The sequence below is a fragment of the uncultured Methylibium sp. genome (assembly GCF_902826655.1).
In the GTDB taxonomy this organism is placed as follows: domain Bacteria; phylum Pseudomonadota; class Gammaproteobacteria; order Burkholderiales; family Burkholderiaceae_C; genus Methylibium.
Window position 1 is genome coordinate 1 of record NZ_CADEFR010000018.1, and the last position, 55,440, is coordinate 55,440.

Consider the following 55,440-nt stretch of genomic DNA (forward strand, 5'->3'; position numbering starts at 1 on the left):
GCTTGTGGCCGACGAAGCGCGGCATGAAGCGCTTGTTGGCCCAGCGGCCGTTGCCATCCATCACGATCGCGACGTGGCGCGGGATCGGGGACGGGACCGGCTTCACGGCGGGCGGCCTGCGCATCGGCTCAGACCGCGAGGATCTCGGCTTCCTTGGCCTGCACCAGCCGGTCGATCTCGGCGATCGAGCGGTCGGTGAGCTTCTGCACGTCTTCCTGGGCGCGCTTCTCGTCGTCCTCTCCGATCTGCTTGTCCTTGAACAGGCGCTTGATCTGCTCGTTGGCGTCGCGCCGCAGGTTGCGCACGGCGACCTTGCAATCCTCGCCCTCGCCGCGCACGACCTTGGTCAGGTCCTTGCGGCGCTCCTCGGTCAGCGCCGGCATCGGCACGCGCAGCAGGTCGCCCTGGGCGGCCGGGTTGAGGCCGAGGTCCGACTCGCGGATCGCCTTCTCGATCTTGGCGCCCATGCCCTTCTCCCAGGGCTGCACGCTGATGGTCCGCGCGTCGAGCAAGGTCACATTGGCCACCTGGCTGATCGGCACCATCGAACCGTAGTAGTCGACGTGCACCTGATCCAGCAGGCCCGGGTGGGCGCGGCCGGTGCGCACCTTCTGCAGCTCGCCCTTGAAGGACTCGATGGACTTGGCGGTCTTCTGTTCCAGCGTCTTCTTGATGTCGGCAATGCTCATGATCGATTCCCGCAACGGCAGGGGTCACACATGCACCAGGGTGCCCTCGTCCTCGCCCAGCACCACGCGTCGCAGGGCGCCGGGCTTGAAGATCGAGAACACCTTGATCGGCAGCTTCTGGTCGCGGCACAGCGCAAAGGCCGTGGCGTCCAGCACCTGCAGGTTCCTGCTGATCGCCTCGTCGAAGCTGATCTTGCTGTAGCGCGTGGCGCCGGGGTCCTTCTTGGGGTCGGCGGTGTAGACGCCGTCGACCTTGGTGGCCTTCAGCACGATCTGCGCGCCGATCTCGGCGCCGCGCAGCGCGGCCGCCGTGTCGGTGGTGAAGAAGGGGTTGCCGGTGCCGGCGGCGAAGATGACGACCTTGCCCTCTTCGAGGTACTGCAGCGCCTTGGGCCGCACGTAGGGTTCGACGACCTGCTCGATGCCGATGGCCGACATCACGCGCGCGGTCATGCCCTCCTGGCGCATCGTGTCGGCCAGCGCCAGCGCGTTCATCACCGTGGCCAGCATGCCCATGTAGTCGGCGGTCGCGCGATCCATGCCGACCGACCCGCCGGCCACGCCGCGGAAGATGTTGCCGCCGCCGATGACGACAGCCACCTCGCAGCCCATCTCGGTGATCTCGCGCACCTCCTGCACCATGCGCACGATGGTGGCGCGGTTGATGCCGTAGGCATCGTCGCCCATCAAGGCCTCGCCGGACAGCTTGAGCAGGATGCGCTTGTACGCCGGCATGCGGTGATCTCCTGGAGCGGGGGCCGGTGAGGCCATCGGACTGCGGGGAGTTTAGGGGACCCCCGGCAGGCCTTGTGGGCCGCCCGGGGGTAACAGGCCGTTCACTGGCCCTTGGCTGCGGCCACCTGAGCCGCCACTTCGGCCGCGAAGTCGTCGACCTTCTTCTCGATGCCCTCGCCGACCACGTACAGCGTGAAGCCCTTCACCTGCGTGCCGGCGCCCTTGAGCATCTGCTCGACGGTCTGCTTGCCGTCGGCGGCCTTCACGAAGACCTGGTTGAGGAGACTGACCTCCTTCAGGAACTTCTGCACCGAGCCTTCGACCATCTTGGCCACGATGTCGGCCGGCTTGCCGCTCTCGGCCGCTTTCTCGGTGGCGATCTTGCGCTCCTTGTCGACCAGGTCGCTGGGCACGTCGGCCTGCGACAGCGCCGCCGGCTTCATCGCCGCCACGTGCATGGCCACGTCCTTGGCCGCCACACCGTCGCCGGCGTACTCGACCATCACGCCGATGCGCGTGCCGTGCAGGTAGTGCGCGAGGCTGCCGCCGCCCGCGTAGCGCTTGAAGCGGCGGATCGACATGTTCTCGCCGATCTTGCCGATCAGGCCCTTGCGCACGTCCTCCAGCGTCGGGCCGAAGCCGTCCTGCTCGTAGGGCAGCGCCGACAGGGCTACGACGTCGGCCGGATTGCTCCTGGCCACCAGATCGGCGGCGGCCTTCACGAAGGCCAGGAAGGACTCGTTCTTCGAGACGAAGTCGGTTTCGCAGTTGACCTCGACCAGTGCGCCGGTGCTCCCGTCGACGCTCGCGGCCACCACACCCTCGGCGGTGACGCGCGCGGCGGCCTTGCCGGCCTTGTTGCCGAGCTTGACGCGCAGGATCTCCTCGGCGCGGTCGGCGTCGCCGTCGGCCTCGGTGAGGGCCTTCTTGCACTCCATCATCGGCGCATCGGTCTTGGCGCGCAGTGCGGCGACCATGCTGGCGGTGATTGCGGGCATCGTGTTCTCCGTTCGGTGAGCCGGTCGCGGGCGGGGCCGCGGCGGCCGGCTCGATGGACTTGGAAAAAAGGGGCTGAACCAGCCCCTTCGAAGAGTGCGCGGGGCGGTCGGGCCGTCAGGCGGCGTCGCTGACTTCCACGAACTCGTCGGTGCTCTGGGCCGCCGTCACGATGTCGTTGACCGCGTTGACCTTGCCTTCGAGCACCGCATCGGCGACGGCACGCGCGTACAGCGCCACGGCCTTGGCCGAGTCGTCGTTGCCCGGAATCACGTAGTCGATGCCTTCCGGCGAGTGGTTCGAGTCGACCACGCCGATCACCGGGATGCCGAGCTTCTGCGCTTCGGCGATGGCGATCTTGTGGTAACCGACGTCGATCACGAACATCGCATCGGGCAGCGCGCTCATGTCCTGGATGCCGCCGATGTCCTTCTCGAGCTTCGCCAGCTCGCGCTCGAACAGCAGGCCTTCCTTCTTGCTCATCGCCTCGAGACCGGCCTCCTTCTGGGCCTGCATCTCCTTGAGCTTCTTCAGCGAACCCTTGACCGTCTTGAAGTTGGTCAGCATGCCGCCGAGCCAGCGCTGGTCGACGTAGGGCATGCCGGCGCGCTTGGCTTCCTGGGCCACGACCTCGCGCGCCTGGCGCTTGGTGCCGACCATCAGGATGGTGCCGCGCTTGGCGGCCAGCGAGCGGGTGAACTTCATCGCCTCGTTGAAGAGCGGCAGCGTCTTCTCGAGATTGATGATGTGGATCTTGTTGCGATGGCCGAAGATGAACGGGGCCATCTTCGGGTTCCAGAAGCGGGTCTGGTGTCCGAAATGGACGCCCGCTTCCAGCATTTCACGCATGGTGAAGGACATGGGAGCTCCAAAGGTTGAGTCTTAAAACCGGCCAGAATCACCCGGAATCAGCGCCGCGGTCGAGCCGCGCCGCGAGGTTCCTGGGCGACACCTTCTGGTGGCCGGGTTTGCGGATTGCCTTCCGATCCGTCCTGCCTGTCGCTGCAGACAGCGCGAGCAGGGATCACTTCGAAAAGCGCAAGGAGTTTAGCACGCCGATGAGCCTCGACCTGACCCGCCACCGCGCCCGGATCGTCGCCGGCGAGACCTCGGCCGCGCGCGAGATCGACCGGTCGCTGGCGGCCATCGCGGCGGTGCCGGCGGCCTTCCTGCACGTCGATGAAGCCGCCGCACGCGCCGCCGCGGTCGCCGTCGACGCGGCACGGGCTGCCGGAGGCCCGCTTCCCCCTCTGGCCGGCGCCGCCATCAGCGTCAAGGACCTGTTCGATGTGGCGGGCCAGGTCACCGCCGCGGGCTCGCGGATCCTGGCCGGCGCGCCCCCGGCCAGCCGCGACGCGCCGGCCGTGGCCCGGCTCCGGGGCGCCGGGGCCGCACTGATCGGCCGCACCCACATGACCGAGTTCGCGTTCTCCGGCGTCGGCCTCAATCCGCATCATCCGACGCTGGCCAATGTGCCCTGGGCGCGCCTGGACCCCGGCACGCCGCGCATCCCTGGCGGGTCCAGCTCCGGAGCCGCCGCCTCGGTGGCGGGCGGCGCGGCGTGGGCCGGGCTCGGGTCGGACACCGGCGGCTCGATCCGCATTCCCGCCGCGCTGCAGGGTCTGGTCGGCTTCAAGGGCACGGCGCAGAGCGTGCCGACCTCGGGCGCGCTTCCGCTGTCGACCACGCTCGACACGGTCTGCGCCATCACGCGCTCGGTACGCGACGCCATCCTGCTGCACGAAGTGCTGGCGGCGCGCCCGGTCGTCCGACGTCGGCGGCCGCTGGGCGCGACGCGCTTCGCGGTCGCCACGACCAGCCTGCTCGACGGGCTCGAGCCGGTCGTTGCGGCCGCCTTCGAGGACACGCTCTCCCGCTTGTCCCGCGCCGGTGCTGCGATCGAGGAGCTGCCGGTCCCGGCACTCGCCGAGCTGGGCCCGTTGCAGGTCCACGGCGGCTTCTCGGCGGCGGAGAGCTGGGCCTGGCACCGCCAGCATCTGGCCTCGGACGGCGCGCGCTACGACCCGCGCGTCGCGCTGCGCATGCGGCGCGGCGCCGCGATGACCGCCGCCGACTACCTGGATCTGCACCGCGCGCGGCGCGACTGGATCCTGCGCATGCAGGCCGCGATGCGCGGCTTCGATGCGGTACTCTCGCCCACCGTGCCGATCACCGCCCCGCCCATTGCACCGCTCGAGGCGAGCGAGGACGAGTTCTTCCGCGTCAACGGGCTGCTGCTGCGCAATCCCTCGGTGGTGAACCTGCTCGACGGCTGCGCGATCAGCCTGCCCTGCCAGGCCCCGGACACCGCACCGGTCGGCTTGATGCTGTGGGCCGATCGACTTGCCGACGACGCGCTGCTCGACACTGCGCTCGCCGTCGAGGCCTGCCTGGCCGACCGCTCATGAGGATCGCGGTGATCGGCGCCGGCATCGTCGGTGTCAGCAGCGCCTACGAGCTGGCCGAGGATGGCCACGAGGTCACGGTGTTCGAGCGCCACAGCAGCGTCGCCGGCGAGGCGAGCTTCGCGAACGGCGGTGTCATCGCACCGGGGCATGTTGCGCCCTGGGCGGCGCCGGGCATGCCCTCTCGGCTGCTGCGCGACTGCTTCGGCAAGGATCCGCTGATGCGCGTGCGCCCGACGCTGGACGTCGCGCGCTGGCGCTGGCTGTGGCGGTGGTGGCGGGCCAGCCGTGCCGCCGCCTACCAGCAGCATCGCGGTGAACTGCTGCGACTGACGCAGTACAGCCGCGACCGGCTGCGCGACCTGAGCACGCGGCTCAAGTTCGAGTTCGAGCGCACGCAGGGGCTGCTGGTGCTGCTGCGCACCGATCAGGACGTCGCGGCCGCGCAATCGGCGCTCGCCTTGCTGCGCGAACTCGGCACGCCGTTCCGCGAAGTCGACCGGGCTGCCTGCCACGCGCTCGAACCCGGCATGAACCGCGACCAGGCGCTGGCCGGCGGCATCCACTTCGCGCAGGCCGAAGCCGGCAACTGCCGGCAGTTCGCGCACCTGCTGCGCGAGGCAGCCGAGCGACTCAACGTCGAGTTCCACTTCGGCACGGTCGTCAAGGCGATCAGCCCCGGCGAAGGCGGGCAAGGGCCGCGCGTGCAGGTCGAGCAGATGGCCCTGACCACCGGCTTCGTCAGCAGCCGCGCCGGCCCGAACAATGCGCCCGCCACCCAGACCACGGCGCACCGCGCGCGCGCCGCGGCCCGCTACCTCGACCCGGTATCGCAGGAGCACTTCGATGCCGTCGTCATCGCCGCCGGGGCCGACGCCGGCGACCTGCTCGCGCCGCTCGGTCTGCGGCTGCCGATTCAGCCGCTGTACGGCTACTCGTTGACCGCGCCGCTGCGCTCGCCGGAGCGGGGTCCGAAGGCCGCACTGATCGACGAACGCCATCAGGTCACCTTCAGCCGGCTCGGTCAGCGCGTCCGCGTGGCGGGCGGCGCCGAGCTCGGCGGCTCGCTGGAACGACACCGCCGCGGCGGCGTCGAGGCGCTCTACCGTCGCCTCGACGACTGGTTCCCGGGCGCGGCCCACATCGCCAAGCCGCAGGTCTGGAAAGGTGCGCGGCCGATGCTGCCGGATGGCCCGCCCCTGGTCGGCCCGGCTCCGCAGGCGGGCGTGTGGCTCAACCTGGGTCACGGCCATGCCGGATGGGCCCTGGCGTGCGGCAGCGCGCGCCTGCTGGCCGACCTGATCGGCGGCCGCAAGCCGGCCTTCGACCCGGCGGCGCTCGACGTCGGGCGCTACCGGGCGGCTTCTCGCGGCTGAGGGAGCGGCCCATGCCAGCGCCGCAGCGCATCGTCGACCGGGCGGGCCCGAGAGCGGCCAGCGCGCTCTGGCCGCTGCACGACGCGGCTGCGAGCCGCCGCTGCGAGGCGCAGACAGCGCAGGACCTGCCACCGCACACGCTGATGCAGCGCGCCGGCATCGCCGTCGCCCGGCTGGCGCTGGCGCTCGCACCCCATGCGGAGCGCATCTGGATCCTGGCGGGCCCGGGCAACAACGGTGGCGACGGCCTCGAGGCCGCGGCGCTGCTGTGCCGGGCCGGCAAGCGCGTCGCGGTCAGTCTGCTGGCTTCCGCATCGATGCCGGCCGATGCGGCGGCGGCACTGGCGCGCGCGCGCGACGCCGGAGTGAAGATCGAAACCTCGCTCGCTCCGCCTGAACCGCTGCGCGGCGGCGACCTGGCCGTCGATGCGCTGTTCGGCCTGGGCCTGGGGCGCGCACCGGCAGGAGCCGCGGCGCTCGGCATCGCGAGCCTGAACGCCGGCGCGGCCCCCGTCCTGGCCGTCGACCTGCCGTCGGGCCTGGACGCCGATCACGGCCGCGCGTTCGAGCCTTGCGCCATCGCGCGCTGGACCCTCGCGCTGCTGACGCTCAAGCCCGGCCTGTTCACGGCCGCCGGGCGCGACCACGCCGGCGACATCTGGTTCGACGACCTCGGTGTTTGCGCCGACCCCCAAGCCGCGGTGGCCACGCTGGTCGCCGCGCAACCGGTCGACTGGCCGGCACGGCCGCATGCGAGCCACAAGGGCACGCACGGCGATGCCTGGATCGTCGGCGGCGCGCCGGGCATGGCCGGGGCGGCGGCGCTGGCGGCGCGGGCCGCATCGGCGGCGGGCGCCGGCCGGGTGCTGCGGGTGTCTCTCGACCCTGCTGTCCCGCACCTCGACCTTCTGCAACCCGAACTCATGCACCGGCCTGCCAGCGCGCTGCCCGACCGGGACATCCCCCTGGAGACGTCGACCGTCGTCGTCGGCTGTGGTGGCGGCACGGCCGTGCGCGAGTTGCTGCCCGTGCTGATCTCGCGCTCGGGGCGACTGCTGCTGGACGCCGATGCCCTGAACGCCCTGGCCGCCGACCCGTCGCTGGCCCGGGCGGTGACGGCCCGCGCGGGCCGAGATCGCGCCACCGTGCTGACACCGCACCCGCTCGAGGCGGCCCGCCTGCTCGGCATCGACAAGACGGCGGTCCAGGCTGACCGGCGGGCGGCCGCTCAGCGCCTGGCCGACCGCCTGGCGGCCACGGTGGTCCTGAAGGGCTCCGGCAGCATCGTCGCCTCGGCCGGCCAGCATCCCCGGATCAACGCCAGCGGCAATGCCGCCCTCGCCACCGCAGGCACCGGCGACGTGCTGGCCGGGTGGATCGCCGGCCTGTGGACGCAAGGCCTCCCGGCGGCAGATGCCGCCGCGCTGGGGGTCTACACGCACGGGCTCGCCGCCGAGACCGGACGCGCGGACGACCGGATCTCCGGCCCGCTGGAAGCCAGCCGGCTGATCGACCGACTGCGCGCGCTGCGCGCCTAGCGGCGCGTGCGCCGCGTCTTGCGAGCCGCTTCGGCGACCGGCGTCTTGCGGGCGCGCCCACCAGCGACCTTGCCGGCCACTTTCTTGGTTGCCCGCTTGTGCCCGCGATCGGCGTCCTTCGCCGCCTTCAGCTCTTCGACGGCCGTCGCGGCCTTGTCGCGCGCGCCGCGCAGCGTCGGGCCGGTGTCGTGCACCAGGCGGAAGTCGATCTTGCGACCGTCGAGGTCGACGCGACTGACCTGCACACGCACACGGGTACCGATCGCATAGCGCACGCCGCTGCGTTCGCCGCGCAGTTCCTGGCGGACCTCGTCGAAGCGGAAGTACTCCCCGCCCAGCTCGGTGATGTGAACCAGGCCTTCGACGTAGAGGTCGTCGAGCGTCACGAACAGGCCGAAGCTGGTCGCCGCACTGACGGTCCCTGCGTACTCTTCGCCGAGGTGCTCGCGCATGAACTTGCACTTGAGCCAGGCCTCGACGTCGCGCGATGCCTCGTCGGCACGCCGCTCGTTGGCGCTGCAGTGTGCGCCGGCCGCCTCCCAGGCCTGGGCTTCCGCCGTCATCTTGACCTGCGACTTGGCCTGCGCCATCGACGCCGCCGTGGGTCGCAGCTTGCGCGTGTGCACGGCCGACGTCGCCAGCTCGGTGACTTGCAGGTGGTACTTGCGCCCCGCCAGCACGGCCTTGATCACGCGGTGCACCAGCAGATCGGGGTAGCGACGGATCGGGCTGGTGAAGTGCGTGTAGGCGGGATAGGCGAGGCCGAAATGGCCGCTGTTGATCGGTGTGTAGATCGCCTGCTGCATCGAACGCAGCAGCATCGAGTGGATCTGCTGTGCATCGGGGCGGTCCTTCGTGGCCTGCGCCACCGCCTGGAACTCGGCCGGCTGCGGATCGTCGCCAACCGACAGCCCGAGGCCGAGCCCCCGCAGGTAGGCCTGCAGGATCGCCCGCTTCTCCGGCGTCGGCCCTTCGTGCACACGGTACAGCGCGGCATGCTTGTGCGTCGCGATGAACTCCGCCGAGCAGACGTTGGCCGCCAGCATCGCCTCCTCGATGAGCCGGTGCGCATCGTTGCGCGTGCGCGGCACGATCTTCTCGATGCGCCCGTTCTCGTCGCAGACGATCTGCGTCTCGGTGGTCTCGAAGTCGACGGCGCCGCGCGCCGCGCGCGCCTTGAGCAAGGCGCGGTAGACCTCGTGCAGGTGCAGCAGGTGCGGCACGAGCGCCTTGCGCTTGTGCGCCTCCGGGCCGCGCGTGTTGCCGAGGATCGCGGCGACCTCGTTGTAGGTCAGCCGGGCCTGCGAGTTGATGACCGCCGGGAAGAACTGATAGGCGTGGATCTCGCCGTGCGCGTCGACCAGCATGTCGCAGGCCATCGCCATGCGATCCTCGTTCGGATTCAGCGAACACAGGCCGTTGCTGAGCTTCTCGGGCAGCATCGGAATGACGCGCCGCGGGAAGTAGACGCTGGTCGCCCGCTCGTAGGCATCGTCGTCGAGCGACTCGCCGGGCTTCACGTAGTGACTCACGTCGGCAATCGCGACCACCAGCCGCCAGCCGTTCGGCTGCTTTGCGCGACCGATCGTGGCCGGCTCGCAGTAGACGGCATCGTCGAAGTCCCGGGCGTCCTCGCCATCGATCGTCACGAGCGCCACGTCGGTGAGGTCGATGCGATGCTTGCGGTCTGCAGGACGCAGCTTCTCGGGCAGCTTGGCGGTCTGCGCCATCGTTTCGGCGGAGAAACGGTGCGGCACCTCGTACTTGCGCACCGCGATCTCGATCTCCATGCCGGGGTCGTCGATCTCACCCAGCACCTCGGTCACGCGGCCGAGCGGCTGCGAGTGCATCGAAGGCGGCTCGGTCAGCTCGACCGCCACCACCTGGCCGGCGCTCGCACCGGCGATGCCGTTCTTCGGGATGATGATGTCCTGACCGTAGCGCTTGTCTTCGGGCGCGATCAGCCAGATGCCGCCTTCGTGCAGCAGGCGACCGATGATCGGTGCCTTCTTGCGTTCGAGGATCTCGAGCACGCGCCCTTCCGGTCGACCCTTGCGGTCGTAGCGGATCACCCGGACCTTCACGCGGTCGCGATGCAGGACCGCATGCATCTCCTGCGGCGACAGGTAGATGTCGGACTCGCCGTCGTCGCGTTGCAGGAAACCGTGGCCGTCGCGATGCCCCTGGATCGTGCCGTCGACCTCGCTCATCAGAGCGGCGCCGAGGGTCGCGTGGCTTGTCTTGTCTTCGTTCTTGATGCTAAACTCTCCGACTTTCGTACCTAGCCCAGGTGGCGGAATTGGTAGACGCACTAGTTTCAGGTACTAGCGGGTAACTCCGTGGAGGTTCGAGTCCTCTCCTGGGCACCAAGGCATAAGAAGATGATAAGAGGCCAGCACGCAGGTGCTGGCCTTTTTGCTGGGCGATCGTCGCCGCTTTCGCCTTGTTCAGAGTGCGAGTCGCCGCGACAGCGCATCGGGCCGCAGATCATCGTAGGCCTCGAAAGGCTGATGGATCCACGGGCTCGTCGGCAGGACATCGACGTAGTAGTCGGGCGTGTAGCTCGACACGCCCTTCACCCAGATCACCGACGAGCGCAGTTCCGCGATCGACGGCAGCGCCCGCAGACGGTCGACGACGGCCTTGAGCGTCACGCCCGTGTCGGCCAAGTCGTCGACCAGCAGTACGCGACCGGCCAGCTCGCCGCGCGGCAGCGTGACGTACTGCGCCATGTCCAGCCGACCCTGGATCGTCCCCGTTTCGGCCCGGTACGAACTCGTCGACATGATGGCCAGCGGCTTGTCGAACAGCCGCGACAGCACGTCGCCCGGCCGCATGCCGCCCCGCGCCAGGCACAGGATCTGATCGAACTCCCAGCCCGACTCGTGCACCTTGAGCGCCAGCCGCTCGATCAGGAGGTGGTAGTCGTCCCAGGAGACGTACAGGTGCTTGCCGTCATCGGTCAGCATGGGTCTCAAGCCTTGTACGGATGCCGCAGCAGGATCGTGTGCTCGCGATCGGGACCGGTCGAGACCATGTCGATCGGTGCGCCGATCACGGCCTGCACCCGCTCCAGGTAACGCCGGGCATTGAGCGGCAGGTCGTCCCAGCGCGTGCAACCGACCGTGCTTTCCTTCCAGCCGGGAAAGGATTCGTAGACCGGCCGGCAAGCCGCGATCTCATCGGCGTCGAGCGGCAGGATGTCGACATGGCGCCCGTCGAGTTCGTAGCCGATGCCCATCTTGATCTCCGGCAGGCCATCGAGCACGTCGAGCTTCGTGATGCACAGGCCGGACAGCCCGTTGATCAGGATCGAGCGCTTCATCGCCGCGGCGTCGAGCCAGCCACAGCGCCGCGGCCGCCCGGTGACCGTGCCACGTTCCTGCCCGATCGTCGACAGGTGATGCCCGACGCTGCCGGGCTCGTCCATCGGCAACTCGGTCGGAAACGGGCCCGAGCCGACGCGCGTCGTGTAGGCCTTCGTGATGCCCAGGATGTAGTGCAGCTTGTCCGGTCCGACGCCCGAACCCGCGGCCGCATTGCCGGCCACGCAGTTGCTGGACGTGACGTAGGGATAGGTGCCGTGGTCGATGTCGAGCAGCGTGCCCTGCGCCCCCTCGAACAGGACATTGCCGCCGGCGACGTTGGTGCCGTGGATGCGCACGCCGACATCGGCCAGCATCGGCCGGAGCTGCTCGGCCACCTTCATCGCATGGTCGAAGATGGGCTGGAACTCCAGCGCATCGGCATGCAGGAAGCCCTGCAGCACGAAGTTGTGCAGTTCGAGCAGGTCGCGCAGCTTCGCCGCGAAACGATCCGGGTGCTTCAGATCCTGCACGCGCAGCGCGCGTCGCGCGACCTTGTCCTCGTAGGCCGGGCCGATGCCCTTGCCGGTGGTGCCGATCTTGCCGGCGCCCGACCTCTCGCGCAGCGCTTCGCGCGCCTTGTCGACCTCGACGTGGAACGGCAGGATCAAGGGGCAGGATTCGCTGAGGAAAAGGCGCGAGCGCACCTCGACACCGGCCGCCTCGAGCCGTTCGATCTCGCCCAGCAGGTGGGTCGGGTCGACGACGACACCGTTGCCGATGTAGCAGGCCACGCCGTCGCGCATCACGCCCGAGGGGATCAGTTGCAGGGCCGTCTTCTTGCCCTTGATCACCAGCGTATGGCCGGCGTTGTGCCCGCCCTGGAAGCGCACGACGGCCGCCGCGTGGTCGGTCAGCCAGTCCACCACCTTGCCCTTGCCTTCGTCGCCCCACTGGGTGCCGACCACGACCACGTTGCGGCCGGGGCCTGTCTTGCTCACTGCTTGCATTGTCCTGTCCTGCTACGCCTTGCCTGCGCCGCGCCTCACAGCGCGCGCACGATCCATCTGCCACCGACGTCGACGACCTCGCGATCGCAGTCGAACTCCTGCGCCTCATGCTCGTGCCCGGGCAGCACGCACAGCACCGTCTCGCCGCCGGCGCGCAGCGCGCGGATGGCGGCCCGCAGCGAAGCGTCCTCGCCCCAGGGCGCGCGCACGGCCGCGTGGCGTCCGTCGACACGTGCATGCGCGACCAGTTCCTTCAGGTCGGTGCTGAAGCCGACCGCCGGGCGGTTGCGACCGAACACGGCGCCGACCTCGTCGTAGCGGCCGCCACGCAGCAGCGAATCACTCGAACCGCCGCCGTAGACGGCGAAGCGCGCTCCGCTGTAGTAGGCGTAGCCGCTGAGATCGGCGAGATCGAAGCCCACCTTCACCTCGGGATGCGCGATCGCGGCATGCGCCGCCAGGCTCCGCAGATCGGCCAGCGCGGCAGCCACGAGGGACCGCTGCGGCAGGCGCGCCTGCGCCACCGTCAGCACTTCGGCGTCACCGTACAGTGAGGCGAGCGTCAGCAGACCCTGACGCACGTCGGCCGGAAAGCCGTCGGCCACGCGACCGAGCGCCGCCGTATCCTTGGCCGCCAGCGCGGTGTAGACCTCGGTCAGCCGTGCCGCCTCGCAAGCCACGCCGGCCAGCAACCCGCGCACGATGCGCGTGTCGGCCAGATCCAGCACCAGTCCGTCGACGCCAGCTGCACGAAGGCAGTCGAGCGCCAGATCCTGGATCTCGAGATCGGCTTCCAGCCCTGCGTGTCCGTAGAGCTCGGCACCGAACTGCAGTGGTTCGCGACTGCCTTGCAAGCCGGCCGGCCGCGTGTGCGCGACAGGCCCGCAGTAGCACAGGCGCGTCACGCCGGTCCGGTTGAGCAGGTGCGCATCGATGCGTGCCACCTGCGGCGTCGTGTCGGCACGCAGGCCGAGCGTGCGGCCACTGAGTTGATCGACCAGCTTGAAGGTCCGCAGATCGAGTTCGTGCCCGGTGCCGGACAACAGGGACTCGAGATGCTCCAGCAGCGGGGGCATCACCAGTTCGCAGCCGTATCCGCGGGCCGTGTCGAGGACGGTGCGCCGCAGCTCCTCGATACGCCGCGCCTCCGAGGGCAGCACGTCGGCGATGTGCTCGGGCAGCAGCCAAGCAGACGTCATGAAAACGACCTGGGGTTAAAACCGCATTGTACGGGCGGGTCCTGGCGGCGCCGATCGGCCGCACGCCTTCAGAGCGCGATCACCAGCAACAGCACGAGCCCGCCGAGCATGCTGCTCAAGCCGAGAAAACGCAGCTGCCCGTCGCTCAGTTGCGTGGCCTGCTCGAACAGCCTGCGCCAGCGTGGGGGGCTCAGGAAGGGCAGCAGGCCCTCGAACACCAGCATCAGCGCCAGTGCGCTGAACAGCGTGTCCCACATCAGGCGACCCCGGCCGAGCGTCGGGCCGTCCGGTTCACTTGCCGCGAGGCGGCACGCCGCCGCGCATCGCGCGGAAGAACTCGCTCTCCGGCTCGACCACCATGATGTCGGTCTTGTTCCGGAAGCTCGCCCGATAGGCCTCGAGGCTGCGATAGAACTGGGCGAACGAGGGGTCGCGGCCGAAGGCCTCGGCATAGAGCGCCGAAGCCTTGCCATCGCCTTCGCCCTTGACCTTCTGCGCGTCGCGGTAGGCCTCGGCGATGATGACCTCGCGCTGCTTGTCGGCGTCGGCACGGATCGTTTCACCCTCGGCCTGACCGGTCGACCGCGTCTCGTTGGCGACGCGCTTGCGCTCGGACTCCATGCGCCGGTACACCGCCTCGGTGATGTTGGCCACGAAGTCGACCCGCTTGATGCGCACGTCGACGATCTCGATGCCGAAGCTCGTTGCATCGTCGCGCAGGCGCGCAATCACGCCCTGCATGACCTTCTCGCGCTCCGTCGACAGCACCTGCCGCACGCTGACCTTGGTCACTTCCTCGTTCAACGCCGCCTGCACGATGGGCGCCAGCCGCGCTTCGGCGTTGCGCACATCGGCGCCGTTGTTGCGGATGAACTGGCGCGGGTCCTTGATGCGCCACTTCACCAGCCAGTCGATGACGAGGCTCGTCTTTTCGGCGGTGAAGACCGGGCGCGTCTCGGGGCTGTCGAGGCTCTGCACCCGGCGGTCCAGGAACACGACGTTCTGGAACGGCGGCGGCAGCTTGAACTTCAGGCCGGGCTGGGAGATGACTTCCTTGATCTCGCCGAGCGCGTACAGCGCCGCGAACTGCCGCTGGTCGACGACGAACAACGTGCTGGATGCGAGCATCAGGGCGATCAGGGCGCCCGCAATCATCAGGCCGATGCGATTCATGTTCTTGTTCTCCTCGCTCAGCGGTTCTCGCGATCACGCGTGCGCTGGTTGTCGCGGGTTCGTGCATCGCCGGACGGGACCGCCGGCACCTCGCTGCCGGACACCGCCGGGACCGCAGCGGGGCCGCCGGCTGGCGCCGCACCGGCCGATTGCATCAGCTTGTCCAGCGGCAGGTACAGCAGGTTGGAGCCGCTGCGGGACTCCACGAGCACCTTGCTCACGTTCGAGTAGACCTCGCGCATGGTGTCGACGTAGAGCCGGTCGCGAGTCACCGCAGGCGCCTTCTCGTACTCGGTCAGCACCTGGCGGAAGCGCGATGCATCGCCTTCCGCCTGGGCGATCACGCGCGCCTTGTAGCCTTCGGCTTCCTGGCGAAGGCGCGCGGACGTGCCCTGGGCCTTCGGGATCACATCGTTGGCATACGCCTGGCCCTCGTTCTTGAAGCGCGTGCGGTCGGCACTGGCGCGCACCGCGTCGTCGAAGGCCGCCTGCACCTGCTCGGGCGGCGCGACGCTCTGCACGTTGACGTTGGAGATCAGGATGCCCGCCTGGAGCCGGTCGAGCTGGATCTGGATGGACTTGACGAGGTCCGTGGCGATCGCGTCGCGCTGCTCGTACAGCACCGAGTCCATGTTGCTGCGCCCGACGATCTCGCGCACCGCCGACTCGGCGGCCAGCACCACGGCCTCGTCGGCGTTGCGATTCTCGAACAGGTAGTCCTTCGCGTCCTTCAGCCGGTACTGCACGGTGAAGCGGATGTCGACGATGTTCTCGTCCTGGGTGAGCATCGACGAGTCGCGCAGGCCGGTGGCCTGGACGACCGAGTTGCGGCCCACTTCGACCGAGCGCAACTGCGTCACGTTGACGGTCTCGTTCGACTGGAACGGATAGGGCAGGCGCCACTGGAACCCCGCCTCCACCGTCTTGCTGTAGCTGCCGAAGGACAGGATCACGCCCTGCTGCCCTTCCTGCACGATGAAGAAGCCGCTGGCCATCCAGATCAGCGCGGCCACGCCGGCGATCAGACCGGCACCGATGCCGGCGCTGCGCATGTCCGGCGGCTGGCCGCCGCCACCGCCACCGCTGCTCTCGGGTCGCTGGCCGCCGCCGCGCCCGCCGAACAGGCCGCTGAGACGGCGGTTGAAGTCGCGCCACAGCTCGTCGAGGTCGGGCGGTCCGTCGTTGCGGCCTCCGCTGGCGAGCAACACGCCGGGCCGCAACCGCCAGGCGGCACGGCGTGCCAGCCCGGACAGCAGTTCGACGCCGGCGGAGGCGAGCTGTCGCAGAGTCACCGGACTCGCCGGCGCTGCGGCGTCTTGATAGGTATTCATGCTTGTCGTTGTAACCACGCTGATTCGGTGTCTGGGGCGGTGGCCGCCGATGGCTCGGCGCCGACCGGGCCCACGGCATGCGCCAGCTTGCCGTCGGCCAGCACGGCGGTGGCCAGCAAGCCCCGCAACTCGGCGAGCCCCTGGCCGCGCAAGGCGCTGACGAAGACGCGCGGCACCCGCCGGCCCCCGTCGAATTCCATCACATCGGCCGTCACCCGCGGACGACGCGTGTCGTCGAGCTGGTCGAGCTTGTTGAAGACCAGGATCTGCGGGATCCCCGCCGCATCGATCTCGGCGAGCACGCGCTCGACCTCGGCCATCTGCTCGTCCAGCACCGGGCTCGCGGCGTCGACCACGTGCAGCAGCAGATCGGCCTCGGCCGCCTCCTGCAGCGTCGCGGCAAAGGCCTTGACCAGCGTGTGCGGCAGATCGCGGATGAAGCCGACGGTGTCCGACAGGCTGACCGAACGTTGCGCGTCCTCGAGGTAGAGCTGCCGCGTGGTGGTGTCCAGGGTCGCGAACAGCTGGTCGGCCGCGTAGCTGCGTGCCTTGACCAGCGCATTGAACAAGGTCGACTTGCCGGCGTTGGTGTAGCCGATCAGCGAGATCTTGAAAGTGCCGGCCCGCTCGCGCGAGCGTCGCTGCGTGCCGCGCTGGCGCTTGACCTTGTCGAGCCGGGACTTCAAGGCCTTGATGCGCTCGCCGATCATGCGGCGGTCGAGCTCGATCTGCCGCTCGCCCGGACCGCCGCGATGGCCGACGCCGCCGCGCTGGCGCTCCAGGTGGGTCCAGCGCCGCACGAGACGGTTGCTCAGGTATTGCAGCTGGGCCAGTTCGACCTGCAGCTTGCCTTCGTGGCTCTGTGCCCTTGCCGCGAAGATCTCGAGGATGAGCCCGGTGCGGTCGAGCACCTCGACGCCCAGATGGCGCTCGAGGTTGCGCTGCTGGGTCGGCGACAGCGCCTGGTCGAAGATCACGCAGTGGCCGCCGCTTTGCTCGACCAGCGCCTTCAGCTCGTCGGCCTTGCCGCTGCCGACGAACAGCGCCGCATCGGGCGCCTTGCGACGCGCGATCAGGCGCGCCACCGGCGTGTCGCCCGCGGACTCGGCCAGCAGGGCGAGTTCATCCAGCGTCGGATCGAACGCCGAACCGGCGCCGAGGTCGACGCCGACGAGTACGGCCCGCGCCTCGTTACCGCTTGCCGGCGCGTTCAGGCCGTTCAGCTCGAAGACTCCGGATGGTCGTTGGCCTGGAAGTTCACCGCACGGCCCGGCACAACCGTCGAGATCGCGTGCTTGTAGACCATCTGGGTCACGGTGTTGCGAAGCAGGACCACGTACTGGTCGAAGGACTCGATGTGGCCCTGCAGCTTGATGCCGTTGACGAGATAGATCGAGACCGGCACGTGTTCCTTGCGCAGCAGGTTCAGGAACGGGTCTTGTAGGAGTTGCCCTTTGTTGCTCACGATATGGTCCGTGTTCTGTAGCTGTTGGAGAGTGGAAGGTATCACAGGCCCCGGCCAGGGGCCGACCCGCCGAGCTACGACTCCCTGGCCGAGAAGGGGTTCCGCGAAGACTTCATCTCGATGCGCAACGGCGTGCCGGTGAGCTGGAAGTGACTGCGGAACCGCCCCTCGAGGAAGCGCTTGTAGCTGTCGGTCACGTGATCGAGCGAATTCCCGTGGATGACGATCACCGGCGGGTTTTGCCCGCCCTGGTGGGCATAGCGCAGCTTCGGCCGGAACGCGCCGGCTCGCTTGGGCTGCTGGAACTGCACCGCCTCCAGCAGCACCCGCGTCAGTTGCGGGGTCGGCAGCTTCTTCGTCGCCGAGGCCCAGGCCTCGCCGATCGCCTTCCAGACCGGACCGAGCCCCTGGCGCTTGATGGCAGAGATGTGGAGCACCGGCGCGAATTTCAAGAACGCCAGCCGCTGCTCGATCGAGCGCTGCAGCATCTCGCGCTGGTAGCTGTCCACCGCGTCCCATTTGTTGACGGCCAGGACCACGGCGCGGCCGGCATCCAGGATGTAGCCGGCGATGTGCGCATCCTGGTCGGTCACGCCCTGGGTCGCGTCGAGCAGCAGCAGCACCACGTTGGCGTCGGCGATGGCCTGCAGCGTCTTGACGACCGAGAACTTCTCGATCGCCTCGAAGACCTTGCCCTTGCGACGCAGGCCGGCGGTGTCGATCAGCTCGAACTTCTGACCGCCGCGCTCGAAGGGCACGCTGATGGCGTCGCGCGTGGTCCCCGGCAGATCGAAGGCGACCAGGCGCTCCTCGCCCAGCCAGGTGTTGATCAGCGTCGACTTGCCGACGTTGGGCCGGCCGGCGACCGCCAGGCGGATCGGGCGGTCGGGGTCGTCCAGCGCCGCCTCGTCCGGTGCGTCGAAGACGAAGTCCTCGAGCGCCTTCTCGAGCAGGCTGCGCACGCCCTGGCCATGGGCCGACGAGACTGCGTGCGGTTCGCCGATGCCGAGTTCGTGGAACTCGGCCAGCTGGATGCCCTCGACCATGCCCTCGGCCTTGTTGGCCGCCAGCACCAGCTTCTTGCCGGCCGTGCGCAGGTAGCGCGCGATGTCGTGGTCCTGGGCCGACAGCCCGGCGCGCACGTCGACGACGAAGATCACCGCATCCGCCTCGGCCACCGCCTGGCGCGTCTGCTTGGCCATCTCCTTGTAGATGCCGCTCTCCGCGGTCGGCTCGAAGCCGCCGGTGTCGATGACGATGAACTCACGCTCGCCGAGACGGCCATCGCCGTAATGGCGATCGCGCGTCAGGCCGGCGAAGTCGGCCACGATCGCATCGCGGCTCTTGGTCAGGCGATTGAAGAGCGTCGACTTGCCGACGTTGGGGCGCCCGACGAGCGCCAGAACGGGTTTCATGACAGGCTCGGCGAACGCCCGGTCACTCGGGGCGGAAAGCGTGCACGCTGCCGCGCTGCGTCACCGTGACGATGGTGTTGCCGACCCGCACCGGCGCCCCGACGATCGGCCGCCCGTCGGTCGGCAGGCGCAGCAGGAACTGGCCGTTCTCGCGGTCGATGAAGTGCAGCTGGCCTTCGAAGTCGCCGAACACCAGCGTGCGCCCGACGATCAGCGGCGAGCTCAGGCCGCGGTACTGCAGGCGATCGGAGGTCCAGGCGACGTCGCCGCCTTCGCGCTTCCAGGCCGTGATGCGGTCGCTGGCATCGGCGGCAAAGACGAACTGCTCGTCGGCGGTGACGCCGTTGGTGCCACCGACGTTCCGGGCCCAGCTCAGGCTGCCGCGCTCGGCGTTCACGCAGCCCACGGCCGCCTGGAAGCCTCGCGCGCAGATGGCGTCGCCGACGCGCGCTGCCGGGCCGACCAGATCCGCCAGGCGCTCGACCTCGTTGGTGCCACGCGGCGACGCCACGGTGGTTTCCCAGCGCACCGTGCCGCGCAGCGGGTCGAAGCCAGCCAGGCGGGCGCCCTGCCCGGCCACCAACGTATCCTTCCACGCCATCAGCACGCCGGGTTGCAGCAGGGTCAGCGGGTCGCCCGGACGCTGCTGGACCCAGAGCTTGCGCCCGTCGAGCACGTCGTAGGCCTGAACGCTGCGGTCCACCCCGAGCACGAAGACGCGCTCGCCAGCCACCAGCGGGGGCGTCACCACGCGGGTCCCGAGCCGGGTGCGCCAGAGCGGCTTGCCGCCGTCCAGGACGACCAGCTCGTTGCCGGTCGTCACGACGCTCGCATAGCGGCCGTCGCTGCCCACGCCGGCGCTCAGCTTGCCGTCGGCATCGCCGCGCCACAGCTCGCGACCCGTGTCGGCGGCCAGTGCGACGATGCTGCCGTCGCTGCTGGGGACCACGACGGCCGTCGCGGTCGACGCGATCCGCAAGCTCGTGCCGATGTTGCCCAGGCTGTGCGACCACACCTGCCGACCGGCGATCTGCGGCGTGACGGTCTCCAGCGCGGCCGGCTTCGGCTTGTCGGGCGTGGAGCAGGCCGCGGCGAGCACGACCAGGCCGACCAGAGCGCCGCGGCGAAGGCCCCGGCGGCTCACTTCGACGCCCCCGACGCGGCAGGCGCAGCGGCCGCCGGCGCAGCATCGGGCGCAGCGCCCAGCGCGGTCAGCTTGGCGTCGACGAGGCGCCGGTAGTCCAGCGTCGCGTCCATCGCGTCGTAGGCGGTCCGGTAGGCGATGCGGGCGTCGTCCGGCTTGCCCTGGGCGAGCAGGATGTCGCCGCGACGATCCGCCACCAGGGCGACGAACGACTTGGGCGGATCCGACGGCAGCGCCTTGAGGGCCTCGTCGTGCTTCTTCTCGTCCAGCAGCACGGCCGCCAGCCGCAGCTGGGCGACCACGCGGTACTCCTTCTCGCCAGCGTTGGCCGCGACCCATTCCAGGTTGGCGCGGGCCGCATCGACGCGGCCCTTCTCGAACTGCAGCTTGGCCGCCAGCAGCCCCGCCTGGTCGGCGAAGGTGGTCGAGCCGTAGCGTTCCTTCATGTCGGCCAGCACCTGCGTGGCCTTGTCGGCGTCACCGCCGCGCACGGCCTTCTCGAGCTCGTCGTACAGCGCCCCGGCCTTGGCACCACGGTCGCGCTGGTAGGTCTGCCAGCCCGTGAACGCCGCGAAGCCGCCCAGCGCCAGGATCAGCACCCAGGTGATCAGGTTGCCGTACTGCTTCCAGAAGTGCTTGAGCGAGTCGAGCTGTTCTTGTTCTTCGAGGTCGAGATGGGTGGCCATGCGAGTGCGGATTGAAGCGCGGCCGCCCGGTGGCGACCAGCGCGGATTATGGACGGAGCAGTTCGGCCGCCCAGGTCGATGCCTGGGCCAGCGGCTTGACGATCTGCTGCCCCGGTTGACCGTCAGTGCGCAACAGCTTGACGCCCACCCCACCCTGGGACATCTCGTCGGCCCCGAACACCAGCGCCCAGCGCGCCCCGCTGGCGTCGGCCTTCTTGAACTGCGACTTCATGCTGCCCTGCCCTTCCTTGCCGGCGGCATGCATCAGCACGGCAACGCCGGCCGCTCTCAGCGCCTCGAGCACCGGCATCACCTGGGGCAGCGCCGCGGCATCCGGCACGATGGCATAGGCGTCGGGCGCGCAGGCGGGCACGGCGGCGCCGACGGCCTCGAGCAGCAGCATCAGGCGCTCGATGCCGAGGCCGAAACCGACACCCGGTGCGGGCTTGCCGCCGAGTTGTTCGATCAACTGGTCGTAGCGCCCGCCGCCGCAGACCGTGGCCTGCGAGCCGAGGTGCGGCGTGACCCACTCGAACACGGTCAGGTTGTAGTAGTCCATGCCGCGCACCAGCCGCGGGTTGATGCGACAGGCCAGACCGGCGGCGTCGAGCACGGCGCGGACGGCATCGAAGTGCTTCAGCGACGCCTCGCCGAGGAAGTCCATCAGCTTCGGCGCCGCCTCGACCACCGGCTGCAGCGCCGGGTTCTTGGTGTCGAGGATGCGCAGCGGGTTGCTGTGCAGGCGGCGCCTCGCGTCGTCGTCCAGCAGCCCCGAATGCGCCTCCAGGTGCGCGATGAGCGCGGCGCGGTGCGCACGCCGCTCCTCCGGCTGCCCCAGGCTGTTGATCTCCAGCGTCAGGTCCCGGCCTTCGACCAGCCCCAGCTCTCGCCACAGCGCGCGCAGCATGAGGATCAGCTCGGCGTCGACATCCGGCCCGGCGTGACCCAGCGCCTCGACATCGAGCTGATGGAACTGCCGGTAGCGGCCCTTCTGCGGCCGCTCGTGGCGGAACATCGGCCCCATCGTCCAGACGCGCAGCGGGCCGTTGTAGAGCGCGTTGTGCTCGACGATCGCGCGCACGATCCCGGCGGTGGCCTCGGGGCGCAGCGTGAGCTTGTCGCCGTTCATCGAGTCCTCGAAGGAGTACATCTCCTTCTCGACGATGTCGGTCACCTCGCCCAGTCCGCGCACGAACAGCGCGGTCGGCTCGACGATCGGCGTGCGCAGGTTGCGGTAGCCGTAGCGGGCCAGCAGACGGCGCACGATGTCCTCGAACCACTCCCACCGCGCCGACTCGGGCGGCAGCAGGTCGTTCATGCCTTTGACGGCTTGCAGCGGTTCAGCCATGGAATACCGTGGAGGGGATCAGGAGACCGTCCGCGGACGGACGGGGCGCGGCACGACGGCGCGCGTCAATGCGAAGCGGTCGCGCTGCCGTAGCGGCGCTCGATGTAGTTCTCGACGATGGTCTGGAACTCCCGGGCGATGCCCTCGCCGCGCAGCGTCATCGCCTTCTCGCCGTCGATGAACACCGGCGCGGCTGGCGCCTCGCCGGTGCCCGGGAGGCTGATGCCGATGTCGGCATGCTTGCTCTCGCCGGGGCCGTTGACGATGCAGCCCATGACCGCGAGCTTCATGGTTTCGACGCCCGGGTACCTGGCCTTCCAGACCGGCATCTGCGCGCGCAGGAAGTCGTCGATCTGCTTGGCCAGCTCCTGGAAGGTGGTGCTGGTGGTGCGACCGCAGCCGGGACAGGCGGTCACGCTGGGATTGAAGGCGCGCAGGCCGAGCGACTGCAGGATCTCCAGCGCGACCACGACCTCCTGGGTGCGGGCCTCGCCGGGCTGCGGCGTCAGGCTGACGCGGATCGTGTCGCCGATGCCCTCCTGCAGCAGCATCGCCAGCGCCGCGGTCGACGCCACCGTGCCCTTGGTGCCCATGCCCGCCTCGGTGAGGCCCAGGTGCAGCGGGTAGTCGCAACGGGCGGCGAGCGCGCGGTAGACGCTGACCAGGTCCTGCACGCCGCTGACCTTGCAGCTGATCAGGATCTGGTTCGCGTCCATGCCCAACTCCTGCGCATACGACGCCGACTGCAGCGCCGACGCGATCAGCGCCTGGTACATGACCTGCTTGGCATCCCAAGGCTCCGCACGCGCCGCGTTCTCGTCCATCAGCGCCGCGAGCAGCTCCTGGTCGAGGCTGCCCCAGTTGACGCCGATGCGCACCGGCTTGTCGTGGCGCATGGCCGCCTCGATCATCATCGCGAACTGGCGGTCACGCTTGTCGCCCTTGCCGACGTTCCCGGGGTTGATGCGGTATTTGCTGAGGGCCGCGGCGCAGTCCGGAAACTCGCTCAGCAGCCGGTGACCGTTGTAGTGGAAGTCGCCGATCAGCGGCACCGCGATGCCCATGCGGTCGAGTTGCTCGCGGATGTGCGGCACGGCCTGCGCAGCCTCGGGCGTGTTGACCGTGATGCGCACCAGCTCGGATCCGGCCAGCGCCAGCTCCTTGACCTGGATCGCGGTCTCGATGACGTCGACCGTGTCGGTGTTGGTCATCGATTGCACGCGCACCGGCGCATCGCCACCGATGGTCACGACGTTCGAGCCCCAGGCCACGCGCGCCTGGCGGCTGCGGCGTGCCGCCGGCCGGGCCGCCGCGATGGCGTCCGTGTCGACGACGGTCTCGGGGGCGTTCATCACTTCAGCTCCATGCGAGCGACATTGTCTCGATTGGCCGCCAGCGGCAGCGGCCGGCCGCGGAACACCACCTCGGTGGCCTCGGCGTTGCCGACGGTCAGGCTGAGCGGCGCGACCCCATCGACCCCCGCAGCCTCGCCCGGCGCCAGCGTGCGCGACAGCAGGATCTGTCCGTTGCGGTCGCGCACCTCGACCCAGGACTCCGCCGAGGCGCGCAGGGTCAGCATCCCGCCGGCCGGCGGTGCCGAGGCCGGCGCGGAGAACACGGTGTCGACGACGGCCGATGCCGCACCGGCCGCCAGCGGCAAGTCGGCCGCCAGCGCGACCGTCGCGGTCACCGGGGCCGGGGTCTGCACTGCGTTCTGCACCGGCGCCGGCACGACGACGGGCGCCGGCACCGCCTCGACGTTCGCTCGCGTGGCGCTCGCCGAAGCCGGGTTCGGCCCAGCCGCCGTCCCGCCATCGAACATCGACAGCAGCCGGTCGATCGACCACGAACCCGAAGGCACGACGTACACCAGTGCCGCCGCGCCGGCCAACAGCAAGGCCGCGATCACCGGCAGACTGAGGACGCGCGGCCATTCGGCGCCGTCGCCGGCAGCCGCACGGTCGCGGAACGGGGCGTTCAGCCCCAGCGAGACCTGATCGAGCCCGTGGCCCTGGGGTTGCGGCAGCCGGGTCAGCACCGGTTCGGCGTCGATCTTCAGCGCCCGGCACATGCTGAGCGCCAGCGCGCGCGTGAAGGTCGCGTCCGGCAACTCGTCGTAGCGATTGCCCTCGATCAGTTCGAGCTTGCGCTGGGCCACCTTGAGCGACGCCGCCAGCACCGCGAGGTGCACACCCTGCCGCTCGCGCGCGGCGCGCAGCATCTCGCCGGCCGTCGCCGGGGGCGCGGCGTCGACGGCCTCATTCATCGAAGATTCCCCGCTCGAAGGCCTGCGCCTCGCGCGAGCTCGGGTAGCTCGACCTCAGCTGGTTGCCGAGGTCGCGCACGCCCTGCGGATTGGCGAGGCGGTTCTCGATGCGAGCCGCGAGCCACAGAGATTCGGCATTGCGCAGCTCGCCGTTGTTGTTGACGCGGCGCACGTAGAAGCGCGCCCGCTCGTAGTCGCCTCGACGGTAGAGCACATCGGCCAGGTTCATCGCCGTCGCCGGGTTGGCGGCGTCGAGCTCGTAGGCGCGCTTGAGCGTGTGCTCGGCCTTCTCGAGCTGGCCGCTGCGCGCCTCGCAGACGCCCTGGACCAGCAGGGTGCGGCTCGGGGTGCGGTAGGAGTTCATCGCCAGCGCACGGTCGAACAGCGCATTGCCTTCGGCATAGCGGCCACGCTGGCACAGGAACCAGCCGTAGTTGTGCAGCGTGTCGCCATCGTTGGGCGCGACCTCGACACCGCGCTTGAAGCTGTCTTCGGCCTGCTTTTCCTCGCCCAGTGCGGCCAGGACCAGGCCGCGCAGGTTCAGCGCCTGCGGCAGGTCGGGGCTGGCCGCCAGTGCGAGCCGCACTTCCGAAAGCGCGTTGTCGAGGCGTCCCTCGGCGTAGTAGGCCCCGGCCAGTTCGAGGCGCACGCGCGCGCGCCGCTGGGATTCGCTTTCCTCGGCCGCGATGCCGCGGTTGTCCTGCTGGTCGATCGACGGGTTGCCGCGCGGCTGGGCCGCGCAGGCGCCGGCCAGTATCGCCAGGCCGAGCAGAACGACCCGCCCCCACGCTCCGCGACCCGCTCGCGTCGTCCCCATCATCGTGTCCTCTCCGTCGTGCCGGCCCGGGCCGGCAGATGTTCGTGCGCCGCGGCGCGCACCGGGATCACCGGCCGCTGCAGGCGCTCGCGCGCGCTGGTGCGATCCTGCACCTCGCCCGCCAGTTGACCACAGGCGGCGTCGATGTCGTCGCCGCGCGTCTTGCGCACCGTGGTCACCACGCCCCCGTCCGACAGGACCGCCGCGAACGCCTGCACGCGCGCCGCCGGCGAGCGCGTCAGGCCCGAGGCCGGGAAGGGATTGAAGGGAATCAGGTTGAACTTGCAGGGCACGCGTCCCACCGGACCGTGGTCGCCGACCAGGCGCAGCAGCTCGCGGGCCTCGGCATCGCCGTCGTTGACGTCGTCGAGCATGCAGTACTCGAAGGTGACGAAGTCGCGTGGCGCCGCATCGAGGTAACGCTGGCAGGCTGCGAGCAACTCGGCGATCGGGTACTTGCGGTTCAGCGGCACCAGGTCGTCCCGGAGCGCGTCGGTCGGTGCATGCAGCGACACCGCCAGCGCGACCGGGCAATCGTCGCGCAGCCGGTCGATCATCGGCACCACGCCGGACGTCGACACCGTGACGCGCCGGCGCGACAGCCCGTAGCCGTGGTCATCGAGCATCACCCGCAGCGCCGGCACGAGCGCCGCGTAGTTCTGCAGCGGCTCGCCCATGCCCATCATCACGACGTTGCTGACGACGCGCTCGGTCGTGCCCAGGCGCCTGCGGAGCTGATGCTCGGCATGCCACAGCTGGGCGAGGATCTCGCCGGTCGTCAGGTTGCGGCTGAAGCCCTGGTGGCCGGTCGAGCAGAAGCGGCAACCGACCGCGCAGCCGGCCTGCGAGGACACGCACAGCGTGCCGCGATCGTCCTCGGGGATGAACACCGTCTCGACCGCGTTGCCGGCGCCGACGTCGAACAGCCACTTGACGGTGCCGTCGGCCGAGGCCTGCTCGCTCAGCACCGGCAGTCCCTGCACCACGGCCTGGCCCGCGAGCTTGCCGCGCAGGGCCCTGGCCAGGTCCGACATGCGCTCGAAGTCGGCCTCGCCCTTCTGGTGGATCCAGCGGAACAGCTGGACGGCGCGAAAGCGCTTCTCGCCCAGGCTGTCGCAGAAGGCCGTCAGCCCCTCGAGGTCGAAGTCGAGAAGATTGACGGCCATGGCGCCCTTAGCGTGCGTAGACGTTCATGCCCGGGAAGAAGAACGCCACCTCGACCGCAGCGGTCTCGGGGGCATCCGAGCCGTGCACCGCGTTGGCGTCGATGCTGTCCGCGAAGTCGGCACGGATGGTGCCCTTGTCGGCCTTCTTCGGATCGGTGGCGCCCATCAGCTCGCGGTTCTTCGCGATGGCGTTCTCGCCCTGCAGCGCCTGGATCATCACCGGGCCGGAGATCATGAACTCGACCAGGTCCTTGAAGAAGGGGCGCGACTTGTGCACGGCATAGAACTGTTCGGCCTCGCCGCGCGAGAGATGGACCATCCTGGCCGCGACGACCTTGAGGCCGGCGCCTTCGAAGCGCGCGTAGATCTGACCGATGACGTTCTTGGCGACGGCGTCGGGCTTGATGATGGACAAGGTGCGTTCGATCGCCATGTTTTCTCCGGAATCAGTGATTGGGCAAAGCCTGGGATTCTAGTGGGCGGGGTCGGTTCCGCCGTCGCTGCGAGCTGCTAGCGGCCGCGGCCGCGGCCTCCTCCGCCACCACCGCCGCCGCCGCTTCGCCCGCCACCACGCTTGCCGCCAGCCTTGTTGAAGTAGGCGTCGGCGCCGATGTAGCCGACCGAGGTCTGCATCGGGTCGGGCTGCTTCGGTCCGCCCTTCTTGGGCGCGGCCCCCTGGCCCGACTCGTGGGCGTCATGGCGCCCGAAGCCGGCCGTGATGCGCTGCGAGCCCTTGACGAAGCGGCGGTCGAAGGTCTGCTCCAGCGGGTTGGGAATGCTGCCGGGCGGTCCCTCGCCGTCGAGGTCGGGCGGGGGGGTGCCGTGGCCGAAGCCCTGCCCGCCGCGGCGCTTGGGGCCCTTGGCGAAGCGACGGTCGAAGGTCTGCTCCAGCGGATTGGGGATCGGCCCGATGTCGTCGCCGGGCTCGCCATCGGCGCGCGGCTCGGCGTCCATGGGCCGCGGCTCGCGCTCGCGGCGCGGCGGGCGGTCGTTCTGACGATCGTTCTGGCGCGGACCCGACTGCTGGGGGCCACGGCCGGGCTTGCCACCGCCCCGGCCATCGCGGCGCTGCTCGCGGTTGGCAGGGCGCGCTTCGCGCGCTTCCGTCGGCTGGCCGCGCCCGCCGCTGGCGAGCTGCCGGATCGTGCGCAGGTCCTGGTCGTCGAGTTCGACCCAGACGCCGCGCTTGAGGCCGCGCGGCAGCACGACCGTGCCGTAACGGATGCGGATCAGGCGGCTGACCGCCAGGCCGACCTTGTCGAACAGCTTGCGCACTTCGCGGTTGCGGCCTTCGGTGATGACGACGCGGTACCAGCGGTTGGCACCCTCTCCGCCGCCGTCCTCGATGCGCTGGAAGCCGGCGGTCTGGCCGTCGATCTCGACGCCGTCGAGCAGCCGCTGGCGCTGCTCGTCGTCGAGGCTGCCGAGCACGCGCACCGCGTACTCGCGCTCGACGCCGAAGCGCGGGTGCATCAGCTGGTTGGCCAGTTCGCCCGAGGTCGTGAACAGCAACAGGCCCTCGGTGTTGATGTCGAGCCGGCCGACCGACTGCCACTTGCCGTGCTGCAGGCGCGGCAGGCGGCGGAACACCGTCGGCCGCCCTTCCGGATCGTTGAAGCTGACCACCTCGCCGACCGGCTTGTGATACGCCAGCAGGCGCGCCGGCCCGCCCTGGATGCGCAGCTTGACCGGCTTGCCGTCGATGGCGACGCGGTCGCCGTAGGAGATGCGCATGCCGACATGCGCCACTTCGTCGTTGACGGTGATCTTGCCGTCGGCGATCGCCTGCTCCATGTCGCGCCGCGAGCCGATACCCGACTGCGCCAGCACCTTGTGCAGCTTCGGCGCCTCGGGCTCGGGACGCAGCACCCGCTTGCTGATCTGCTCGACGCTGGCCTCGTCGTCCGGCTCGGGCGGCTCGGCGTCGTAGGCGCCGGACAGGACTTCGGCAAATCGCTCCTCGGTCAGCACCGGGTCGACGGCCAGCGGCGCCGGGCGCGGGTCGGCAGGAGCCCCCGCCTCGGCGTCGCCTGCCGGGCGATCGGCGCGGTCCTTGCCGCGGCCGCGCCGCCGGTTGCGGCTGCGACGACCGCCGCCTGCGCCCTCCTCGGCATCGGTCGGGCCTTCGCCCTCGGATGCCATCGTCGGTGCTTCGGCCGTCGATGCCTCGGCCGGCGGGGCCGGCGGCTCGCTCGCGGCGGCCTCCGATGGAGCTTGCACGACCTCACCCTCCGGCGCCTTGGGCGCGCGGCGACGGCGCGGCGGCTTGGCTGCGGTCTCGGCTGTCGGGTCGTCGCCGGTCGGGACTTCGGGCGGCGACTCGTGCATCGGGGTGTCGTTGGAGTTCATGTCTGGCGTTCGGCGGAGACAGCCGCGTCGGCCTCCCCGGCAGTCGGATCGAGGGGAGGCGCGTCGGCCATGGGCTCCGCGTCGGAGGGGTCGGCGGCCACGCCGGCATCGAGCAGCGAGGGCTGCTCCGGCAGCGCATCGGCCAGCAGGGCGGCGCCGGCAGCACCGCCCAGCGCCGGCAGCTGGTCCAGGCTGCCCAGCCCGAGGTCGTCGAGGAACTGCCGCGTGGTCGCGTACAGCGCCGGCCGGCCCGGCGTCTCGCGATGGCCGATGCTCTCGACCCAGCCGCGGTCTTCCAGCTGCTTCAGCAACTGGCTGTTGACGGTGACACCGCGGATGTCCTCGATGTCGCCGCGCGTGACCGGCTGGCGGTAGGCGATGATCGCCAGCGTCTCCAGCGTCGCCCGGGTGTACCTGGGGGGCTTCTCGGGGTTGAGCCGGTCGAGGTATTCGCGCAGCTCGGGCCGGCTCTGGAAACGCCAGCCGGTCGACACGGCGACCAGCTCGACGCCCCGTCCTTCGCAGTCGCGCGCCAGTTCGTCGAGCAGCATGCGCAAGGTGTCGGGGCCAAGCTCGTCGTCGAAGAGCATGCGCAGGTCGCGCAAGGGCAGCGGCTGCTGGGCGCAGATGAGCGCGGTCTCGAGGACGCGCTTCGCATCCTGGGTGTTCATCGATTCGTCTGTCGTCGTGACCGGCTCGGGACCGGCATGGAATCGGGCGGTGCCTCGTTCGCTGCAGCTGAACACCGGGTCGGGAGACCCGGGCGGCTGGTAGCGGAACTCTTTGGGGGACCTGGTGCGGTCGGGCCGGCGAGACATCGGTCGGGCGCCGGCGGGGGTTGCATCAACCCTTTGCGCTCATTGTATCGGACCCCGGTGCGGCGGCGCTGAGCTGTTGCCATGCCGCTGCAAGATCGGCCGCGAGCGCTGCCTCGAAGGCCAGCGGCCGGCCGTCGATCGGGTGCGCAAATCCCAGGCGGTGGGCATGCAGGGCCTGGCGCTCCAGGCCGAGGGCCGGGCGCCCGCCGTAAAGGGCATCCGACACCAGGGGATGGCCCTGGTGCGCCAGGTGCACGCGGATCTGGTGCGTGCGCCCCGTGTGGAGCCGGCAGCGCAGCGCGCACAGCGCGTCGCCTGCCGCCACCACGGCGATGTCGGTCCGTGCCGGCTTGCCGCCCGGCACCACGGCCATGCGCACGCGCGACACCGGGTCGCGGCCGATCGGGGCGTCGACGGTCCACGCCTGCTGGCGCGGAACGCCATGCGCCAGGGCCAGGTACTCGCGCTGCACCTCGCGCGCGGCGATGGCACGCGTCAACGCCGTCATGGCCACCAGCGTCCGCGCCACCACCATCAAGCCGCTGGTGTCCTTGTCGAGCCGATGGACGATGCCGGCGCGCGGCAGCGCGGACGCGCCAGCGTGATGGGCGAGCAGGCCGTTGAGCAGCGTGCCCGACCAGTTGCCCGGCGCCGGATGCACGACCAGCCCGGCCGGCTTGTCGACGACCAGCAGGTGCTCGTCCTCGAACACGATCGCCAGCGTCATCGGCTCGGGGCGGAAAGCCCGGCTCTCCGGCGTCGGCAGCAGCGTCACCTCGATCTGCTGCCCGGGGGCGACGCGCCGCGAGCAGCTGGTGACGACGCGTCCGTCGACCGACACCCAGCCCGCCTCGACCAGCCCCTGCAGGTGGCTGCGCGAGAACTCGCCGTGCCGCAGGGCCAGCCAGCGATCGAGCCGCTCGCCGTGCTCGGCCGGCTCGACGCGGGCACTGCGCCGTTCGGCGTCGGCGGCTTCCGGTGTCTCGTCGGCCTCGGTGTCGTCCACCGGCGTGCGCTCTGAAGGGGCGCTCATATAATTTTGTGGTTCCTTCAACCGCGGTCGCCCCGTGCGCCGTCTGCTGGTGATGACCCTGATGCGACTCGATCCCACCGGCGGCGCGCGCGCCGTGTTCGCCGCGCTCGTGCTGGCTGTCGGCCTCGCCGGCTGCAGCGGCACCCCCAAGGACGCCGACGCGACGAAGGCGACCGAGAAATTGTACGAAGACGCGCGCGACGAGGCCGCCAACGGCAACTGGGAGCGCGCGACCAAGCTCTACGAGAAGATCGAAGCCCGCGCCGCCGGCACCCAGCAGGCGCAACAGGCCCAGATCGACCTGGCCTACGCCTACTACAAGGGCGGCGAGAAGGCCCAGGCGCTGTCGACGCTCGAGCGTTTCATCAAGCTGCACCCCAGCAGCGCCGCGCTCGACTACGCCTACTACCTGCAGGGCCTCGTCAACTTCAACGAGAACCTCGGGCTGCTGGGCAGCCTGGCGCGCCAGGACCTGTCCGAGCGCGACCAGCAGGCCTCGCGCGACGCCTACCAGAGCTTTCGCCAGCTGACGACGCAGTTTCCGGAGTCGAAGTACACGCCGGACGCGCTGCTGCGCATGAGCTACATCGTCAACACGCTGGCCCAGTACGAGGTCCACGTGGCGCGCTACTACTACCGCCGCGGCGCCTACGTGGCCGCGGCCAACCGTGCGCAGCAGGCGGTGCAGGAGTTCCAGCGCGCGCCGGCCTCCGAGGAGGCGCTCTACATCATGGGGCTCAGCTACGACAAGCTCGGCCTGACCCAGCTGCGCGACGATGCCCAGCGCGTGCTGGCCAAGAACTTCCCCGAGTCGCGCTACGTCAAGGAAGGCTTCGTCAGCGCGAGCAAGCCGTGGTGGCAGATTTGGTAGAGCGGTAACCAGCGCTCCGTCGCGGCAGGGATCGAAGCGGGCTCTCCCGGCCCCTACCCCGCAATCTCCTCCAGCCACGCCAGCGCCTCGTCCTGCTCGCGCAATGCCGGCATCGGCGGCAGCGCCGCCCTCAGCTTGTTGCCATAGCCCATCGCGGCCATGCGCGGGTCGCAGATGACGAGCAGGCCGCGGTCGGTCTCGCTGCGGATCAGCCGGCCGGCGCCCTGCTTCAGCGACACCGCGGCTTCTGCGACGAAGTAGTCGTTGAAGGCATTGCGCCCCTCGGACTCGAGACGCCGCACCCGCGCCTCGACGAGCGGGTCGTTGGGCGGCGGGAACGGCAGCTTGTCGATGATCACGCACTGCAGCGCATCCCCCGGCACGTCGATGCCTTCCCAGAAGCTCTGCGAGCCGACCAGCACGGCGCGCGGCGTGTCGAGAAAGCGCTGCAGCAGCTGGCGCTTGGGCGCGCTGCCCTGCACCAGCACCTCGATCGGCGCCTCGCCCTCGACGAGCTGGACCTGCAGGGCCTCGCCGATGCTGGCCAGCGCTCGCAGGGTCGTCGTCAGCACGAAGGTCCGGCCGCCGGCGGCCCGGGCGCAGGCCGCTGCGAGCCGCGCCACTGCCGCCGGATGACCGCTCTCGTTCGGCTTCGGGAACCGCGCCGGCACGTAGAGCCGCGCATGCGCCGGGTAGTCGAAGGGGCTGTCGACCCGCAGCGTCCGGGCGTCGTCGAGTCCCGCCTGCTCGGTGAACCAGGCCAGTCTGGCGTCGGCACCGAGCGTTGCCGACGTGAAGACCCAGGCCTTCGGCGCGGCCGCGACCTGCTCGCGCATCGCATCGCGTACGTCCAGCGGTGACTCGACCAGCCGCACGCCCTGCGGCGTCAGGTCGATCCAGCGCACCTTGCCCGGCTCGGCCTCCTCCGCGAAGGCCGCAGCGCGGCTCGCGAGCGTCGATGCCCGTTCGGCAAGCTTGTCGAAGTCGGGCCCGACCTCGCGCACCACGCCCAGCGCGTCGCCGGCGGCCGCGCAGGCCGCGCCCAGCGCCTGCATCGCCGCCTGGAAGTCGCCCCGGCCCGCGCGGTCGTCCCAGCGCAGCTTCAGGCTGCCCCGCACGTCGCGCAGGGGGCCGACGGCTGCGAGGCGCAGCTCGCGCGCCGCGCGCTCGCAGGCAGCCGCCAGTTCCTGCCAGGGCTGCAGGCCGCGCGCCTGACCCAGGCCGGCGGCCAGCGTGTCGCGGGCGAAGTCGATGGCCTGGGCACTGCCCAGCGTGCTGCCGAGGAAGGCCACGCCGGCTTCGGTCAGCTGGTGGGCCTCGTCGAACACCGCGACATCGACCGAGGGCAGGAGCTCGGCCATGCCCGTGTCGCGCAAGGACAGGTCGGCGAAGAACAGGTGGTGGTTGACGACCACGAGATCGGCGGCCATCGCCTCGCGACGCGCCTTCATCACGTGGCAGTTGCGGTACTCGGGACATTCGCTGCCGAGGCAGTTCTCGCGCGTCGACGTCACCAGAGGGATCACCGGCGAGCGTTCGTCCAGCCCCTCGAGTTCGGCCAGGTCGCCGCTGCCACTGCGCTGGGCCCACTGCTCGATCTTGGCAAGCGTGCGGGCGGCCCAGCGGTCGGGCAGCTGCTCGGCCTGGCGCGCCTGCGTCAGGCGTTGCAGGCACAGGTAGCTGCTGCGCCCCTTGAGCAGCGCCACCGTGACCGGCAGCTGCAGCAGGTCGCGCAGGCGCGGCAGGTCACGCAGGAAGAGCTGATCCTGCAGACTCTTGGTGGCGGTGCTGACGAGCGTGCGGCGGCCGGCCAGCAGCGCTGGGACGAGGTAGGCGAAGGTCTTGCCGACGCCGGTCCCGGCCTCGGCCACCAGAACCGAGCGCTCGTCGATCGCGTCGGCGACGGCCTGCGCCAGCTCGAGCTGGCCGGCGCGCTCGCGGTAGGCCGGATCGGCTTCGGCCAGCGGCCCGGCGCCGGCGAACGCCCGCGCCACGGCTTCCCGCAGCTCGCTGGGCAAGGCGACGGCGACGGTCACGAGAGCGGGCGTGAGTCAGCGCTCATGCGGGCTCGGGGGGACGGAGTCGCATCTCCAGCGTGGCGATCTGGTCGCGCAGCGCGAGCCGGCGCTTCTTCAGGCGTCGCAGCGTCAGTTCGTCCAGGGGCCGCTCGATCGAGGCCTGGTCGATCAGGCTGTCCAGATCGCCATGCTCGATGCGCAGTTCGATCAGCCGGCGTTGCGGCGAGTGCAGGTTGTCGTCCATCGCGACCGCAGCCATGCGGCAAAGAGTGTGCAAGCCTCACGCCGGCACGGTATGGCGCGTCGTCGGAACGCGGCTTTGCAGAGTAATGGGATTATAGTTTTCGCATATGACCACCGCGCCTCCCGGCTACCGCGTCGCCGCTGCCACCGGCCTGCACCGTGGAGACCGCGCCTATCAGCAGGACCAGGTCGGCATCCTGCCCCACCCGCGCGTCGCGGGTTGCCTGCTGGGCGTCGTGGCCGACGGCATGGGCGGCAAGAGTGGCGGCCGCAAGGCCGCCGACCAGGTCTTGCTGACCGCCCAGCAGCTGTTCGAGCGCTACACGCCGAACCGCGACGACCCGGTCGAGGCGCTGAAGCAGCTGGTGCTCGAGTCGCACCTGATGATCAAGCTGACGGCGATCACCGCCGAGGAAGAGCCGCACAGCACGCTGGCCGCCTTCCTGGTCCATCCCTGGCGCGCCTGCGACGTGATCCACGCCGGTGACTCGCGGGTCTACCACTTTCGCGGCGCCGAGATGGCCAGCTGCACCAAGGACCACTCCTTCGTGCAGCGCCTCGTCGACGAAGGACAGATCAGCGAGGAAGAAGCCAACACCCACCCGCAGTCGAACCTGTTGACCGGCTGCCTGGGCACCCACCAGGATCCGCCGCTGGCCGTGAGCCGCATCGAGCGGCTCGAGGTCGGCGACAGCCTGCTGGCCTGCAGCGACGGCCTGTGGCACTACTTCACCCCGCGCGAGCTGGGCGCGATCGTGCATACCCTGCCGCCGCGCGAGGCCAGCGAGATGCTGGTCGGCAAGGCACGGCATCGTGCCCGCGGGGGCGGCGACAACCTGTCGCTGGCGCTGGTCCGGATCGAGCCGCTCGGCTGATCTGCGCGGGACCCGGCGCCCCCACCGCACCCGCTAAGGCTTCGAGGCCGGCGCCACCGGCGGCAGGGGGGCGGCCTTGGGCTTGCCCTGCTGGCGGCGCTGCAACTCCTCGCGGCGCTCCGTCGCCTCCTTCTGCCGGGCCTCGTAGGCCGTGCGGGCACGCTGCTCGTCACGACGCCGTTGCGCGACGTCGGCCGGAGACTCCCGGACATCGGCGGCAGGCGACGGCCCGACCGGCACCGGCGCGAGCGACGGCGACGGTCGTGGCCCGGGGCGCACCGCCGCGCTCGCGGCCTCCGGCGGCAGCAGCGGCACCGCGGCGCGATTGCGCTGGTCCGCCTCCTGCCGCGCGCGCTTCTCGTCGATGCGCCTCTGGCGCACCCCGGCGCGCCGGCTGCGCTCGGCATCGTCGAGCGTCGCTTCGCTGAGGTCGATCTCGATCAGCGCCTCGCGGCGGCGCGTCCGCGCGGCTTCGAGGCAGTCGGTGACGAAGAAGCGCTGGGTGCACTCCCGTTCGGCCGTGGCGTGAGCCGCCTCGATCGCCACGCGCCGGGCACCCAGGCGCTCGCGCACGGCCGCGTCGCTGGCCGGGTCCTCGGCGGCCGCAGCCGACGACACCAGCGCCATCAGGACGCACACCGTCTTCATGTGAGCGTCGTGTCGACTTCGCGCCGGCCCTGCGAGAGGAACTCGACCGACTGCATCTCGTTGAGGCGGGACACCGTGCGCGGGAACTCGTGCGCCAGCGGACCTTCGGTGTAGAGCCGCTCGGGCGGCACGGCGGCGGAGACGACGAGCTTCACGCGGCGATCGTAGAGCACGTCGACCAGCAAGGTGAAGCGACGCGCTTCGGACGCGAGCCGCGGCGGCATCTCGGGCACGTCGGACAGCAGCAGCGTGTGGAACTGCGTCGCCAGTTCGAGGTAGTCGTTCTGCGAACGCGGGCCACCGCACAGCGTGCGGAAGTCGAACCAGACCACGCCGCCGGCGCGTCGCCTCGCGCGGATCTCGCGTTGCTCGATGTGCAGGCGCGGGTCCTCGTCGCGGGCCTCGGCGAGGCGCTCGAAGGTCTCGGTCATCGCTGCGTCGGCCTCGGGTCCGAGCGGCGCGTGATACAGCCTGACCGTCTCGAACGTGCGCCGGCGATAGTCGACGCCGCCGTCGACGTCCAGCACCTCGAGCTTGTCCTTCAGCAGCGCGATGGCCGGCAGGATGCGTTCGCGGTGCAGGCCGTTCGGGTACAGGCTGTCGGGATGGAAGTTCGAGGTCGTGACGATGCTGACGCGGTTGGCGAACAGCGCCGACAGCAGGCGATGCAGGATCATCGCGTCGGTCACGTCGGCGATGTGGAACTCGTCGAAGCAGATCAGGCGGTAGCGCCGCGCGATGCGCCGGCCCAGTTCGTCCAGCGGATCGGCCTGGCCTTTCAGGTCCTGCAGTTCCCGGTGCACCTCGCGCATGAACTCGTGGAAGTGCAGCCGCGTCTTGCGCACCAGCGGCACCGACTGGAAGAAGCAGTCCATCAGGAAGCTCTTGCCGCGCCCGACCCCGCCGTACATGTAGACGCCGCGCGGGATCGGCGGGTGGCGCAGCAGCTTGGTCACCGCATTGCTGCGCCGCGCCTTGTAGTCGGCCCACTCGTTCTCGCAGCGCTCCAGCGCGTCGATGGCGCGACGCTGCGCCGCGTCGGCCGTGTAGCCGCGCTCGGCGAGCGTGCGTTCGAAGAGCTCGCGGACGGCCACGACTTCGGCCTCGTCCGGCTCAGAAGTTCAGCGTGCGCTTGTCGACCGCCAGAGCCGCTTCCTTGGTCGCCTCGCTCAGGCTCGGGTGGGCGTGGCAGATGCGCGCGATGTCCTCGCTGCTGGCCTTGAACTCCATCGCGACCACCGCCTCGGCGATCAGTTCGCTGGCCATCGGCCCGACGATGTGCACGCCCAGGATCTCGTCGGTCTTCGCGTCGGCCAGGAACTTGACCATGCCGGTGGTGTCGCCGAGCGCGCGGGCCCGGCCGTTGGCCATGAAGGGGAAGGTCCCCGCCTTGTACGCGCGGCCGGCCGCCTTGAGCTGCTGTTCGGTCTGCCCGACCCAGGCGATCTCGGGGCTGGTGTAGATGACCCAGGGAATGGTGTTGAAGTTGACGTGCCCGTGCTGGCCGGCGATGCGCTCGGCCACCGCGACGCCTTCTTCCTCGGCCTTGTGCGCGAGCATCGGGCCGCGCACCACGTCGCCCACCGCCCACACCCTGGGCAGGTTGGTACGGCAGTCGTCGTCGACGACGATCGCGCCGCGCTCGTCGAGCTTCAGACCCACGGCCTCGGCATTCAGGCCGTTCGTGTTGGGCACGCGACCGATCGAGACGATCAGCTTGTCGACCTCGAGCGTCTGCGGCTCGCCCTTCGCATTGGCATAGGCCACGCTGACGCCCTTCTTCGACGTCTTCACCTCGGCGATCTTCACGCCCAGCTCGATCTTCAGGCCCTGCTTGACGAAGGCCTTCTGCGCTTCCTTGGCGATCTGCTCGTCGACCGCTCCCAGGAAGGCCGGCAGCGCCTCCAGCACCGTGACCTCGGCGCCCAGCCGGCGCCAGACCGACCCCATCTCGAGGCCGATGACGCCGGCGCCGATCAGGCCGAGCTTCTTCGGCACCGCCGGGATGCGCAGCGCGCCGTCGTTGCTGAGGATGCTCTGCTCGTCGAAGGGAGCGCCCGGCAGCGCGCGCGGGTTGGAGCCGGTCGCGACGATGACGTGCTTGCCGACGATCACTTCCTCGGCGGTGCCGGTGACCTTGATCTCATAGCCCGCTTCGGTGGTCCTGGCGAACGAGCCGCGACCGTGGAAGAACGTCACCTTGTTCTTCTTGAACAGGTAGAGGATGCCGTCGTTGTTCTGCTTCACGACGGTGTCCTTGCGGCCGAGCATCTTCGTCACGTCGATGCTCAGGTCCTTGAGCCCGATGCCGTGGTCGGCGAAGGCGTGGCCAGCGTGGTCGAAGTGCTCGCTGGACTGCAGCAGCGCCTTGCTGGGGATGCAGCCGACGTTGGTGCAGGTGCCGCCCGGCGCCGGGCCGCCCTTCTCGTTCTTCCATTCGTCGATGCAGGCCGTGGCGAAGCCGAGCTGCGCCGCGCGGATGGCCGCGATGTAGCCGCCGGGGCCGCCGCCGATGACGATGACGTCGAATTGCTTGCTGCTCATCGCGTCGTCCTCAGATGTCGAACAGGAGGCGTGCGGGATCTTCCAGCGCTTCCTTTATCGCGACGAGTCCGAGCACCGCCTCGCGGCCGTCGATGATGCGGTGGTCGTAGCTCATCGCGAGGTAGTTGATCGGGCGCACCACGACCTGGCCGTTCTCGACCACCGCGCGGTCCTTGGTCGCATGCACGCCGAGGATCGCGCTCTGCGGCGGGTTGATGATCGGCGTGGACAGCATCGAGCCGAACACGCCGCCGTTGCTGATCGAGAAGGTGCCGCCCATCAGGTCGTCGAGCGAGAGCTTGCCGTCCTTGGCCTTCTGGCCGAACTCGGCGATCTTCTTCTCGATGTCGGCGAAGCTCATCTGGTCGGCGTTGCGCAGGATCGGCACCACCAGGCCGCGCGGCGAGCCGACCGCGATGCCGATGTCGAAATAGCCGTGGTAGACGATGTCGTTGCCGTCCACCGAGGCGTTGAGCACCGGGTACTTCTTCAGCGCCGCGACCGCAGCCTTCACGAAGAAGCTCATGAAGCCGATCTTGACGCCGTGCTCCTTCTCGAACTTCTCCTGGAAGCGCTTGCGCATCTCCATCACCGGGGCCATGTTGACCTCGTTGAAGGTCGTCAGGATCGCGTTGGTGGCCTGCGACTGCAGCAGGCGCTCGGCGACGCGCGCGCGCAGGCGCGACATCGGCACGCGCTGCTCCGGCCGATCGCCGAGGCCCGGGCCGGTGGGCACGGCGACGGCCGGCAGCGCCCTGGCGACCGCAGGCGCCGCCTGCACCGCGACCGGCGCGGCCACGGCCGGCTTCACGCCGGCCTCGAGCGCGCCCAGCACGTCGCCCTTGGTGATGCGGCCGTCCTTGCCGGTGCCGCTGACCTGACTGGTCGCGAGCTGCTTGTCGGCCATCAGCTTGGCGGCCGCCGGCATCGCCACGTCGGACTTGCTGCCGTCCTTGACCGGATCGACGACCACGCCCTTGGTGGCGCCCGGCGCCGCCTGGGCCTCGGGCACCGGCTTCACCTCGAGCGGGCTGACCGCGGCCTGGCCCTCGGTGTCGATCTTGGCGATGACCTCATCGCTGATGCAGCTCTCGCCGTCGTTCTTGACCAGCTGCGCCAGCACGCCGGCGGCCGGTGCCGGCACCTCCAGCACGACCTTGTCGGTCTCGATCTCGATGAGGATCTCGTCCAGCGCGACGGCTTCGCCGGGTTTCTTCTTCCACTGCAGCAGCGTGGCTTCGGCCACCGATTCGGACAGCTGCGGAACCTTGACTTCGATGAGTGCCATGGGAATGCTTTCTTCGGGGTGCGTTGGAGCCCCCGCCGCCCTGGCGCCGCATCGCGCGGCACGCCATGGGCGCGGGGCGCAGGTGTCAGCGGGTCAGGACGAAGCCCTTGAGCTTGGAGAAGGCCTGGTCGAGCAGCGCCTTCTGCTGCTCCTGGTGCAGGTGGGCATAGCCCACCGCCGGCGAGGCCGAGAACGGGCGCCCGGCATAGCCGAGCTTCTGGCCTTCGAGCATGTTCTCGTGCACGTAGTGGTGGATGAAGAACCACGCGCCCTGGTTCTGCGGCTCGTCCTGGCACCAGACCACGTCGGTGGCATTCGGGTACTTCTTCATCTCGGCCCCGAAGGCCTTGTGCGGGAAGGGATAGACCTGCTCGACGCGCATGATCGCGACGTCGAAGGCCTTCTTCTCTTCGCGCTTCTTGACCAGGTCGTAGTAGACCTTGCCCGAGCAGACGATCACGCGCTTGACCTTGGCGGCCTCGATGTCCTCGTTGCGCTCGCCGATCACGGTCTTGAACTCGCCCCGCGTGAAGTCCGACAGCGGCGAGGTCGCGTCCTTGGCGCGCAACAGCGACTTCGGCGTCATCACCACCAGCGGCTTGCGGAACATGCGCACCTGCTGGCGGCGCAGCAGGTGGAAGATCTGGCTGGCCGTGGTCGGCTGGCAGATCTGCATGTTGTTGTCGGCCGCCAGCTGCATGAAGCGCTCCAGGCGCGCCGAGCTGTGCTCGGGGCCCTGGCCCTCGTAGCCGTGCGGCAGCAGCAGGGTCAGGCCGTTGACGCGGCCCCACTTGACCTCGCCCGAGGCGATGAACTGGTCGATCACGACCTGGGCGCCGTTGACGAAGTCGCCGAACTGCGCTTCCCAGATGGTCAGCGTGTTCGGGTCGGCGCTGGCGTAGCCGTACTCGAAGCCCAGCACCGCCTCCTCGGACAGGATGGAGTCGATGACGACGAAAGGCGCCTGCCCGTCGGCCACGTGCTGCAGCGGAATCCAGGTGCCCTCGTCCCACTTCTCGCGGTTCTGGTCGTGCAGCACCGAGTGGCGGTGGGTGAAGGTGCCACGGCCGCAGTCCTCGCCCGACAGGCGCACCGGATAGCCACTGGCGACCAGCGAGGCATAGGCCAGGTGCTCCCCCATGCCCCAGTCGACGTTGATCTCGCCACGGCCCATGGCCGCACGGTCGGCCAGCACCTTCTCGACCAGCGGGTGCGCCTTGAAGTCCTTCGGCAGCGTCGTGATGCGCTCCGACAGGCGCTTGATCTCGGCCAGCGGCAGCGCCGTGTCGGCGGCGTCGGTCCACTTCTTGTTGAGGTACGGCGTCCAGTCGACCGCGTACTTGCTCTTGAAGTTGGTCAGGACCGGATCGACCGTGTGCTTGCCGGCGTCCATCGCGGCACGGAAGGCCTTGGTCATCGCGTCGGGATCCTCGGGCTTGAGCGTGCCCTGGGCCACCAGCTTGTCGGCGTAGAGCTTGCGCGTGCCGGGATGCGCCGCGATCTTCTTGTACATCAGCGGCTGGGTCAGCGAGGGCGTGTCCTGCTCGTTGTGGCCCAGCTTGCGGAAGCAGATGATGTCGACGACGACGTCCTTGTTGAACTCCTGCCGGTAGTCCAGCGCGAGCTGGGTGCACAGCACCACCGCCTCGGGGTCGTCGCCGTTCACGTGCAGCACCGGCGCCTCGATCATCTTGACGACGTCGGTGCAGTACAGCGTCGAGCGCGAGTCACGCGGATCGCTGGTGGTGAAGCCGATCTGGTTGTTGATGACCAGGTGCACCGTGCCGCCGGTGTAGTAGCCGCGGGTCTGCGCCAGCGCCAGCGTCTCCATCACCACGCCCTGGCCGGCGAAGGCCGCGTCGCCGTGCACGAGCACGGGCAGCACCGTGTCGCCGTCGGTGTCGCCGCGACGGTCGAGCCGGGCCTTGACCGAGCCTTCGACCACCGGATTGACGATCTCCAGGTGCGAGGGGTTGAACGACAGGCTCAGGTGCACCGGACCGCCGCGCGTCGGGATGTCGCTCGAGAAGCCCTGGTGGTACTTGACGTCGCCGGCCGGCAGGTCTTCCTTCGCGGTGTGGTCGAACTCGGCGAACAGGTCCGCCGGCATCTTGCCCAGCGTGTTGACCAGCACGTTGAGGCGCCCGCGGTGAGCCATGCCGATCACGATCTCCTGCACGCCGGCCTCGCCGCCGCGCTGCACCACCTCGTCGATCGACGCGATGAAGCTCTCGCCGCCCTCGAGCGAGAAGCGCTTCTGGCCGACGTACTTGGTGTGAAGGTAGCGCTCCAGGCCCTCGGCGGCGGTCAGGCGATCGAGGATGTGCTTCTTCTGGTCGGCACTGAAGCTCGGCTTGCTGCGCACGCGCTCCAGGCGCTCCTGCCACCAGCGCTTCTCGGCCGGCTCGGTGATGTGCATGAACTCGGCGCCAATCGACCCGCAGTAGGTCTCGCGCAGCGCCTGCAGGATCTCGCGCAGCGTCTGCTGCTCGGCGGTCGTGAAGTAGGTGTTGGTCGCGCTGAACGTGATGTCCATGTCGGACTCGCTCAGGTCGTAGAACGCCGGCTCGAGCTCGGGGATGCGCGGGCGCTCGGTGCGCTTGAGCGGGTCGAGGTCGGCCCAGCGGGCGCCCAGCGACCGGTAGGCGGCGATCAGCGACTGGACATGGACCTGCTTGCGCGCAACGGCCAGCTCGGCCGCGCTGGCCTTGACGGCGAAGGCGTTGGCCTTGGCGCGCTGCGCGAAGGACTCGATGACCGGGGCATGCGCGACATCACGCGACTCGGAACCGTCGGTGGCCGGCACGTTCTGCAGCGCATCGAAGTAGGCGCGCCACTTGTCGGGCACCGATCCCGGGTTGTCGAGATAGGCCTCGTAGAGCTCCTCGACATAAGGGGCGTTGCCCCCGAACAGGTACGAGTTCGAGCGGTACTGCTGCATCATTTCGCTCACCTTTCACCCTGGTATCCAGGGCGTTGGCTGGTTGGACAACCTTCCGCGGCACGGCTTGACCGGTTGGCGGATTGCGACCCGCCTTTGCATGTTCGACAGAACCGACAAAGGGGACGGGAAGGACCGATTTTTCGACGAGGGGACTGTAGCACCGGGCGGGTGCGCCACAGGCCCCGGAAACGGGAATCCGCAACGCTCGCGTGGCGCCGGCGCCGCGTCATCGCGTCGTCACCGGCGCGACAGGCCGCGCCTCACTGCACGGCGCGCGAGGTCGGCGGCTGGTCGCGCGCGGCGGTGAACACCTCGCCGCCGTCGACGGCGTCGAAACGGTACTGGGCGCCGCAGAACTCGCAGCCGACCTCGGCCAGGCCGCGTTCGGCGATCAGGCCGTCGAACTCCTCCCGGCCCAGGCCCTGCAGCATGCGGATCACGCGCTGGCGCGAGCAGGTGCACGAGAACCGCGGCCCGTCGGCGCCCGCCAGGGGCTCGAAACGGCGCACGCTCTCTTCCCAGAACAAGCGGCGCAGGATGGTGTCGGCATCCAGGCCCAGCAGCTCCTCGGCCTTCAGGGTCGACGCCAGGTGGGCGATGCGGTTGTAGCCCTCGTTCAGGCCGATCTCGTCCTCGTTGCGGGCCCCGAGGTTGCCTTCGCCATCGACTGGCAGCCGCTGGATCAGCAGGCCGGCGGCGACGCGGTCGTCGGCGGCCAGCACGAGCCTGGTGTCGAGCTGCTCGGACTGCAGCATGTAGTGCTCCAGCACCTGCGACAGCCGCCCCAGCGGCTCGCGCCGGTCGCCGTGCAGGGGCACGACCCCCTGGTAGGGCTGCTGGCCCGGGAGCTTGTCCTCGGGGTCGAGCGTGATCGAGCAGCGTCCGCCACCGCCGGCATTGACCATCGCCGCCAGCCCCGCGTCGGGCGGCAGCTCGCCGGTCACGCTGGCCGTGGCACGGAAGCCCAGGTCCGACCGCACCTCCGCCACCGCCAGCCGCACCGGGCCGTCGCCGTGCAGCTGCAGCAGCAGCGCGCCCTTGAACTTGATGCTGGCCTGCATCAGCACGCCCGCCGCCGCCATCTCGCCGAGCAGCGCCCGGACCGGGGCCGGGTGGGCCCGCTCGCCCTCGCGCCGCGCCAGCAGGCCGGTCCAGTCGTCGGTCAGCCGCACCAGCATGCCGCGCACCGGCAGGCCGTCGAACAGGAACTTGTGGACTTCGCTCATCGTGACAAAGTGGGGTTCAGCCGACGCGCTTCAACACGCGCTTGTAGCGCTGAGCACGCTCGACATAGGTCTGCGAGCCGCGCCGCATGCGCTCGATGTCGTCCTCGCCCAGCGCCCGGACCGCCTTGGCCGGGCTGCCGAGGATCAGCATGCCTTCGGCGAACTCCTTGCCTTCGGTCACCAGCGCGCCGGCGCCGATCAGGCAATGGCGGCCGATCCGCGCCTTGTTCAGCACCACGGCCTGGATCCCGACCAGCGCGCCGTCCTCGATCGTGCAGCCGTGCAGCATGGCCTGGTGTCCGACCGTCACGCCCTCGCCGATGACCAGCGGGCAGCCCGGGTCGGTGTGCAGCACCGCGCCTTCCTGGACGTTGGAGTGCCGGCCGATGGTGATCGGCTCGTTGTCGCCGCGGATCACCACGTGGGACCAGATGCTCGCGCCCTCCTCGACGATCACCGCGCCGATCAGCTCGGCGCTGTCGGCCACGTAGGCGGTCTCGTGCACCTGCGGCACCCGGTCGTCGAGCTGGAACAAGGCCATGCGGCACTCCGGCAAAGCCATAATTTTACGGATGCCCGCCTCGACTGACGTCGCTCCCCTGCCGGACCTGCGCCGGGCGGCCCTGGCCGCGCTGCAGGAGACCGAGCCCGGTGCGAAGGTCGCCGCGGCCCGCGCCCTGGCACTGCGACGCGACGACGCTCCGCTCGACGTCGTCGCCGAGCTCCGGCCCGCCGGCGACTTGCCCGGTCGACCGGGACGCCCGCACCTCGTGCCGGCGCTGCGGGTGCGCCAGCGGCCGGCCTCGACGCCCGAAGGCCGTGCCGGCCTGCTGCATGCCATCGCGCACATCGAGTTCAACGCCATCAACCTGGCGCTCGACGCCGTCTGGCGCTTTGCCGGTCTGCCCGCGGCCTACTACCGCGACTGGGTCCGCGTCGCCGGCGAGGAGGCGCACCACTTCTCGCTGCTGCGCGAGCACCTGCAGTCGCTGGGCCGCGACTACGGCGACTTCGACGCCCACGACGGCCTGTGGACCATGACCGCGCGCACTGCCCACGACCCGGTCGCGCGCATGGCGCTCGTGCCGCGCACGCTGGAGGCGCGCGGCCTCGACGCCACGCCTCCGCTGCAGCGGAAGTTCGCGCGGGCCGGCGACCGGCATGCCGTCGACATCCTGGCCGTCATCCTGCGTGACGAGATCGGCCATGTCGCCATCGGCAACCGCTGGTACCGCTGGCTGTGCGACCGCGACGGGCTGGACCCGGTGGCGCTGTACCCGCAGCTCGCCGAGCGCTACGACGCGCCGAAGCCGCGGCCGCCGCTGAACCTGGATGCCCGCGAGGCCGCGGGCTTCACGGCCGAGGAGATGGCCTGGTTGAGCGCTTGAGCGTCAGAGGCCGCCGACAAAGTAGCGCTTCAGCCCCGCCAGGATCATCTCGACCGCGATCGCGGTCAGCACCAGGCCCATCAGCTTCTCGATCGCCGACACCATCGAGTGGCCCAGCAGCTTGCGGATGCGCTCGGCAGCCAGCATCACCAGGGCACAGACCGCCATCGCGGCCGTGACGGCGCCGACCCACTGCATCAGCTTCTCGGGCTGGCGCGACGCCAGCAGCAGCACCGTCGCCATCGCCGACGGGCCGGCCAGCAAGGGGACGGCCAGCGGAAAGATCAGCGGTTCGCGCGCGCCGCCCTCGGACGCATAGATCTGCGAGCCCGAACTGAAGATCATGCGGATCGCGATGATCAGCAGGATCACGCCGCCGGCCACCTCGAGCGAACGCTCCGACAGGTGCATCAGCGCCAGGAAGCTCTCGCCCGAGAACATGAAGGCCAGCAGCACGACCAGCGCGATCAGCGACTCGCGCAGCGCGATGATCTTGCGCCGCGGCGGCGAGACCCCCTTGAGCACCGAGATGAAGATCGGCAGGCTGCCGAAGGGGTCCAGCACCAGCAGCAGCAGGACGAAGGCGGAGACGAAGCTGTGATCCATGCCGCGATTGTCTCCGCGGCGCGTCGGCGCGCGGCCGGCCGCGCTTCACTTGCCCGATGCGACGGGCAAGTTCCCGCGGGTTCGCTCCGCAGCGGGCAGCGCGCGCGGCCCATCCAGCCAGCGCATGTGCAGCCAGGCCGCGACTGCACCCAGCGCCGTGCCGGCATAGGCATCGAGCGCGACGTGCTGGCGGATCGCCATCGTCGACCACAGGATCCCCAGACACCACAGGAGGTTCAGCAGGCGTGGCGACCAGCCGGCCCCCAGCTCGCGCAGCATCCGCTCGAACCACAGGCCGGTGAAGACCGCGAAGGCCACGTGCAGCGACGGACAGGCATTGCGCGGCGCGTCCAGTTCCTTCAGGAAGGCCAGCGAGGCGTGCGCACCCCAGTCGGCATCGTTGACGACGACCGTCGTCGGCCACAGCAGGAAGATCAGCAGGCCGACCACGCTGAGCGCAATGGTCGCGACCGCGTACGACACGACCTCGCGGCGGTCCTTCAGGAAAGCCGGCGCGAGCGACACGTAGAGCCACAGCGACACGTACAGCGGGATCGCCGCCGGCTCGAAGCCGATCAGGCCGTCCAGCCAGGTGAGCGGCATCACCGTCACCTCGCCCTGCGGATGGCGCAGCACCCAGAAGTAGGCCCAGAAGAAGACCGGGATGATCAGCATCGTGCCGATCGCCTTGTAGGGCGCCAGCGTCCGCACGCGCGGCCCGAGCTGGCGCCACCAGGCGATTGCGGAGGTCCGGGCACCATCGGAAGGCATGCGCGAGCTTAGCGCAGCGTGGTGGCGGCCTCGTGACCGCATGCGTCTAGATCGTCACCAAGACCTCTCCGCTTCAAGCCTTGCCCGCGGGTGCCTTGCTCCGCAACGGCCGCCGCGACGGAGCGTCCAGTTGCTCACAGCACCCGATGGAACCACGCCACCGACAGACCGCCGGACAACAGCAGCAGCAGCAGCGCGGCGCCCGCGACGAGCGCCGTCACTTCGGTCTGGCGGGTCTCCAGGACGATGCGGGTGTTCAGCGTCTCGTAGATTTTCTTGAGATCGGTCGCGGTACCGGCGCGGAAGTACTCGCCCTGGGTCATGGTGGCGATGCTCTTGAGCGTGTCCTCGTCGAGGCGGACGTGCACCGACCAGCCCTCGAAGCCGATCGTCGTGCCTTCGGGCGTGCCGACCCCGACGGTATAGACGCGCACGCCGCGGTCGGCCGCCAGCCGCGCCGCGGCCAGCGGGTCGGGGCCGGTGGTGCGCTGGCCGTCGGACAGCAGGATGATGACCGCCTCGTTGTGCGACCCGGCCGGCACCGGCGTGACCTCGACCGGCGGCTTCGGACCGGTCGGCGCCTCGCGTCCGCCCAGCGGGGCGGCACGGCGCGCGTCGGCACCGGCCTGGCTGCGCTGCAGCGCCTCGACGCTGAGGTTGTGGTCGGGGAACAGCGCCGCGAGCGCGACCACCAGCCCGCTGCCGGTGGCCGTGGCGCGCTGCAGCTGGAACCGGTCGATCGCGGCCAGCACGTCCTCGCGGCTGCGCGTCGGCGCCTGCACCAGCTGGGCCGTCGCCGCGAACGCGACGACGCCGACGCGCGTGTTCGGCGGCTGGTCGGCGACGAAGGCGCGCGCCGCCGCCTGCGCCGCCTCGAGCCGGCTCGGCTCGACATCGGTGGCCCGCATGCTGCCGGAAACGTCCATCGCCAGGATCACGGTCTGCTGCTGGCTGGGCAGGCTCAGCACCGCCTGCGGACGCGCCAGCGCCACCAGCAAGGCCGCCAGCGCCAGCAGGAACAGCGCCGGCGGCACATGGCGCCGCCAGGCCGACGCGGCACCCATAGCCTCCTTGACCAGCGCCAGGCTGGCGTAGCGCAGGGCTGCGCGACGGCGTCGCCGCAGCAGCCACAGGTACAGCGCCACCAGCACCGGTGCGAGCAGCAGGCCCCACAGCAGCTCGGGCCAGACGAAGCTGACGGGGATCATGGGCGCCCCCCCGCGACCGCCCCGCCCGCCAGCCGCTGCGCCACGCGACGCCGCAGGCGCACGAAGTGCAGCAGCGCCTCGGCCAGGTCGTCGTTGCTCGACAGCTCGAGCGCATCGACCCCTGCCGCGCCCAGCGCGGCCTGCAGCGCTGCCTCGCGCCGCTCCACGGCCTCGGCGTGGCGGGCACGGAAGCGCCGGTCGTGGGTGTCGACCAGGATCTGCTCGCCGGTCTCGGCATCGCCCATCAGCAGCAGGCCGAGGTCGGGCAGTTCGCCGTCGAGCGGGTCGGTCAGGCGCACGGCGACCACGTCGTGGCGCTGCGCCAGCCGTGCCAGCGGCGCCTCCCAGCCGGGCTCGCTGAGGAAGTCGGACACGACGAAGACCTGCGAGCGGCGCTTCAGCAGCGGCTGCGCGGCCTCCAGCAGCTCGTGCAGGCGCGTGCCCGCCGCGACCGGCGTCCGGCCGCGCCGCGGCGTCGCGCCGCCCGGCTGCAGCAGCTGGTGGACGAGCCGCAGCACGTGCCGGCGCCCGCTGCCGGTCATCACGACCGCGTCGACGCCCTGCCGGTAGCGCAGCGCGCCGACGCGGTTGCCGCGATGCGCCAGCAGCCGGGCCAGCGTCGCGACGAAGTCCAGCGCCATCGTGGCCCGCGAGGTGTTCGCACCGATCTCGGACGACGGGCTCAGGTCCACCAGGAACCAGGCCGTCAGGTCGCGGTCCTCGTGATACTCGCGGACGTGCGGTACGCCCAGCCGGGCGGTGACGTTCCAGTCGATGTGGCGCACGTCGTCGTGGGTCTGGTACTCGCGCAGGTCTGCCAGGTCGTCGCCGACGCCGCGCAGCAGGCCGCGGTAGTCGCCGTGCAGCGCGCCGTCCAGGCGCCGCAGCACGCGCCATTCGAGCCGCAGCAGCAGCCGCTCGGCGTCCAGGCCGGGAGGCAGGGTCGCCTTCATTGCAGCGGAGCGGCCGTCCCGTTCGAGCCCGCGTGGGCCCCGCGCCGCGCGGCCAGCGGCGTGGCCGGTGCGCGGATCTTGCGCAGCAGGCTGGCGATCAGCGCGTCGGCCGTCACGCCTTCGGCCAGCGCCTGGTAGGACAGCACCAGGCGGTGCCGCAGCACGTCGGGCACCAGCTCGATCACGTCCTCGGGCAGCACGTAGTCGCGGCCGCGCAGCAGCGCCAGCGCGCGCGCGCCCTCGATCAGGTGGATGCTGGCGCGCGGGCTGGCCCCGAAGCTGATCTGCGGCGCCAGTTCGGCCAGGCCATGCTTGCCGGGATGGCGGGTCGCCGCCACCAGCTTGACCGCGTACTGGATCAGCGCCGGCTCGACGAAGCTCTGGCGGCAGGCCCGCTGCAGCGCCGCCAGCTCGTCGCTGCCCAGCACCGGCTGGACCTGCGGCCACTCGCCCGTGACGCGCTCGACGATGACGAACTCCTCTTCCTCGCTCGGGTAGCCGACGACCACCTTCATCATGAAGCGGTCGATCTGCGCCTCGGGCAGCGGGTAGGTGCCCTCGGTCTCGATCGGGTTCTGCGTCGCCATCACGAGGAAGGGCTGGGCCACCCGGTGGGTCTCGCCCGCGATCGTGACCTGGCGCTCCTGCATCACCTCGAGCAGCGCACTCTGCACCTTGGCGGGTGCTCGATTGATCTCGTCGGCCAGCAGCAGGTTGGTGAAGACGGGGCCGAGCGCGGTGCTGAACTCGCCGGTCTTCTGGTTGAAGACGCGCGTGCCGACCAGGTCGGCCGGCAGCAGGTCGGGCGTGAACTGGATGCGCCGGAACGCGCCCTGCAGCACCAGCGCCAGCGTCTTGACGGTCTGCGTCTTGGCCAGGCCCGGCACGCCCTCGACCAGCAGGTGGCCCTGCGCCAGCATCGCGATCAGCACGCGCTCGAGGAACTGGTCCTGGCCGACCACGACCTTCTTCACTTCGTAGAGCACGCGCTGCATCTGGGCCGCGACGTCTTCGGGGTTCATGGCTTGCATCGGAAGTCCTGCGAAGGTCGGAAGAATCAGGCAGGCGGCATGCCGGCGGCCGCGGCGGCGTCCTCGATCGGCACGGCCAGGCCGATGCCGATGAAGACCGCCTGGTCGGTCGGGTTCATGATCGCCGCGACGATGCCGACGACCTGGCCGTCGAGCGTCAACAGCGGCCCGCCCGAGTTGCCCGGGTTGGCGGCTGCATCGAACTGGATCAGGTTGGACAGCAAGGTGCGCCCGTCGCCGGCCCGGTGCTCGCGGCCCAGGCCCGAGACGACGCCGGCCGACACGCTGGGCCCGATGCCGAACGGGAAGCCGACCGCCACCACCTCGTCGCCCGGCTGCAGGCCGGCGGTCGGCCGCAGCGTGGCCGGCTGCACCCCCTCGTCGGGCAGCTTGCGCAGCTTCAGCACCGCGAGGTCCTTGTCCGGGCGGGCGCCGGCCAGCGTGGCCTCGATCTCGGTGCCGTCGTGCAGCGACACCATGATGCGTTCGGCGCCGACGACCACGTGCAGGCTGGTCAGCACCGTGCCGTCTTCCTTGATGATGATGCCGCTGCCGGTCGCGCGCTGCCGCGGCAGGTCGAGATTGCGGCGGTCGTCGGGCAGTTCGGTGCGCACCCGCACGAGCGAGGGCATCACCGCCGCCGCGGCCCTGGCGGCGCGCGACGGGAGGTCCTTGGTCTGCAGCGTGTGCAGGACCGCCGCGTCGATGTCCTTCTGCGTCAGCGGCGGCGGCAGCGCCTGGCGCTGCCCGGCCTGCCACGCGGCGCCGACCATCAGCACCAGCGCCAGCGCACCGACGAAGCCCAGGGTCCGCGGATGCCGCGCCAGCAGCGCGCGCCAGCGCGATGCCCGGGCGACGACCGGCGCCGCGAGCGGCGCTTCGGCCGCGGCCGGCGGCAGCTGCACCGATGCTCCCGCGGGCCGCGCCTGCGTGCGTGGAGACCGGCTGTAGAGCGTCGCCCTTCTCATCGCCACTCCCGGTTCGCGGTCTGCGGTGCAGGCCGCCTTGGTCGTCGGCGTGACAGTAGCACGGCCCCAAGCCCCCGCGGCAGCGCCGGGCTATTGCGCGGCGGGCTCCGGACCGGCGGCTCAGCCGCGAGGGTGGTGCTGCGCGTGCAGCTGCTTCAGGCGCTCGCGCGCCACATGGGTGTAGATCGTCGTCGTCGAGATGTCGGCGTGGCCCAGCAGCATCTGCACCGCGCGCAGGTCGGCGCCGTGGTTCAGCAGGTGGGTCGCAAAGGCATGCCGCAGCGTGTGGGGCGACAGCGGCACGGCGACGCCGGCGGCGCGCGCGTGCTTCTTGATCAACAGCCAGAAAGCCTGGCGCGTCATCGCCCCGCCCCGCCCGGTGACGAACAGCGCATCGCTCGCCTGCCCGCCGAGGATGGCCGCGCGCGCCTCCTTCAGGTAGCGCTGCAGCCAGGCATGCGCCTCCTCGCCGAAGGGGACGAGCCGCTCCTTGCTGCCCTTGCCGGTGACGCGCAGCGCCGCCTCGGCGAGGCCCACGTGAACCGACTTCAGGGTCACCAGCTCGCTGACCCGCAGGCCGCTGGCATACATCAACTCGAGCATCGCGCGGTCGCGCAGCCCCAGCGGCGTCTCGACATCAGGGGCGCCCAGCAGCGCCTCGACCTGCGCCTCGCTCAGGGTCTTGGGCACACGCAGCGGCTGGCGGGCCGGCAGCAGGCGCAGGGTCGGGTCGGCGTCGATGCGCTTCTCGCGCAAGGCCCAGCGGAAGTAGCGCTTGAAGACCGTCAGCCGGCGGTTGGCGCTGGTCGCGCGCGTGCCCGCGTGGCGCGCAACGGCATAGGCCTGCAGGTCGGCCTCGCGCGACGCGTCGATCGCGCGGCCGGCCTCGCGGCCCAGCCACTGTGCATAGAGCGTCAGGTCGCGTCGATAGGCGGCCAGCGTGTTGGCGCTCAAGCCGTCCTCGATCCACAGCATGTCGAGGAACAGGTCGATCGCGGTCGCGCTGTCGGCGGGCAGCGGCGGCGGGTCCTCGGGCGGCTTCACGCCCGAAGTGTCGCCGAGCTCAATCGAGCTTCAGTTTCTGCTGCTCGACGACCTTCTTGTAGACCGCGTACTCGGCCTCGATCTGCTGCGTGAACTCGGTCGGCGTGTTCAAGACCAGCAGCGAGCCGGTGTCCTCGATGCGCTTCTTCACGTCCGGCATCGCGACCGTGGCCTTGACCGCGCTGCTGATCTTGTCGACGACATCCTTCGGCAGGCCCTTGGGCCCGAGGATGCCGTAGTAGGCCATGCGGTTCACCGGTTCCAGGCCGACTTCCTTGAAGGTCGGCACGTTCGGCAGCGCCGCGACGCGCTGCGGCGCCGCGACGACGATCGCGACCAGCCGGCCGTCCTTGATGAAGGGCAGCGCCGACGGCAGGTTGTCGAAGATGATCGGCACCTGGCCCGCCACCGTGTCGTTCAGCGCCGGTCCGGCACCGCGGTAGGGGATGTGCGTGACGAAGGTGCTGGTGAGGCTCTTGTAGAGCTCCATCTGCAGGTGGCCGATGCCGCCGGTCCCCGAGCTGGCGAAGCTGTACTTCCCGGGGTTCTTCTTGATCTCGGCGAGGAAGCCCTTGTAGTCCTTGGCCGGGAAGCTCGGGTGCACCGCGATCACGTTCGGCGTCGCCGCGATGTTGATGATCGGCGTGAAGTCCGTCAGCGTGTTGTACGGCATCTTCGGGTTGATCGCCGGATTGGCCGCGGTGGTCGACACCGTCGCCATGCCCAGCGCGTAGCCGTCGGCCGGCGACTTGGCGATCGCGTCGGCGCCGATCACGCCGCCGCCGCCGCCGCGGTTCTCGACCACCATGGTCTGGCCCAGCGGCGCGTTGATCTTCTCGGCAACCACGCGGGCGATGATGTCGGTGGTGCCGCCGGGCGCGAAGGGCACGACCAGGCGCACCGGCTTGTTCGGGTAGGCCTGGGCCTGGGCCATGGACAGCGGGGCCATCGCGGCCAGCGCCGCGGCACCGGCCAGCACGGTGCGACGGGAGTTCGAAACCATGGAGGCCTCCTTGGGATGGGATGAGTGCGAGTTGCGGCGACTGTGCACGCCGGCGCCGGTCGCGCCGATTGTGGAAACCCCTCACAGGTCCACCCGTTAACCTCGGCCGATGCGCGACCTGCTGCTGCTGCTGCCCGACTTCCTGCTGATCGTCGTCGGCTTCCTCGTCTGCCGCTACACGGTGCTGGGTCGCCCGGTCTGGGAGTCGGCCGAGAAGCTCGTCTACTACCTGCTGTTCCCGGTGCTGCTGTTCACGTCGATCGTGCGCAATCCGCTGAGCCCCGCCGATGCGGCGGCGCTGGCAGCGGGCGGGCTGGCGACGGTGGGTCTCGGCATCGTGCTGGCCTATGCGTTGAAGCACTGGCCCGGCGTCGACGCGACGCTGCACGCCTCGGGCGCGCAGGTGGCCTTCCGCTTCAACTCCTATGTCGCGCTGGCGATGGCCGAGCGACTGGGCGGCGCCGCGGGCGTCGCGCAGATGGCGGTGCTGGTCGCCGTCTGCGTGCCGCTGTGCAATGCGGGTGCCGTGCTGCCGCTGGCCCGCCACGGCGGCCATCACCTGGGGCGCGAGCTCATGCGCAACCCGCTGATCCTCAGCACGCTCGGCGGCCTGCTGGCCAACCTGGCGGGCCTGCAGTTCCCCGACGCGGTCGGCACGGTGCTGCAGCGCATCGGCCAGGCTGCCCTGCCGCTGGGTCTGATGGCGGTGGGTGCCGGGCTGCAGCTGGGCGGCCTGACGGCCTCGCCGGCGCTCGCCGGCGCGCTGCTGACCATCCGCCACGCGCTGCTGCCGGCCTTTGCGCTGGCCTTCGGCCTGTGGCTGGGCCTGCCGGCACTGCAGCTGACGGTGCTGGTGGCCTTCGCCGCGATGCCGACCGCGTCGAGCTGCTACGTGCTGGCAGTGCGCATGGGCGGCAACGGGCCCTTCGTCGCCGGGCTCGTCACGGTGTCGACGCTGCTGGGCATGCTGACGCTGCCCGCCTGGCTGGCGTTGCGCCTGACCTGGGTCAGCCCCTGAGCGCCGGCCGCCCGCGTTGCGCCAGCGCCCAGTCGATGTGCTCGGCCACCAGCGGCGTCGCGGCGTCGCGCGCGGCGTCCAGTTCGCGAGCCACCGCCGGGTCGCCGTCGGCCCGCCAGGCGTTGCCCAGCGCCACCGCGAGGTTGCGCCGCCAGCGCTGGTAGCCGATGCGGCGGATCGCACTGCCCTCGGTGTGGCGCAGGAAGGCGGCCTCGTCCCATCGCCACAGCGACAGCAGCGGCGGCGCGTCGAGCGCGCCGCGCGCGTCGAAGTCCGGCAGCGGGGCGCGCTGTGCGTACTTGTTCCAGGGACAGGCGAGCTGGCAGTCGTCGCAGCCGTAGATGCGATTGCCGATCGGCGCGCGCAGCGGCTCGGGGATGGGGCCGTCGTGCTCGATGGTCAGGTAGGAGATGCAGCGCCGCGCGTCGAGCCGCTGCTCGGCGACGATGGCCTGGGTCGGGCAGACGTCGATGCAGGCGCGGCAGCTGCCGCAGTGGCCGTCGACCGCTGGCGTCAGCGGCAGCTCGAGGTCGGTGTAGATCTCGCCCAGGAAGAACATCGACCCGGCCTCGCGCGACAGCATCAGCGTGTGCTTGCCGCGCCAGCCCAGGCCGCTGCGCGACGCCAGCTCGACCTCGAGCACCGGCGCCGAGTCGGTGAACACGCGGTGGCCGAAGGGCCCGACGCGCTCGGCCAGCCGCTCGGCCAGCGACTGCAGGCGCGTGCGCAACACCTTGTGATAGTCGCGGCCACGGGCGTACATCGAGACCACGCCCTCCTGCGGTCGCGACAGGCGCGCGAACTCGACCGCCTGCCAGCCCTCGGCCATCGATCTGGGCAGGTAGTCCATGCGCGCGGTGATGACGCGCACCGTGCCCGGCACCAGCTCGGCAGGCCGCGCGCGCTTGAGCCCATGGCGGGCCATGTAGTCCATCTGGCCATGAAAGCCCTGCTGCAGCCAGGCCAGCAGGCCGGGCTCGGCCTCGTGCAGGTCCACGCCGGCCACGCCGATCTGGGAAAATCCGAGCGTTCCCGCCATGCGACGCAGATCCGCCAGCACGGCTTCTCTCTCGGTGACGTCCTGCGTTCGATGCATCCCGCGATTCTAGAAACGCGACACCAGACCTGGCCCGACGAGGCCGCCTGCGCCGCCTGCGCGCAGTCGCTGGCATCGAAGCCGGCGCTGCGCGATGCCTTCGTCGAGCTGCTCGGCCCGCTGGGCGCCGGCAAGACCACCTTCGTGCGCCACCTGCTGCGCGCGCTCGGCGCGGCCGGCCGCATCAAGAGCCCGAGCTACGCCGTCGTCGAACCCTATGCGCTGCCGGCCGGGCCGGCCTGGCATTTCGACTTCTACCGCTTCGGCGACGAGCGCGAGTGGGAGGACGCGGGCTTCCGCGAGATCTTCGCCGGCGCGGGCCTCAAGCTCGTCGAATGGGCCCAGAACGCCGGCGAGACCCTGCCGGTGCCCGACCTGCGCGTGGAACTCTCGCCGCAGGACGGCGACCAACGCGCCGTGACTCTGCACGCCTACACGCTGCGCGGCCAGGAGCTGCTGCGATGACCGCGACGCGACGACGCCTGCTGCAGCAGGGCGCCGGATCGCTGGTCCTGCTGCTCGGCCCGCGCGAGCTGGTGTTCGGCGCCAGCATCGTCGCGGTGCGCGTCTGGCCGGCGGCCGACTACACGCGCGTCACCATCGAGTCCGACACGCCACTGGCCGCGAAGCACGCGCTCTACGACAACCCGCAGCGCGTTGTCATCGACGTCGACGGCCTGGAACTCAGCCCCGAGCTGCGCGAGCTGGTCGGCAGGGTCTTGCCCGGCGACCCCTTCATCGCCGGCGTGCGCGTGGGCCAGAACCAGCCGCGCGTGGTGCGCCTGGTGATCGACCTGAAGCAGCCGACCGCGCCGCAGGTCTTCACGCTCGAGCCGGTCGCGGCCTACCGCCACCGGCTGGTGTTCGACCTGCATCCGGCGACCGAGCGCGACCCGCTGCTGGCGCTGATCCAGGAGAAGGCGGCCGCCGACCGGGCCGCCGGGCCGTCGGACCGCGCGGCCTCCGACGTCAACGACGCGCTCGGCGACTTCATCGGCCGCGTAGGTCGTGCGCCAGCGCCGGCTGCATCGACGCCGGCACCGGCCGGGCCGCCCGCGCCGCCGCGCGGCACCGAGCGGCTGGTCATCGTCGCGCTCGACCCCGGCCACGGCGGCGAGGACCCGGGCGCCATCGGCCCCAGCGGCCTGCGCGAGAAGGACGTGGTGCTGCAGATCGCCCAGCGGCTGCGCGAGCGCATCAACGCGCAGCCGAACATGCGCGCGATGATGACGCGCGACGCCGACTTCTTCGTGCCCCTGCACGAGCGGGTGCGCAAGGCGCGGCGCGTGCAGGCCGACCTGTTCATCTCCATCCACGCCGACGCCTTCGTGCGGCCGCATGCGCGCGGCGCCTCGGTGTTCGCGCTCAGCGAGTCGGGCGCCACCAGCGTCGAGGCGCGCTGGATGGCCAACAAGGAGAACGCGGCCGACCTG

Annotated in this window: 52 protein-coding genes, 1 tRNA gene and 1 pseudogene (1 of these 54 only partly in view); 10 read left to right on the forward strand and 44 right to left on the reverse strand. The window is 70.5% G+C overall.

What is annotated here, in order from left to right; genetic code table 11:
• The 5 genes and pseudogenes from QZV97_RS09595 to rpsB form a co-directional block, all read right to left on the reverse strand.
• A pseudogene (locus tag QZV97_RS09595) lies at positions 1-124 on the reverse strand (di-trans,poly-cis-decaprenylcistransferase); the annotation flags it as partial.
• Between the two features lie 4 nt (positions 125-128).
• Positions 129-689 (reverse strand): ribosome recycling factor, encoded by a 561-nt coding sequence (frr, locus tag QZV97_RS09600; protein ID WP_295641556.1) that lies wholly within the window; start codon positions 687-689, stop codon positions 129-131.
• A 24-nt stretch (positions 690-713) separates the two neighbouring features.
• Positions 714-1,424 carry a UMP kinase gene (gene pyrH, locus QZV97_RS09605; protein ID WP_295641557.1) on the reverse strand — a complete coding sequence of 237 codons (711 nt, stop codon included), beginning with the start codon at positions 1,422-1,424 and terminating at the stop codon, positions 714-716.
• Positions 1,425-1,525: 101 nt separating this feature from the next.
• Positions 1,526-2,422, reverse strand: a complete 897-nt coding sequence (tsf, locus tag QZV97_RS09610) for a translation elongation factor Ts (protein ID WP_295641558.1) — start codon at positions 2,420-2,422, stop codon at positions 1,526-1,528.
• Positions 2,423-2,537: 115 nt separating this feature from the next.
• Positions 2,538-3,281: a 30S ribosomal protein S2 gene (gene rpsB / locus QZV97_RS09615; RefSeq protein WP_295641559.1), complete on the reverse strand. Its 744-nt coding sequence runs from the start codon at positions 3,279-3,281 to the stop codon at positions 2,538-2,540.
• Between the two features lie 197 nt (positions 3,282-3,478).
• On the opposite strand from rpsB, the gene QZV97_RS09620 reads away from it, so the two are divergent.
• Genes QZV97_RS09620 through QZV97_RS09630 form a run of 3 tightly spaced genes read left to right on the forward strand, consistent with a single transcriptional unit; the run spans position 3,479 to position 7,739 of the window.
• On the forward strand, positions 3,479-4,828 hold the full coding sequence (locus tag QZV97_RS09620) for an amidase (protein WP_295641560.1): 1,350 nt from the start codon (positions 3,479-3,481) through the stop codon (positions 4,826-4,828).
• Positions 4,825-6,201: an FAD-dependent oxidoreductase gene (locus tag QZV97_RS09625; protein WP_295641561.1), complete on the forward strand. Its 1,377-nt coding sequence runs from the start codon at positions 4,825-4,827 to the stop codon at positions 6,199-6,201. The genes QZV97_RS09620 and QZV97_RS09625 overlap by 4 nt, the downstream gene beginning before the upstream one ends.
• Positions 6,202-6,212: 11 nt before the next feature.
• On the forward strand, positions 6,213-7,739 hold the full coding sequence (locus QZV97_RS09630) for an NAD(P)H-hydrate dehydratase (protein WP_295641562.1): 1,527 nt from the start codon (positions 6,213-6,215) through the stop codon (positions 7,737-7,739).
• Here the strand turns inward: QZV97_RS09630 and rnr are convergent.
• Positions 7,736-9,997, reverse strand: a complete 2,262-nt coding sequence (rnr, locus tag QZV97_RS09635; protein ID WP_295641619.1) for a ribonuclease R — start codon at positions 9,995-9,997, stop codon at positions 7,736-7,738. The genes QZV97_RS09630 and rnr overlap by 4 nt on opposite strands.
• 26 nt (positions 9,998-10,023) lie before the next feature.
• On the opposite strand from rnr, the gene QZV97_RS09640 reads away from it, so the two are divergent.
• Positions 10,024-10,108 (forward strand) — tRNA-Leu (locus QZV97_RS09640).
• A gap of 78 nt (positions 10,109-10,186) precedes the next feature.
• Here QZV97_RS09640 and QZV97_RS09645 read toward each other — a convergent pair.
• From QZV97_RS09645 to QZV97_RS09740, 20 genes are all read right to left on the reverse strand, one after another.
• Positions 10,187-10,708 carry a phosphoribosyltransferase gene (locus tag QZV97_RS09645; protein ID WP_295641563.1) on the reverse strand — a complete coding sequence of 174 codons (522 nt, stop codon included), beginning with the start codon at positions 10,706-10,708 and terminating at the stop codon, positions 10,187-10,189.
• Between the two features lie 5 nt (positions 10,709-10,713).
• On the reverse strand, positions 10,714-12,054 hold the full coding sequence (locus QZV97_RS09650) for an adenylosuccinate synthase (protein WP_295641564.1): 1,341 nt from the start codon (positions 12,052-12,054) through the stop codon (positions 10,714-10,716).
• Between the two features lie 35 nt (positions 12,055-12,089).
• Positions 12,090-13,253, reverse strand: a complete 1,164-nt coding sequence (locus tag QZV97_RS09655; protein WP_295641565.1) for an ATP phosphoribosyltransferase regulatory subunit — start codon at positions 13,251-13,253, stop codon at positions 12,090-12,092.
• A 68-nt stretch (positions 13,254-13,321) separates the two neighbouring features.
• Complete coding sequence (locus QZV97_RS09660; RefSeq protein WP_295641566.1) at positions 13,322-13,510, reverse strand: DUF2065 domain-containing protein; 189 nt, start codon at positions 13,508-13,510, stop codon at positions 13,322-13,324.
• Positions 13,511-13,544: 34 nt separating this feature from the next.
• Positions 13,545-14,426, reverse strand: coding sequence for a protease modulator HflC (gene hflC / locus QZV97_RS09665; protein ID WP_295641567.1), 882 nt, complete (start codon positions 14,424-14,426; stop codon positions 13,545-13,547).
• A 17-nt stretch (positions 14,427-14,443) separates the two neighbouring features.
• Complete coding sequence (gene hflK, locus QZV97_RS09670; RefSeq protein ID WP_295641568.1) at positions 14,444-15,757, reverse strand: FtsH protease activity modulator HflK; 1,314 nt, start codon at positions 15,755-15,757, stop codon at positions 14,444-14,446.
• The gene (gene hflX, locus QZV97_RS09675; protein WP_295641620.1) at positions 15,754-16,971 is read right to left on the reverse strand and encodes a GTPase HflX; all 1,218 of its coding nucleotides are present in this window, start codon (positions 16,969-16,971) and stop codon (positions 15,754-15,756) included. Before hflX ends, hflK begins: the two co-directional genes overlap by 4 nt.
• A gap of 5 nt (positions 16,972-16,976) precedes the next feature.
• Positions 16,977-17,222 (reverse strand): RNA chaperone Hfq, encoded by a 246-nt coding sequence (gene hfq, locus QZV97_RS09680; RefSeq protein WP_295641569.1) that lies wholly within the window; start codon positions 17,220-17,222, stop codon positions 16,977-16,979.
• A 74-nt stretch (positions 17,223-17,296) separates the two neighbouring features.
• A complete protein-coding gene (gene der, locus QZV97_RS09685) occupies positions 17,297-18,637 on the reverse strand; it encodes a ribosome biogenesis GTPase Der (protein WP_295641570.1) in 1,341 nt (446 codons plus the stop codon).
• Positions 18,638-18,659: 22 nt separating this feature from the next.
• A complete protein-coding gene (gene bamB, locus QZV97_RS09690; RefSeq protein ID WP_295641571.1) occupies positions 18,660-19,781 on the reverse strand; it encodes an outer membrane protein assembly factor BamB in 1,122 nt (373 codons plus the stop codon).
• A complete protein-coding gene (locus QZV97_RS09695) occupies positions 19,778-20,467 on the reverse strand; it encodes a tetratricopeptide repeat protein (protein WP_295641572.1) in 690 nt (229 codons plus the stop codon). The genes bamB and QZV97_RS09695 overlap by 4 nt, the downstream gene beginning before the upstream one ends.
• A gap of 46 nt (positions 20,468-20,513) precedes the next feature.
• Positions 20,514-21,815, reverse strand: coding sequence for a histidine--tRNA ligase (gene hisS / locus QZV97_RS09700; protein ID WP_295641573.1), 1,302 nt, complete (start codon positions 21,813-21,815; stop codon positions 20,514-20,516).
• 65 nt (positions 21,816-21,880) lie between these two features.
• Positions 21,881-23,167 carry a flavodoxin-dependent (E)-4-hydroxy-3-methylbut-2-enyl-diphosphate synthase gene (gene ispG, locus QZV97_RS09705; RefSeq protein WP_295641574.1) on the reverse strand — a complete coding sequence of 429 codons (1,287 nt, stop codon included), beginning with the start codon at positions 23,165-23,167 and terminating at the stop codon, positions 21,881-21,883.
• The gene (locus QZV97_RS09710) at positions 23,167-24,081 is read right to left on the reverse strand and encodes a helix-turn-helix domain-containing protein (RefSeq protein WP_295641575.1); all 915 of its coding nucleotides are present in this window, start codon (positions 24,079-24,081) and stop codon (positions 23,167-23,169) included. Before QZV97_RS09710 ends, ispG begins: the two co-directional genes overlap by 1 nt.
• On the reverse strand, positions 24,074-24,901 hold the full coding sequence (gene pilW / locus QZV97_RS09715) for a type IV pilus biogenesis/stability protein PilW (protein ID WP_295641576.1): 828 nt from the start codon (positions 24,899-24,901) through the stop codon (positions 24,074-24,076). The genes QZV97_RS09710 and pilW overlap by 8 nt, the downstream gene beginning before the upstream one ends.
• On the reverse strand, positions 24,898-26,064 hold the full coding sequence (rlmN, locus tag QZV97_RS09720; RefSeq protein ID WP_295641577.1) for a 23S rRNA (adenine(2503)-C(2))-methyltransferase RlmN: 1,167 nt from the start codon (positions 26,062-26,064) through the stop codon (positions 24,898-24,900). The genes pilW and rlmN overlap by 4 nt, the downstream gene beginning before the upstream one ends.
• A 7-nt stretch (positions 26,065-26,071) precedes the next feature.
• The gene (gene ndk / locus QZV97_RS09725; RefSeq protein ID WP_295641578.1) at positions 26,072-26,497 is read right to left on the reverse strand and encodes a nucleoside-diphosphate kinase; all 426 of its coding nucleotides are present in this window, start codon (positions 26,495-26,497) and stop codon (positions 26,072-26,074) included.
• A 77-nt stretch (positions 26,498-26,574) separates the two neighbouring features.
• Positions 26,575-28,413 (reverse strand): pseudouridine synthase, encoded by a 1,839-nt coding sequence (locus tag QZV97_RS09730; RefSeq protein ID WP_295641579.1) that lies wholly within the window; start codon positions 28,411-28,413, stop codon positions 26,575-26,577.
• A complete protein-coding gene (gene scpB, locus QZV97_RS09735; RefSeq protein ID WP_295641580.1) occupies positions 28,410-29,084 on the reverse strand; it encodes an SMC-Scp complex subunit ScpB in 675 nt (224 codons plus the stop codon). The genes QZV97_RS09730 and scpB overlap by 4 nt, the downstream gene beginning before the upstream one ends.
• Positions 29,085-29,256: 172 nt before the next feature.
• Complete coding sequence (locus QZV97_RS09740) at positions 29,257-30,264, reverse strand: RluA family pseudouridine synthase (protein WP_295641581.1); 1,008 nt, start codon at positions 30,262-30,264, stop codon at positions 29,257-29,259.
• A gap of 52 nt (positions 30,265-30,316) precedes the next feature.
• On the opposite strand from QZV97_RS09740, the gene QZV97_RS09745 reads away from it, so the two are divergent.
• Positions 30,317-31,135 (forward strand): outer membrane protein assembly factor BamD, encoded by an 819-nt coding sequence (locus QZV97_RS09745; RefSeq protein ID WP_295641621.1) that lies wholly within the window; start codon positions 30,317-30,319, stop codon positions 31,133-31,135.
• A gap of 53 nt (positions 31,136-31,188) precedes the next feature.
• Here QZV97_RS09745 and QZV97_RS09750 read toward each other — a convergent pair whose 3' ends face one another.
• Together QZV97_RS09750 and QZV97_RS09755 are read right to left on the reverse strand one after the other, a co-directional pair.
• Positions 31,189-33,171, reverse strand: coding sequence for an ATP-dependent DNA helicase (locus tag QZV97_RS09750; RefSeq protein ID WP_295641582.1), 1,983 nt, complete (start codon positions 33,169-33,171; stop codon positions 31,189-31,191).
• A gap of 22 nt (positions 33,172-33,193) precedes the next feature.
• The gene (locus QZV97_RS09755; protein ID WP_295641622.1) at positions 33,194-33,397 is read right to left on the reverse strand and encodes a YdcH family protein; all 204 of its coding nucleotides are present in this window, start codon (positions 33,395-33,397) and stop codon (positions 33,194-33,196) included.
• Positions 33,398-33,503: 106 nt separating this feature from the next.
• Between QZV97_RS09755 and QZV97_RS09760 the strand changes: the two genes are divergently transcribed.
• Positions 33,504-34,271 carry a protein phosphatase 2C domain-containing protein gene (locus QZV97_RS09760; protein ID WP_295641583.1) on the forward strand — a complete coding sequence of 256 codons (768 nt, stop codon included), beginning with the start codon at positions 33,504-33,506 and terminating at the stop codon, positions 34,269-34,271.
• 33 nt (positions 34,272-34,304) lie between these two features.
• Here the strand turns inward: QZV97_RS09760 and QZV97_RS09765 are convergent, their stop codons facing one another.
• The 7 genes from QZV97_RS09765 to QZV97_RS09795 form a co-directional block, all read right to left on the reverse strand.
• Positions 34,305-34,919 carry a hypothetical protein gene (locus tag QZV97_RS09765; RefSeq protein ID WP_295641584.1) on the reverse strand — a complete coding sequence of 205 codons (615 nt, stop codon included), beginning with the start codon at positions 34,917-34,919 and terminating at the stop codon, positions 34,305-34,307.
• Positions 34,916-36,013 (reverse strand): cell division protein ZapE, encoded by a 1,098-nt coding sequence (zapE, locus tag QZV97_RS09770; protein WP_295641585.1) that lies wholly within the window; start codon positions 36,011-36,013, stop codon positions 34,916-34,918. Before zapE ends, QZV97_RS09765 begins: the two co-directional genes overlap by 4 nt.
• Before the next feature lie 19 nt (positions 36,014-36,032).
• A complete protein-coding gene (gene lpdA, locus QZV97_RS09775) occupies positions 36,033-37,463 on the reverse strand; it encodes a dihydrolipoyl dehydrogenase (RefSeq protein ID WP_295641586.1) in 1,431 nt (476 codons plus the stop codon).
• Between the two features lie 10 nt (positions 37,464-37,473).
• Positions 37,474-38,751 (reverse strand): 2-oxoglutarate dehydrogenase complex dihydrolipoyllysine-residue succinyltransferase, encoded by a 1,278-nt coding sequence (gene odhB / locus QZV97_RS09780; protein WP_295641587.1) that lies wholly within the window; start codon positions 38,749-38,751, stop codon positions 37,474-37,476.
• A gap of 85 nt (positions 38,752-38,836) precedes the next feature.
• Complete coding sequence (locus QZV97_RS09785; protein ID WP_295641588.1) at positions 38,837-41,704, reverse strand: 2-oxoglutarate dehydrogenase E1 component; 2,868 nt, start codon at positions 41,702-41,704, stop codon at positions 38,837-38,839.
• Positions 41,705-41,955: 251 nt separating this feature from the next.
• Entirely contained in the window at positions 41,956-42,921 is a 966-nt protein-coding gene (locus QZV97_RS09790) for an Hsp33 family molecular chaperone HslO (protein ID WP_295641589.1), read from the reverse strand.
• A gap of 16 nt (positions 42,922-42,937) precedes the next feature.
• Positions 42,938-43,462 (reverse strand): gamma carbonic anhydrase family protein, encoded by a 525-nt coding sequence (locus QZV97_RS09795; RefSeq protein WP_295641590.1) that lies wholly within the window; start codon positions 43,460-43,462, stop codon positions 42,938-42,940.
• 31 nt (positions 43,463-43,493) lie between these two features.
• On the opposite strand from QZV97_RS09795, the gene QZV97_RS09800 reads away from it, so the two are divergent.
• Positions 43,494-44,309, forward strand: a complete 816-nt coding sequence (locus QZV97_RS09800) for a ferritin-like domain-containing protein (protein WP_295641591.1) — start codon at positions 43,494-43,496, stop codon at positions 44,307-44,309.
• 3 nt (positions 44,310-44,312) lie between these two features.
• Here QZV97_RS09800 and QZV97_RS09805 read toward each other — a convergent pair whose 3' ends face one another.
• The 8 genes from QZV97_RS09805 to QZV97_RS09840 all read right to left on the reverse strand — a co-directional run bounded on the left by QZV97_RS09805 (position 44,313) and on the right by QZV97_RS09840 (position 51,893).
• On the reverse strand, positions 44,313-44,915 hold the full coding sequence (locus QZV97_RS09805) for a MarC family protein (RefSeq protein WP_295641592.1): 603 nt from the start codon (positions 44,913-44,915) through the stop codon (positions 44,313-44,315).
• 45 nt (positions 44,916-44,960) lie between these two features.
• Positions 44,961-45,686 carry a phosphatase PAP2 family protein gene (locus tag QZV97_RS09810; RefSeq protein ID WP_295641593.1) on the reverse strand — a complete coding sequence of 242 codons (726 nt, stop codon included), beginning with the start codon at positions 45,684-45,686 and terminating at the stop codon, positions 44,961-44,963.
• A gap of 134 nt (positions 45,687-45,820) precedes the next feature.
• Complete coding sequence (locus QZV97_RS09815) at positions 45,821-46,894, reverse strand: VWA domain-containing protein (RefSeq protein WP_295641594.1); 1,074 nt, start codon at positions 46,892-46,894, stop codon at positions 45,821-45,823.
• Positions 46,891-47,847 carry a DUF58 domain-containing protein gene (locus QZV97_RS09820; protein ID WP_295641595.1) on the reverse strand — a complete coding sequence of 319 codons (957 nt, stop codon included), beginning with the start codon at positions 47,845-47,847 and terminating at the stop codon, positions 46,891-46,893. Before QZV97_RS09820 ends, QZV97_RS09815 begins: the two co-directional genes overlap by 4 nt.
• Positions 47,844-48,869 carry a MoxR family ATPase gene (locus QZV97_RS09825; protein WP_295641596.1) on the reverse strand — a complete coding sequence of 342 codons (1,026 nt, stop codon included), beginning with the start codon at positions 48,867-48,869 and terminating at the stop codon, positions 47,844-47,846. Before QZV97_RS09825 ends, QZV97_RS09820 begins: the two co-directional genes overlap by 4 nt.
• 35 nt (positions 48,870-48,904) lie before the next feature.
• Positions 48,905-49,846, reverse strand: a complete 942-nt coding sequence (locus QZV97_RS09830; RefSeq protein WP_295641597.1) for a trypsin-like peptidase domain-containing protein — start codon at positions 49,844-49,846, stop codon at positions 48,905-48,907.
• A gap of 120 nt (positions 49,847-49,966) precedes the next feature.
• Positions 49,967-50,890 carry a site-specific tyrosine recombinase XerD gene (gene xerD / locus QZV97_RS09835; RefSeq protein ID WP_295641598.1) on the reverse strand — a complete coding sequence of 308 codons (924 nt, stop codon included), beginning with the start codon at positions 50,888-50,890 and terminating at the stop codon, positions 49,967-49,969.
• 19 nt (positions 50,891-50,909) lie between these two features.
• Entirely contained in the window at positions 50,910-51,893 is a 984-nt protein-coding gene (locus QZV97_RS09840) for a tripartite tricarboxylate transporter substrate binding protein BugE (RefSeq protein WP_295641599.1), read from the reverse strand.
• Positions 51,894-52,002: 109 nt separating this feature from the next.
• On the opposite strand from QZV97_RS09840, the gene QZV97_RS09845 reads away from it, so the two are divergent.
• Entirely contained in the window at positions 52,003-52,911 is a 909-nt protein-coding gene (locus QZV97_RS09845; protein WP_295641600.1) for an AEC family transporter, read from the forward strand.
• Here QZV97_RS09845 and queG read toward each other — a convergent pair.
• Positions 52,901-53,950 carry a tRNA epoxyqueuosine(34) reductase QueG gene (queG, locus tag QZV97_RS09850; RefSeq protein WP_295641623.1) on the reverse strand — a complete coding sequence of 350 codons (1,050 nt, stop codon included), beginning with the start codon at positions 53,948-53,950 and terminating at the stop codon, positions 52,901-52,903. The genes QZV97_RS09845 and queG overlap by 11 nt on opposite strands.
• A gap of 51 nt (positions 53,951-54,001) precedes the next feature.
• Here queG and tsaE point away from each other — a divergent pair, with 51 nt between their 5' ends.
• Both tsaE and QZV97_RS09860 read left to right on the forward strand, forming a co-directional pair.
• Complete coding sequence (gene tsaE, locus QZV97_RS09855; RefSeq protein WP_295641601.1) at positions 54,002-54,472, forward strand: tRNA (adenosine(37)-N6)-threonylcarbamoyltransferase complex ATPase subunit type 1 TsaE; 471 nt, start codon at positions 54,002-54,004, stop codon at positions 54,470-54,472.
• Positions 54,469-55,440: the 5' portion of an N-acetylmuramoyl-L-alanine amidase gene (locus QZV97_RS09860; RefSeq protein WP_295641602.1), read on the forward strand. It continues 354 nt past the right edge of the window; 972 of the gene's 1,326 nt are visible here — the first part of the coding sequence; the start codon lies at positions 54,469-54,471; its stop codon lies beyond the right edge, outside the window. The genes tsaE and QZV97_RS09860 overlap by 4 nt, the downstream gene beginning before the upstream one ends.

Bases quoted from the DNA above. Each gene is read 5' to 3' on its own strand.
- frr (WP_295641556.1), bottom strand. From the start codon at position 689: ATGAGCATTGCCGACATCAAGAAGACGCTGGAACAGAAGACCGCCAAG.
- pyrH (WP_295641557.1), bottom strand. From the start codon at position 1,424: ATGCCGGCGTACAAGCGCATCCTGCTCAAGCTGTCCGGCGAGGCCTTG.
- tsf (WP_295641558.1), bottom strand. From the start codon at position 2,422: ATGCCCGCAATCACCGCCAGCATGGTCGCCGCACTGCGCGCCAAGACC.
- rpsB (WP_295641559.1), bottom strand. From the start codon at position 3,281: ATGTCCTTCACCATGCGTGAAATGCTGGAAGCGGGCGTCCATTTCGGA.
- QZV97_RS09620 (WP_295641560.1), top strand. From the start codon at position 3,479: ATGAGCCTCGACCTGACCCGCCACCGCGCCCGGATCGTCGCCGGCGAG.
- QZV97_RS09625 (WP_295641561.1), top strand. From the start codon at position 4,825: ATGAGGATCGCGGTGATCGGCGCCGGCATCGTCGGTGTCAGCAGCGCC.
- QZV97_RS09630 (WP_295641562.1), top strand. From the start codon at position 6,213: ATGCCAGCGCCGCAGCGCATCGTCGACCGGGCGGGCCCGAGAGCGGCC.
- QZV97_RS09645 (WP_295641563.1), bottom strand. From the start codon at position 10,708: ATGCTGACCGATGACGGCAAGCACCTGTACGTCTCCTGGGACGACTAC.
- QZV97_RS09650 (WP_295641564.1), bottom strand. From the start codon at position 12,054: ATGCAAGCAGTGAGCAAGACAGGCCCCGGCCGCAACGTGGTCGTGGTC.
- QZV97_RS09655 (WP_295641565.1), bottom strand. From the start codon at position 13,253: ATGACGTCTGCTTGGCTGCTGCCCGAGCACATCGCCGACGTGCTGCCC.
- QZV97_RS09660 (WP_295641566.1), bottom strand. From the start codon at position 13,510: ATGTGGGACACGCTGTTCAGCGCACTGGCGCTGATGCTGGTGTTCGAG.
- hflC (WP_295641567.1), bottom strand. From the start codon at position 14,426: ATGAATCGCATCGGCCTGATGATTGCGGGCGCCCTGATCGCCCTGATG.
- hflK (WP_295641568.1), bottom strand. From the start codon at position 15,757: ATGAATACCTATCAAGACGCCGCAGCGCCGGCGAGTCCGGTGACTCTG.
- der (WP_295641570.1), bottom strand. From the start codon at position 18,637: ATGAAACCCGTTCTGGCGCTCGTCGGGCGCCCCAACGTCGGCAAGTCG.
- QZV97_RS09695 (WP_295641572.1), bottom strand. From the start codon at position 20,467: ATGGCCACCCATCTCGACCTCGAAGAACAAGAACAGCTCGACTCGCTC.
- hisS (WP_295641573.1), bottom strand. From the start codon at position 21,815: ATGGCTGAACCGCTGCAAGCCGTCAAAGGCATGAACGACCTGCTGCCG.
- ispG (WP_295641574.1), bottom strand. From the start codon at position 23,167: ATGAACGCCCCCGAGACCGTCGTCGACACGGACGCCATCGCGGCGGCC.
- QZV97_RS09710 (WP_295641575.1), bottom strand. From the start codon at position 24,081: ATGAATGAGGCCGTCGACGCCGCGCCCCCGGCGACGGCCGGCGAGATG.
- pilW (WP_295641576.1), bottom strand. From the start codon at position 24,901: ATGATGGGGACGACGCGAGCGGGTCGCGGAGCGTGGGGGCGGGTCGTT.
- rlmN (WP_295641577.1), bottom strand. From the start codon at position 26,064: ATGGCCGTCAATCTTCTCGACTTCGACCTCGAGGGGCTGACGGCCTTC.
- ndk (WP_295641578.1), bottom strand. From the start codon at position 26,497: ATGGCGATCGAACGCACCTTGTCCATCATCAAGCCCGACGCCGTCGCC.
- QZV97_RS09730 (WP_295641579.1), bottom strand. From the start codon at position 28,413: ATGAACTCCAACGACACCCCGATGCACGAGTCGCCGCCCGAAGTCCCG.
- scpB (WP_295641580.1), bottom strand. From the start codon at position 29,084: ATGAACACCCAGGATGCGAAGCGCGTCCTCGAGACCGCGCTCATCTGC.
- QZV97_RS09740 (WP_295641581.1), bottom strand. From the start codon at position 30,264: ATGAGCGCCCCTTCAGAGCGCACGCCGGTGGACGACACCGAGGCCGAC.
- QZV97_RS09745 (WP_295641621.1), top strand. From the start codon at position 30,317: ATGACCCTGATGCGACTCGATCCCACCGGCGGCGCGCGCGCCGTGTTC.
- QZV97_RS09755 (WP_295641622.1), bottom strand. From the start codon at position 33,397: ATGGACGACAACCTGCACTCGCCGCAACGCCGGCTGATCGAACTGCGC.
- QZV97_RS09760 (WP_295641583.1), top strand. From the start codon at position 33,504: ATGACCACCGCGCCTCCCGGCTACCGCGTCGCCGCTGCCACCGGCCTG.
- QZV97_RS09765 (WP_295641584.1), bottom strand. From the start codon at position 34,919: ATGAAGACGGTGTGCGTCCTGATGGCGCTGGTGTCGTCGGCTGCGGCC.
- lpdA (WP_295641586.1), bottom strand. From the start codon at position 37,463: ATGAGCAGCAAGCAATTCGACGTCATCGTCATCGGCGGCGGCCCCGGC.
- odhB (WP_295641587.1), bottom strand. From the start codon at position 38,751: ATGGCACTCATCGAAGTCAAGGTTCCGCAGCTGTCCGAATCGGTGGCC.
- QZV97_RS09790 (WP_295641589.1), bottom strand. From the start codon at position 42,921: ATGAGCGAAGTCCACAAGTTCCTGTTCGACGGCCTGCCGGTGCGCGGC.
- QZV97_RS09795 (WP_295641590.1), bottom strand. From the start codon at position 43,462: ATGGCCTTGTTCCAGCTCGACGACCGGGTGCCGCAGGTGCACGAGACC.
- QZV97_RS09800 (WP_295641591.1), top strand. From the start codon at position 43,494: ATGCCCGCCTCGACTGACGTCGCTCCCCTGCCGGACCTGCGCCGGGCG.
- QZV97_RS09805 (WP_295641592.1), bottom strand. From the start codon at position 44,915: ATGGATCACAGCTTCGTCTCCGCCTTCGTCCTGCTGCTGCTGGTGCTG.
- QZV97_RS09810 (WP_295641593.1), bottom strand. From the start codon at position 45,686: ATGCCTTCCGATGGTGCCCGGACCTCCGCAATCGCCTGGTGGCGCCAG.
- QZV97_RS09815 (WP_295641594.1), bottom strand. From the start codon at position 46,894: ATGATCCCCGTCAGCTTCGTCTGGCCCGAGCTGCTGTGGGGCCTGCTG.
- QZV97_RS09820 (WP_295641595.1), bottom strand. From the start codon at position 47,847: ATGAAGGCGACCCTGCCTCCCGGCCTGGACGCCGAGCGGCTGCTGCTG.
- QZV97_RS09825 (WP_295641596.1), bottom strand. From the start codon at position 48,869: ATGAACCCCGAAGACGTCGCGGCCCAGATGCAGCGCGTGCTCTACGAA.
- QZV97_RS09830 (WP_295641597.1), bottom strand. From the start codon at position 49,846: ATGAGAAGGGCGACGCTCTACAGCCGGTCTCCACGCACGCAGGCGCGG.
- QZV97_RS09840 (WP_295641599.1), bottom strand. From the start codon at position 51,893: ATGGTTTCGAACTCCCGTCGCACCGTGCTGGCCGGTGCCGCGGCGCTG.
- QZV97_RS09845 (WP_295641600.1), top strand. From the start codon at position 52,003: ATGCGCGACCTGCTGCTGCTGCTGCCCGACTTCCTGCTGATCGTCGTC.
- queG (WP_295641623.1), bottom strand. From the start codon at position 53,950: ATGGCGGGAACGCTCGGATTTTCCCAGATCGGCGTGGCCGGCGTGGAC.
- tsaE (WP_295641601.1), top strand. From the start codon at position 54,002: ATGCATCCCGCGATTCTAGAAACGCGACACCAGACCTGGCCCGACGAG.